Source organism: Brachybacterium sp. JB7, assembly GCF_003335205.1.
In the GTDB taxonomy this organism is placed as follows: Bacteria; Actinomycetota; Actinomycetes; order Actinomycetales; family Dermabacteraceae; genus Brachybacterium; species Brachybacterium alimentarium.
Window position 1 is genome coordinate 57,672 of record NZ_QPGN01000012.1, and the last position, 40,655, is coordinate 98,326.

Genomic DNA, 40,655 nt, shown 5'->3' on the forward strand with positions numbered 1-40,655 from the left:
TCGGCATCATCTCGAGCCCGATCCCGTTCCTCACCGACGAGTACCTGCTGCTGATCTCCTCGATGATCGTCACGGTGTGGCAGGGGATCGCCTACTACATGGTGGTCTACCTCGCGGTGCTCGCGAACGTCCCGCAGAGCCTCCACGAGGCGGCGATGATGGACGGCGCCGGACCGGTCCGGCGGTTCCTCACCGTGACCCTCCCGGCGATGCGCTCGACGATGCTGCTGATCGGCATCATCGCCTCGCTCGCGGCCTTCCGCATCTTCTCGGAGATCTTCGTCCTCTCCGGCGGCACCGGCGGACCGGGCGGACGCTCGAGCTCGCTGGTCATGCTGATCCGTGAATCCGGGACCGGACTGTCCGGCCGGCTGGGCTACTCCTCGGCCGTCTCCATCGTGCTCTTCCTGCTCACGCTCATCCTCATGATCGTGAACCTGCGCATGACCTACCGGAAGGAGAGCTGACATGGCGCTCACCCATCCCCACACCTCGCGGAAGGGCTCCCGGCACACCGTCGCCCTGTCGGACGGCGAATCCGCCACCCGGCCCGAGCTGGTCCTGCGCTATCTGCTGCTGCTCGTGGTCATCGTGATCTCGATCGGCCCCTTCCTGTGGCAGCTCGCGACGTCCCTGAAGGGCATCGGCGAGGACCTCTACTCGATGCCCCCGTCGTTCTGGCCGGAGGAGTTCAGCCTGGCCGCCTATTCGCAGGTCACCGAGGTGATCCCGGTCTGGTCGTACATCGGCAACTCGGTGATCGTCGCCCTGTGCAACGTCACGCTGAGCGTGGTCGGCTGCGCCATGGCCGGATACGCGATGGCGCGGCTCCAGTTCCGCGGCAAGGTGATCGCCATCGGGCTCTTCGCCGCCACGCTCCTGATCCCGCAGGAGAGCTCGATGATCGCGCTGACGCAGCTGGTCAACGCGATGGGCCTGGGCAACACCCTGGTCGCCGTGTTCCTGCCGACGATGATGAGCGCGATCAGCGTGCTGCTGATGTGGAACGCGTTCCTCGCCCTCCCCAAGGAGGTCGACGAGGCCGCCATCGTCGACGGCGCCTCGGTCTGGCAGCGCTTCCTCCGCCTCGGACTCCCCTCCGTCAAGGGAACCCTCGCCGTGGTCGCGCTGCTCGCCTTCATGGGCAGCTGGAACGACTTCCTGTGGCCGCTGCTGATCCTCTCGGACCCCGACAAGTACACCCTGACCGTGGGCCTGAACTACCTCCAGGGCACCTTCGCGGACAACCCGCGCGTGGTCGCCGCCGGCACGATCATCGCCGTCGCGCCGCTCGTGGCGCTGTTCCTCGCGCTCCAGAGGATCTTCTTCCGGGGCGTGGCCGAGGGCGGCGTCAAGGAGTAGCACCCCACCCCGCACCCCACACCCCGCACCCCTCACCCCACGCGCGGTTACCCCTGAGTTATGTGCGCGCTGCTTCCATCCATGGCAGAGAGGTGCTCATAACCCCGGAGTAACTGTCATGTGGGGTGGGGGCGCCGGGCACCGTGCACCGTGCACCGTGCACCGTGCACCGTGCACCGACAGCGAGGGTGGTGGCGCTGGGGCGCGTGTGCCGCAGCGCTTTCCGGGCGCGGGTGAGGTCTATGCCGCGGTGCCGTCGCCTTCGCGCAGCCGGCGCGCGGGGTCCGGCACGCTCGCGAGCAGCGCCCGGGTGTACTCGTGCTGCGGGTCGCCGAGCACCTCGCCCGCGGTGCCCTGCTCGACGGCGCGGCCGCGGCGCAGCACCGTCACGTGGTCCGCGAGGGACCCGACCACCGCCAGGTCGTGGCTGATGAACACGCAGGCGAAGCGCGTCGCCTCGATGGCGTCGCGCAGCACCTCGATGACGTGCGCCTGGATGGTGACGTCGAGGGCGCTGGTGGGCTCGTCGGCGATGAGCAGCGCGGGCTCGAGGATCAGGGCGCGGGCGATCGAGACGCGTTGACGCTGACCACCGGAGAGCTCGTGCGGCAGGCGGCTCGTGTACGAGGCGGGCAGGCGCACCACGTCGAGGGCGTGCTTCACCCGACGGGCGATCTCGGTGCGCGGCACGTTCCCGGCCAGCTGCAGAGGCTCCCCGATGCTCCAGCCCACGGTGCGCCGTGGGTTCAGCGACGAGGCCGGGTCCTGGAACACCAGGCCCACGCGCGCATACGCCGCCCGACGTCCGGCCGCGCCGAGCGTGCGCGGGTCGACGCCGTCGAGCTCGAGGGTGCGCGCCTGCGCCGGGACCAGTCCGGCCAGGGCCTTCCCCCAGGTGGACTTCCCTGAGCCGGATTCTCCGACCAGGCCGTGGATCTCCCCGCGACGGATCTCCATGCCGACGTCCTCGAGCGCCCGATGCGAGCCGCCGCGCCGGTGGTACTCGACGGACAGGCTCTCGACGCGGACGACGAGCGGCTCGGCGGCGAGGGCCGCTGGCTCCCCGCCCGGCCCGTCGGCGAGGGCCGCCGGCTCCCCGCCCGGCCCGTCGGCCGAGTTCGCTGCCGTGCCTTCAACATCCCCGTCGGCCGCAGGCCTGTCAGCCGCCGCGCCGCCGGCCGCTGGCCTGTCGGCCGCAGTCGAAGAGACGCGCTCGAGGCTCTCGGACAGGCGCGGCACGGCGGAGAGCAGCGCCTGGGTGTACGGGGCCTCGGGGGCGGCGAGCAGCCGGCGCACCGGCCCGGTCTCCACCACGTCGCCGTCCTTGAGCACCACCACGTCATCGGCGATCTCGCCCACCACACCCATGTCGTGCGTGATCAGCAGGACCCCGATCTCCAACTCGTCGACGAGCCTCACCAGCAGGTCGAGGATCCCGCGCTGCACGGTGACGTCGAGCGCAGTGGTGGGCTCGTCGGCGATGAGCAGGGACGGATCGCCGCTCAGCGCGAGCGCGATGACCACGCGCTGCAGCTCCCCGCCGGAGAGCTCGTGGGGGTAGGAGGCGGCGGTGCGGTCCGGATCGGGCAGGCCGACGGAGGTCAGCAGCTCCCGGGTGCGCGCCGCGGCGCGAGCCCGGGAACGGATGCCCTCGCGCACGGCGAGGACGTGGCGGAACCCGGTGGACACCTTCATCACCGGGGACAGCGACTGCCCCGGCTCCTGGAAGATCATCCCGATCTCCCGTGACCTGGTCCGGCGCATCTCCTGCGCGGACCGCCCCACGAGCTCCTCACCGCCCAGGCGAGCGCTGCCACTGACCTGCGCGCTGCGGGGCTGGAGGCCGATCGTGGCCAGGGCCGTCATGCTCTTGCCGGAACCGGACTCCCCCACCAGCGCGGTGATCCGCCCTGCGCGCACGGTGAGGTCCAGGCCGGTCACGATGGACCGGCCCGCGATCCTCACCTGCAGATCGTGGAGGAGCAGGAGCTCGTCGGGAGTGCTCATCAGCCGAGCGTCACCGTGAGGTAGTTCGGGTAGGCCGGGAACTCGCCGATCACGAAGTCCTGGACGCCGGAGCCGTGGATGAACGAGTTCTTCGAGTAGATCAGCGGCACGACGGGCGCGTCCTTCAGGATCTGCTGGTCGACGGCCGCCCACTTCGCATGCGCCTCGTCGGCGTCGACCGTGGAGGACGCCTCGAGGATCGCCGCGTCCACGTCGGGGTTGTCGTAGCGGGCGAGGTTGTAGTTGCCGTTGCCGATCTGGCTGGAGTCGAACAGCGGGGTGAGGTTCGCGTTCGGCGAGGGGACGTCGGGCTGCCAGGAGCTGAGCACCAGGTCGTACCCGGTGCCGTCGCCCGCGGTGACCTCGGAGGAGTAGGCGTTCTCGTCCAGGGGCTGGATCGTCACCGTGATCCCGGCGCGGGTGAGGCCCTGCTGGATGGCCTCGGCGGCGCTGGTCTGGTCGTCCGTGATCACGAGGCGGAGGGTCAGGTCGCTGACCCCGGCCTCCTCGAGCAGCGCGATCGCCCGGTCGGCGTCGCCGGTGGGCTCGTCGGCGTACAGGGAGTACTCCTCGCGGCCTGCGATGCCCGGGGTGATCAGCGTGGTCGCGTAGTCGCCGGAGATCTCGCCGCCCTTGGCGGTGCGGTACGCCTCCTTGTCCACGGCGTACTGGATGGCCTGGCGGACCGCGACGTCCTTCAGCCCCTCGGAGTCCGTGTTCATCGCCAGGTACTCCAGCGCGCCCGGACCGGAGGTGACCAGCCGGTCCCCGACGTTCGGATCGTTCTGGGCCTGGACCAGCTGGGCGGTGGGCACGAAGCTCGCCAGGAAGGCGTCCTGGGAGTCGGCGCGGTCGGCGATGATCGACTGGGCGACGACGCTCGCGTCCTGCGAGAGGGAGAATTCGATCGAGTCGGGGCCGCCGGTGCGGGCCTGATCGGTCCCGGCATCCCAGTTGTCGTTGCGCACCAGCACGGCCCGGCTGCCCGGCGAGTAGGACTCCAGACGGTACGGGCCGCTCGCGACGGGCGCGGTCGCGTAGGTCTCGGGCTCGCCAGAGTCCTCGGGGACCGGCGCGAACGCAGGGGTCGAGGCGATCCAGCCGAAGTCGCCGTAGGGGCGGTTGAGATGGAAGACGAGGGTGAGGTCGTCGGGCGTCTCGATCGAGTCGAGGTGCTCGTCGGAGAACGGGCCGGAGTAGTCCCCGCCGCCCTCGAGCAGCACCTTGTGATAGGTCAGCCCGCCGGTGAGCTCTGCCGCGAAGGACCGCTCGAGGCCGTACTTGACGGTCGCGGCGGTGATCGGGGTGCCGTCCTCGAAGAGGAGCCCCTCCTGCAGGGTGAAGGTCCAGGTCTTCCCGTCGTCCGAGACGGTGCCGACGTCGGTCGCGAGGTCCGGGATCAGCTCGGTGGGCGCGTCGGCCGAGGTCTTCCAGGCGGTGAGCCGGCGAGCGACCAGGCCCAGCGTGGTGATCGCGAGGTTCTGACTGGTCGCCGGGTCGAAGCTGAGCTCGTCGCCGGTGGTGAAGATGGTCAGGGTGCCGCCGCTCTCGCCGCCGCCGTCGGAGGAGCCGCTCGAGCCGCCGTTGGAGCAGGCGGCGAGCGCGCCGGTGCCGAGCACGAGCGGGGTGGCGGCGAGGATGCTGCGTCGCGAGAAGACGGACGGGGCGCGCGAGGCGGCCGAGGCGGGCAGCGTGGACGAGGCGGGCGAGGACGTCGGGGTCATGACGGGTTCTCCTGGGGGTTCTGGTCGGGCAGGGCGGGGGTGGAGGGTCGGCGCGAGGAGCGGCGGCCGACGGCGAGGCGTCGGTCCAGCAGCGGCCGGGCGAGGTCGGCGCTGAGGTTCGCAAGCACGATGAGCAGCGAGCCCACGAGCGTGGTGCCGACGATGACGGGCAGGTCCGCGGTGGCGGTGGCGTCGAGCAGCAGGGCGCCGAGACCGGGCTGGCCGAAGATCCGCTCGGTGATCACCGTGCCGCCGAGCAGCGCCCCGATGTCCAGGGCGATGAGGGTGGTCAGCGGCAGGGCGAGGTTGCGCAGCGCGTAGCCGTCGATCCGGCGCTCGGAGAGGCCGGTGGCGCGGGCCGTGCGCACGTAGTCCAGTCCCAGCTGCTCGATCATCGAGGAGCGCACCAGCCGGGCGTAGATGGCGCCGTTGAGGAACGCGAGGGTGGCCCAGGGCAGCACCAGGTGGCGCGCCCACTCCAGCGGCCCCTCGCTGAAGGGCTGGTAGCCGCCGCTGGGCAGGATGCCCAGGCGCAGCGCGAACACCACCACGGCGAGCAGGCCCACCACGAAGGCGGGGGCCGACGCCGCGATCACGGACACCCCGGTCACCACCCGGTCCAGGATCCCGCCCTGGCGACGGGCGGCGAGGGCACCGGCGGCGATGCCGAGCACGGCCTGCAGGGCGACCGCGCCCAGCGCGATGGAGAGGGAGACCGGGAAGCGGTCCGCGAGCAGCTCGGTCACGCTCTGGTGGAGCTGGAAGGAGTAACCCAGGCACGGCGCCGCGCACTCGACGACGACGTCCGCCGAGCCGAAGGTGCGCCCGGTGAAGATCGCCGCCAGGAACGTCCCCAGCTGCACCCACCAGGGCTGGTCGAAGCCCATGAAGCCGCGGGCGGCCTCGAGGTCCTCCGGGGAGCACGGTTTGCCGCACATCCGCAGGGCGGGGTCGATGGGCGCGACGTAGAAGATCGCGAAGGTCAGGCCGACGACGACGAGCAGCACGCCGAGGCTGCGGACCACACGTTGCAGGGAGCGGATCATCAGCGCACTCCTCGGGGGTCGAGGGCGTCGCGCAGGGTGTCGCCGAGGATGTTGAACGAGTAGGTCACCAGGAACAGCGCAGCGGCCGGGAACAGCAGGAAGGCGGGGTCCACGAGCAGCCAGTTGATGGCGTCGCCGATCGACCGGCCCCAGGACGGGGTGGGAGGCAGCACGCCGACGCCCAGGAACGACAGGGTGGCCTCGGCGCTGATCCGGCCCGGCAGCGAGATGCACGAGTAGACGATCACGGTGGAGGCGACGTTCGGGAGCACCTGGTGGCGGAAGACGTGGCCGAAGCGCGCCCCCATCACGCGGGAGGCGACGACGTAGGGCTGGCGCACGATCACGCGGGTCTCCGCAGCGACCACGCGGGCGATGCCCGGCCAGCCGAACATGCCGATGACCACAGTGAGCAGGAGAGCGCGCGGCGCTTCCAGGGGGAACAGGGCGCTGAGCGCGATCGCGAAGATGAGGAAGGGGAAGCCGAGCGTGACGTCGGTGGCGAAGTCCACCAGCTTCTCGATGAGCCCCCCGACGGCGCCGGCCACGATGCCGAGCACCACCCCGATGACGGTGGCCAGCACGGTGGAGGCGATACCCACCAGCAGCGACACCCGCGCGCCGTAGATGACCAGGGAGAACAGGTCACGCCCCGTTCCGGGCTCGACCCCGAACCAGTGCTCGGCGCTGACGCCGCCGAGGGCCCCCTTGGGCGAGGTGTCCGCCCCGAGGGCGTCCGCGTGGTACGTGAACGGGTCGTTGCCGGACAGCGCGGCGAGCTGGGAGGCGAAGAGCGCCGCGAGCAGGCTGACCACCACCACGATCCCCGCGGCGAGGGGCAGAGGGCGCAGGAAGGAGCGCCACACGGGCGCGCGGGATGGTCGCTCTTCCGTCGAGGCGGCGGCCTCGACCGGAAGGGCTTCGCTGGTCGTCATCACGGGTGCTTTCGGTTGCTCAAAGTAAACCAATATTGAGTATGGCACCACCGTGCGCCCGACGGCCCCCTGCAGCGTCACGGTTCGACAACTCCGCACGGCCCCCGCCGGCGGCGCCCGGGCGGCTCGATGGACGGCAGCGCGGACTCACGCGGAATGGGCGCGACGGCAGCGAGGGCCGACGGACGACCTCAGCAGAGAGCTGTCGGCTCCGTGGAACTCGCCGTCAGCTCCCCCGCTCAGCGCTCCTCGCGCAGCACCTGGTACACGATCGAGTCGTCCTTCCGGTCGTGCCCGAGCTCGCTGCCGCGCTGGTAGATCGCTTCGGCCGACGCCGCGAGCGGCACCTCCTGGCCGACCTCCCGCGCCGCCTCGCTCACCAGGCCCATGTCCTTGACGAAGATGCTGAGCGCCGAGCGGACCTCGTCGAACGCTGTGTCGTCGCGCGCGCCCTCGACCATCCTCCCGCCGCGGTCGGCGAACATGAACGACGCCGCCGCCCCGGTGTTCAGCACCTCGTGGACCTGTTCAAGGTCCAGACCCATCGAGTCGGCGAGCGCGAGCGCCTCCCCCGCCACGGCGATGTGCACACCGCACAGCAGCTGGTTGACGACCTTGAAGCGCTGGCCGTCGCCCGGGCGGGAGCCGACCACGGGGGCGTTCGCGGCGAGGGCGTCCAGCAGCGGACGCACCACGGCGACATCCTCCGCGGAGCCGCCCACCATGATCAGCAGGTCGCCGGTGCCGGCGCGGGCCACCCCACCGGAGACGGGGGCGTCGACCACGCGGGCCGTCGTCCCCTCCAGCGCGGTGCAGGTCGCCTCGATCGCGGCGGGGCCCACGGTGGACATGATCAGCACGGTGGTCTCCGTGGTCAGCGCCGGCGCGATGCCTCCCTCGCCGAACAGGACCGCCTCCAGCTGAGCGGGGGTGGCGACCATGACCACGACGATGTCGGCGCCGGTGGCGGCCTCGATCGCCGAGGCGGCCGGATCGGCGGCCTCCGCGACGGCGTCGAGCGCGGCGGGGTTCAGGTCGAAGGCGCGCACGGAGAACCCGGCCTGGCCTGCGGTGCGGACCATGGGGGCACCCATCGCGCCCAGGCCGATCCATCCGACAGCGGGGGTGGTGGCGATCGTGGTCATCGAATTCTCCTCGGAGCGGTGAAGGCTGTAGGGGCTGGTCAGCGGGCTGCGACGGCGGCGGTGAGGCGGTCGACCACGTCTGCGAGGGCCTGCTCGCCGCCCACGTTCCCGGGGAAGACGACGTACGGCATGCCCATGACCTCCTCGGGCGCCTCCTGCGCGGAGAACAGCGAGACCTGGCCGGGCCAGAACTGTCCCTCGACGCGGGCGCGACGGATCCTGAGTCCGTTCGCGGCGACCTCGTGGGAGGTGATGCCGCCCTTGGCGACGACCCAGGCAGGGCGCACGGTGCGCACGCGCCGGACCACGTCGACCACCGCGTCGGACACGCTGCGGGCGATGGCGAGTGATTCGGAGGGATCGTCGGTGCTCACCAGATCACGGCTGGTGTAGACCACGCAGTCCTCGCGGCGGAGGGTCTCGCGCACCTGGCCCGCGACGTCGGCGATGTGCTGCTCGCGCCGTTCGTCGAGCAGCGAGGGCACGTGCAGCTCGACTTCGACCAGCGTGCCGCGCTCCTGGACTGCGCGCAGCTGCGTGGTGGTCAGCCCGACGTGGGAGCCGACGACGACGAGCCCGTGGTCCAGCCGGCCCTCGGGGATCGCGATGGAGTCGGGGCCCACCACCTCGGCGCCGCTCTGCTTGGCGAGCGGGCGCACGAAGGACGGGCCGCAGCGGGTGATGAGGGTGCGGCCGTCGGCCTCGAGGTGCGCGACGGCCTCGGCGACGACCTCCATGTCCGAGTACTCGGTGGCGTTGACGACGACCCAGCGCCGTCCCCGTGCCCCGGCGAGGATCTCGTGCACGCGCCGGACGCCGCCGGTGCGGATGTCGTCGAGCCCGATGCTGAGCACGTCGGCGGCCCGGATCGCTCCCCCGGACCGCTCCTCGAGGAACTCCCGCAGGTCGGAGTGCGAGAACCCGAAGGTCGCGTCGCGGGCGAAGTCGGTGTCCTCGACGCGTCGCGGCTCCCCGTCCACCACGGCGTAGTGCACGTCCCCCTCGGTGAAGCGGCCGGCCTCGAGCATGGCGGGCACCAGCAGGATCGCGTCGACCTCGACGTCATGGGCGGCGAGCTCCTCGGCGATCGCGAGGGGCTCGGCGATCACGTGGCCGCGCAGGGTGGAGTCGGAACGGGAGACGACGTGCAGGCCCTGCCGGGCGACCGAGTCCGCGAGCACGCCGGCCACCAGCGAGCGGTTCAGGGAGACGGCCTCCGCCTCCTCCAGCGCTCGGGTGTTGGTCAGCACGAAGCAGGTCGATCCTGGCTCGGCGAGCACCTCGGCCGGGATCGCGGGGTCCAGGTCGAACGCCACGTCGACCTGGGCCACGCACTGCGAGCCGGTGGGGTCGTCGTCCAGGACCAGCAGGCGGCGGGCGGCGTTCTCGGACACGGTGACGGGCACGGTCACAGGAACCTTCTTCCAGGGTCGGGGCGGGACGTCAGGCAGGACATGGCAGGACATGGCACGTCGGGCGACGGGCGGAGGCGGAGGCGGGCCACGGGACTCCATGGACCGGCCGGCCCGTCCATGAGCTCGGCGATCCATGACGTCCCATACTGCCCTGCTGACCTCGTGCGCGGCCGCGGTGCCCGCCCCCGCGCCCCGTCAGGCCGCGATGACGAACACCACCGCCGAGAGCGCGAAGGCGACCAGCGAGATCGTGGTGCCGACGACCGACCAGGTCTTGAAGGTGGTCACGGTGTCGAAGCCGCAGAACTTGCCGATCAGCCAGAAGCCGGAGTCGTTCACGTGCGACCAGCCGATCGAGGCGGCGCCGATGGTGATCACCATGGCGGAGACCGCGATCGTGTTGAAGTCGCCGGCGATGATCGCCGGAGCCATGATCGAGGCGCCGGTGGTGGCGGCGACGGTGGCCGAGCCCTGTGCGATGCGCATGGCCATGGTGACCAGGTAGGCGGCGACGATCAGCGGCAGGCCCATCGCGTCGAGGCCGTTCGCGACCTCCTCGCCGATGCCGGTCTCGGTGAGGATCGCGCCGAAGGCGCCGCCCGCGCCGGTGATCAGGATGATCGAGCAGACGGGGGCGAGGGCATCGTCCACGAGCTCCTCGAGGAGTCCGCCGACCTGCTCGCCTCGACGGCGACGCGGAATCACGTAGAGCAGGACCATCGCAAGCAGCGCCGAGAGCGCGAGCGCGACCGGGGTCGCCCCGACCAGGCGTGACACCTGGAAGAAGACGTTCTCCGCACTCACCGCGCCGGACTGCTCGGCCGTGGACAGCGCCGTGTTGAAGAAGATGAGCACCAGCGGCAGCAGGAGCACGAGCAGGATCGCCCCGAAGGCGGGACGCTCGGCGACGGGCACGTCACGGGGCTCGCCCAGCAGAGCCGGCACAGGGGTGTCGGGGAATCGCTTGGCGATCGCGCGGGCCACCAGGTAGCCGCCGAAGTACCAGGTGGGCAGGCCGATGAGCAGGCCCACCAGTACGACCAGGCCGATGTCGGCTCCCATCACGGTCGCCGCGGCCGTGGGGCCGGGGTGCGGGGGCAGCAGCGCGTGCATCATCATGAACGACGCGATCGAGGGCAGCGCGTAGAGCATGAACGAGCCGCCGAGGCGCCGGGCCACCGTGTAGATCACCGGCAGCATGACGATGAAGCCGGCGTCCAGGAAGATCGGGAACGCGTAGAACAGCGAGGCGACGGCGAGCGCGAGCGGTGCCCGCGCCTCCCCGAAGGTGTCGAGCATCTTGTCGGCCAGCACCTGGGCGCCGCCGGTGATCTCGATGAGTCTGCCCAGCACGGCGCCGAAACCGACCAGCAGGGCGACGGTGCCGACGGTCGTGCTGAAGCCGCCGATCACCACGTCGATGACGTCACCGACTCCGATGCCGGCCGCGAGACCGGTGGCGACGGCGACGATGAGCAGGGAGAAGAAGGCGTGCAGGCGCGCCTTGATGATGAGGACGAGCAGGATGACGATCGCGACGGCCGCGATCGTCAGGAGCAGCCAGACCGGCCGATCCGCAAGGACGAGTTCTTCCACGGGGTGTCTCCAGAGTGTGTGGGGGCACGCCGGGCCCCGAGCCGCCGACGACGGAGCGCTCGGGACCCGGTCACCGCCGGGCCCCGAGCGCTCGGCTCAGATCCCGGGCAGCAGTGCCCGGCCGCCGGGCTGTGCGCGGCGGGTGCAGGGGAGGTGAGGGCTGACGGATCGAGGGGCGTTGCCCGCCGACCCGTCGGCCCAGGGATCAGGAGCTCTTCGGGGTGGCCTTCGGGGCCGGGCCGAGCTCGGCGAGCAGCTGCGACATCTTGGCGTAGGCCTTGTTGCGGTAGGCGATCAGCTCCGCCGCGGTCTCCTCGTCGTAGTCGCCGAGGAGACCCTTGCCGTTCTTGACGCCCTTGCGGTCCGCCGCGACCGAGTCGGTGAGGATCTGCGGCGTGGCCAGGCGATCGCCGAAGGCGTCCTCGAAGGTCACGAAGCAGTTCGCATAGACGTCCAGGCCGGCCTGGTCCGCGATCGCGAAGGGGCCGAAGAAGCCCAGACGGAAGCCGAAGGTGGTGCGGACGATCGTGTCCACATCCTCCGCGGTGGCGACGCCCTCCTCGACGATCGAGGTGGCCTCCTTCAGCAGTGCGTACTGCAGACGGTTCAGGACCATCCCCGGGGTGTCGGCGACCTGCGCGCCCTGGTTGCCGGACTTCTCCAGCAGCTCCTTGACCGCGTCGACCGTCTGGGCCGTGGTGGCCTTGCCGGCCACGAGCTCGACGCCCGGGATGAAGGGGGCGGGGTTGGAGAAGTGGACGGTGAGGAACCGCTCGGGGTTCGTCACCGCGCTCTCGAGCTCCTTGACCGGGATGGTCGAGGTGTTGGTGCCGATGATCGCGTCCGGACGGGCGTGCTGGGAGATCGTCCCGAGCACGTCGCGCTTGACGTCGATCCGCTCGAACACGGCCTCCTCGATGAAATCGACGTCGGCGACGGCGTCCTCGAGGGTCTTGCCGGCGGAGATGTTCTGGGCGACGAGATCGGCGCTGCCCGGGGCGTACAGGCCCTGCTCCTCGAAGTCGCGGGCCTCCTTCTGGAGGCGCTCGAGGGAGGCGTTCGCGTTCTCGACGCTCACGTCGGCGATGGTCACGTCGAAGCCGGCGATGGCGAGGACCTGGGCGATGCCGCCACCCATGTATCCGGCGCCGACGATGGTCACGGTGGAGATGGTCATACGGAGGGACTCCTTCGTCGAGGGGCGCCGTCTCCGAGGGGAGCCGGCGCCGTGGTGCCCGCGGCGCCGGGGAGCACGATCTCCGAGCGCTGCGCGATACCCAGAAGCATACAGATCCTATTGGATTTACGCGAGAGGTGGTCGCCCTGCCCTGCCGCCGATCCGACAGGATCACCACTGGACCCGACGAGCCCGGCTGCGGCACGACAGCCGGGCACCGAGGGACCAGGGGCGCGGTGCCCGAGCGTACCTGCACCGATGTTTCCGCCGAGTAAGCACGAGCAGCGGGCTCCGTCGACACCCGCCGCGCACACCCTGCGCGGCCAGTCCCTCCGACCCCTCCCTCGACCCCCTGCACCCCGTCAGCGATCCTGTAGGAATCCATGGACAGCTCTGCCATCGCGCCCTTGCGGCCAGCTCATCTCTCCCCGGTCCTGGTGCACCTCTCCCAGCTCGCGATCCGGGCCGCGTTCTTCGGTTCCCTGCAGGCACTGTTCTCCACCGTCGACCCGTACACCTTCCGGGAGCGCTTCGCCCCGAGCTTCAAGGCGCTGCGGGATCCGAAGAACTGGCACAAGGTGCTGCCGCCCGTGTTCCGGATGAGCCGGGTGCTGCTGTTCTCCCTCCCGGCCCTGGTGCTCGTGTGGCGGAACGCCAGGCCGTGCGCCGGATCGACGAAGGGCTCGCCGCCGCACGCTGACAGGGGACGGCTGGCCTCGGACGACGTTCCGCCGACAGCACTCCCCCGACGGGCTCCGGCCGGCGGACTCCGGCCGACAGCGCAGGCCCCCGGAACCGTGACACGGTTCCGGGGGCCTGTTCCCTGCCGAGGCGACCCGCGAGGGCCTCCGGGTCCTGCCTCAGCGACGCTGGGCGAACACCTGGCGCTGCTCGCCGAGGCCCTCGATGCCCAGCTCGACCACGTCGCCGTCGCTGAGGTACGGGAAGCGGCCGGACAGGGCCACGCCCTGCGGGGTGCCGGTGTTGATGAGGTCGCCGGGCGATAGCACCATGTACTGCGACAGGTGGTGCACCAGCTGCGCAACGGAGAAGATCATGTCCGCCGTGGTGGAGTCCTGACGGGCCTCGCCGTTCACGTTCGACCAGAGCCGCAGGTTCTGCTGCTCCACGTCGGCAGCCGGCACCAGGGCCGGGCCGACGGGGTTGAAGTTCTCGGCGCACTTGCCCTTGGACCACTGGCCTCCGGACTCCGCGATCTGGAAATCACGCTCGGAGACGTCGTGGCTGGTCACGTAGCCGGCGATGACGTCGAGCGCCTCCTGCTCATCCTTCAGGTAGGAGGCCCGCTTCCCGATGACCACACCGAGCTCGACCTCCCAGTCGACCTTGGTGGCGCCGGGCGGGATCGGGACCTCGTCGTACGGGCCCACCACGGTGTTGGGGTGCTTGAAGAACAGGATCGGCGTGGTGGGCGGCTCCGCGCCGGATTCCGCCGCATGCTCGGCATAGTTCTGGCCGATGCACAGCACGGCCTCGGGGCGCGCGATGGGGGCGCCGACGCGCTCGGACTCCGCGCCCTCCCACACCGGCAGCTCTCCGGCGGCGGACGCCCGGGCCGCCTTCTCGAGGCCGCCGTCGGCCAGGAAGGCCCCGTCGATGTCGGCCGTGAGGCCCTCGAGGCGGTAGGTGACGCCGTCCTGCACGAGGGCGGGCTTCTCCTGGCCGATCGGGCCGAGTCGTCGCAGTTCCATGGGTTTCTCCTTCGAAGGGTGCGGATACGGGAGGGGGGTCGAGGTCTCCGCCGTCGGCGGCGAGGGGTGCCGAGGGCGCTGCCCGCGGCGTCCTGCCGCCGGCGAGCGCGTCGGGCATCTCCGCGGTGGGTCCACCACCACAGTGCCAGGAGTCGGGGTGCTCCCGCTGACCCGACCGCAGGGCGGTACATCCGATGTCTGGTGCGTGGTGGCGTTCTCGGGCGGTATCGGTCAGTGCGTGAACGGACGGCTGCGGGCTATCTCCGGATTGAACTCGACGCCGAAACCTGGGGTGTCCGGCACCCGGATCTTCCCGTTCTCCGGCACCGGCTCGCCGATCAGCATCGGGGAGAACATGGGGACAATCTCCTCCGCCGTCGGATGCATCATGAGGAATTCGCTGAACGGGCTGTTCGTGCGGGTGACGACGAAGTGGTACGAGTACACGGAGGAGCCGTGGGGCACCACCATCGCGCCGTGCGCGTCGGCGAGCGCGGAGATCTTGAGCAGCTCCGTGATGCCGCCGCACCAGCCGACGTCGGGCTGGATGATGTCGGCGCATCCCATCTCGAGCAGCTGGCGGAAGCCCCAACGGGTGGCTTCGTGCTCGCCGGTGGTGATGAGCATGCCCTTCGGGGCGTTGCGGCGCAGCTGCTGGTAGCCCCAGTAGTCGTCGGGGATCAGCGCCTCCTCGAGCCAGCGCAGTCCGTGGTCGTGGGCGCGGTGCGCGAGACGGGTCGCGTAGTCGACGTCGAGGGACATCCAGCAGTCGTACATGAGCCAGAAGTCGTCGCCCACCCGCTCACGCATGTCCGCGAGCAGGGCGATGTTCTTGTCCATCCCCTCCTCCCCGTCGGCCGGACCGTGGTGGAGCGGCATCTTGCCGCCGATGAAGCCGAGGTCCTTCGCGATGTCCGGGCGGGCGCCGGTGGCGTACATCGTGAGCTCCTCGCGCACGGGGCCGCCCAGCAGGGAGTACACGGGCTCCTGGCGCAGGCGCCCCAGCAGGTCGTACAGCGCGAGGTCGACGGCGCTGATGGTGTTCAGGACGATGCCGCGGCGACCGTAGAACAGGGTGGAGCGGTACATCTGGTCCCAGATCCGCTCGATGTCGGTGACCCGTGCTCCCTCGAGGAAGCGCGCGAGGTGCTTCTCGACGATCCAGGCGCCGAGGTCGCCGCCGGTGGACACGGCGAAGCCCACGGTGCCGTCGTCGGCCTCGAGCTCGACCATGAGCGTGCCCAGCACGTTCAGCCCGAAGGACTGCCGGGAGTCGGCGTACTCGGGGTAGACGGACATCGGGGTGGAGATGTGGTCGTCGATCCAGTGATCGGCGCCCTGGTCGTGATAGTCCGCGCCGCCGCCGGTGACGGTGTACGCGCGGACGTGGGCGATGGTGCGGTGATGGGTGCTCATGCGGGCTGGTCCTCCTGATCGAAGCGGACGAGGATCTTGCCGGCGGGTCCCTGCCCCGCGGCGAGGGCGGCGAAGGACTCCTGAGCCTCCTCGGGCGGCACCAGGGCGCTGACCAGGGGTGCGACCTGCTCGGCATGCGCGCCGATCCAGGCCGAGGCGTCGGCGAAGTCCTGCGCGGAGTAGGTGAAGGAGCCGACGATCGAGCGCTCCTCGGTGCTGATCGCGAAGGCTGGCAGCTCGAGGCGGGGCGACCCCATCCCGACCAGGACCACGCGGCCGCCGAGCGCGGTCGCGGTGAGGGCGTCGGACATGGTCGGGCTGAGCCCCACGGCGTCGATCGCGAGATCGGCGGGAGCCCCGAGCGCCTCGACGACGAGCTCGGCGAGGGGCGCCGACGTCGGGTCCAGGGCGACCACGCCGAGCGCGGTGACCAGCTCGCGGCGGGCCGGGTCGCGCTCGGAGAGCACGATGTCGCGCACGCCGGCCCGCTGGAGGGCGATGACGACGCTCTGTCCGATCGGGCCTCCGCCGATGACCAGCACCTTCTCCTCGGGAGCAGGGCGACCCAGGCCGACGGCGTGCACCGCGACCGCGAGCGGCTCGATCAGTGCGCCGAGGTGCAGGGGCAGCTCCGGATCCAGGAGCAGCACGTTGCGGGCCGGGACGATCACATAGTCGGCGAACGAGGCCTGCACCTCCTGCGCCACCCCGATGACCTGCTTGCCGGGGGCGTGCTGCTCCCGACCGAGGAACGTCTCGGCCTGCTCGGGAGGCACGACGACGGGGTTGAAGGTCGCCGGGGCGCCGACGGGCAGGGCCGACGGGTCGACCCCCTCGCCGAGCGCGGCGATCGTGCCGGAGGATTCGTGCCCCATGATCTGCCCGGGGACGCGGCGCCCGTTGTCCCCGGTGTAGCCGTGGACATCGGATCCGCAGATCCCGGTGGCGGAGATCCGCAGCAGCACCTCCCCGGGGCCGGGTTCTGGTCGTGGTCGGTCCACGACGTCGAGACGGTGGAAGTCGGTCAGGACGAGTGCTCGCACGGGAGACTCCTTCGTGGACGGGTGAGACGGGCAGGACAGGTGAGACGGGCAGGGCGGGTCGTGGCGGGCAGGGCGGGTCGTGGCGGGGGCGGGCAGAAGGGCCGGCGCGGGGCAGGGCCGCCGGTCAGGGCGCCAGATTGGCGGAGCGGGCGCTCTCCCGCTTCGCGTCGTGGGCGTCGAACAGGCGGGTGCCGGCCAGGAACAGGGCGCCGAGGAGCGGCATGACTGCGAGCATCAGCAGGCCGGCGGATTCGGTGCCGAAGGCCTCGACCACCCATACCCGCAGGTTGGGGGCGACGAATCCTCCGAGGTTGCCGACGCCGTTGATCAGGCCGATCGAGGAGGCCAGTGCAGCACCGGAGAGGTACGAGGTGGGGATGTTCCAGAAGATCGGCTGCGCGGAGCAGAAGCCGATCGCCGCCAGGCACAGACCGAGCATCACCAGGACCGGGGATCCCAAGAGCCCGGTCATCAGCAGGCCGACCCCGGAGACGACGAGCAGCACCGTCGCCGCGTTGCGGTACTGGCCGGTGCGGTCTGCGTACCGACCGGAGAAGAAGTTCGCGGCCAGGCCCAGGACCCACGGGATCGCGAAGAGCAGGCCGACGATGATCCCGACGTCCCGCCCGGCGATGCCGGCGATCTGGCGGGGCAGGAAGAAGGTGAGCCCGTAGACGGACAGCTGGATGGTGAAGTAGACGAAGCAGAAGTAGAGGATGCGACCGTTCAGCAGGGCTCTCCACCAGCTGAGGTGGCGTGCCTGCTGCTTCTCCTCCACCTCGGCGTCGAGGGTGGCCTGCAGCTCGGTGCGCTCCTGCTCGGTCAACCAGGCCGCGCGGGCCGGCCGGTCGGTGAGATAGAAGAAGGCGATGACTCCCACCACGACGGCCAGGAGTCCCTCGATGAGGAACATCCACTGGAAGCCCCACATGCCGAGGAAACCGTCGAGCTCCATGAGCGCTCCGGAGAGCGGCCCGCCGAGGATGTTGGCGATCGGCAGTCCCATGTAGAACAGGGCGGTGGCCTGCGCCCTTCGGCGACGCGGGAACCAGTAGGTGAGGTAGAGGATCACGCCCGGGAAGAACCCGGCCTCGGCCACTCCGAGGAGGAATCGCAGAATGTAGAACATCGTCGGGCCGGACGTGAACATGAACAGCACCGCGACGATGCCCCAGGTGATCATGATCCGCGCCATCCACCAGCGGGCGCCGACCTTGTGCATGATCAGGTTCGACGGCACCTCGAAGACGGCGTAGCCGATGAAGAACAGGCCCGCGCCGAAGGCGTACGCCGCGGTGGAGAGCCCCGCATGGACCTCGAGCGACTCCTCGGCGAAGCCGATGTTCGTGCGGTCGATGAACGCGATGACGTACATCAGCAGCAGGAACGGCAGGAGGCGCGTGAGCGCCTTGCGCGTTGCAGACGTGGTCGCGGGAGTGTATTTCTCCTCGCCCGGGGCGACGGAGGTGCCACGAGGGATTCTGCGGGTGGCCAACAGAGCTCTCCTTCATCGGTGAGGATCTGGGATCAGGTGCTCGGCGCGGCGCAGCGGTGACGAGAGCGCACTGCCTCGTGCGGCGACCGTCAGACGTTCACCAGGTCGATACCCTCCGACGCTACTGCTCGAGGGAGGATCGGAGGCGACCTGGGCGATCCGGGTTCCGGGAATCCTATATCCAAGATGGATATGATGATCTGGCGCCGATCCTCGGTCAAGGCGCGCGGGGATCCGCGCCGACCGCGATGATGGATCCGCACCGACTTCACTCAATGAGGAGAAACTCGAATGACTGGCATGACCGGCACCACGGGCACGACTGCTGCGACGGAACCAGAATTCGCCGGACTCACGGCGATCGTGACCGGTGGCGGCGCCGGCATCGGCGCCGCCACGATCCGCGCGCTGCAGTCCCGCGGCGCCACGACCGCCGCCCTCGACCTCGACCCCTCCGGCGCCCCGGAGGGTTCCCTGCAGATCCAGGTCGACGTCACCGATTCCGAGGCGGTCCACACCGCAGTCAACCGGGCCGCGGCGGAGCTCGGCGGGATCGACATCGTCATCAACAACGCCGGCATCGGCGCCCAGGGCCAGGTCGACGCGAACGACGATGCCGAATGGGCGCGCGTGCTCGACGTCAACGTGGTCTCCGTGGCCCGCGTGACCAACGCAGCCCTCCCTCACCTGCGGAGATCCTCCGCGCCAGCGGTGGTGAACACCGCATCGATCGCCTCGATGCTGGGACTGCCCGAGCGCGTGCTCTACTCCGCCTCCAAGGGCGCGGTCCAGGCGATGACCCTGGCCATGGCCGCGGACTGGGTGGGCGAGGGCATCCGTGTGAACGCGGTCGTGCCCGGCACCGCGAACACCCCGTGGATCGGCCGTCTGATGGAGAAGGCCGCGGATCCCGTGGCCGAACGCGCTGCGCTGAACGCACGCCAGCCCCATGGTCGGCTCGTCGAGCCCGAGGAGGTCGCCGAGGCGCACTGCTACCTGGCCTCGCCGCGCAACCGTTCGACCACCGGCGTGCTGCTGCCGATCGACGGCGGCATGACCAATCTGCGCACGCGGTCCTGAGCTCGCGCACGACGAGGGTGCCCGGCCGGAGACTGCTCTCCGGCCGGGCACCCTCGTCGTGGAGGGGACGCAGTCGTCGGCCTGCGTCGGCCCGCGGCCTCCTGCTCGGCCGACCACCCGCCTCGCCCGCTCTGCTCAGGACCCAGCGTCGGCCGCGGAACCGCGGTCCTTCGCCGCCTGCAGCGCCGTGGCCCGTTCGGCGCGCCGACCGAGCCAGCTCATCAAGGGCGAGGAAGCGATCGCGAGGATCACGAGCACGATGAGCACCGCGCTGATCGGTCGGGTGAAGAACTCGGCGAGGTTCCAATCCGTCTTGATGACCGACTGCATGAAGGTCCGCTCCACGATGGGACCCAGCACGATGCCGAGCACGACCGGGGCGAGCGGGATCCCTCCCTTCTCGAAGAGATAGCCGATCACGCCGAAGAGCACCATCAGGCCCACCTCGAGGTAGCCGTTGTTGATGGCGAAGGCTCCGCAGATCGAGATCGCGACGATCAGCCCCATCAGGACCGACCGCGGGATCCGCAGCACGAAGCCCGAGACCCGGATCAGCAGGAAGCCCAAGGGGAGCAGCAGCAGGTTCGCGACGATGAAGATGATGTACAGCGCGTACAGCGTGTCCGTCTGGTAGAGGAAGAGGTCCGGTCCCGGAGTGATCCCCTTGACCAGCAGCACGCCGATGAGGATCGCGGTGATGGTGTCGCCGGGGATGCCGAAGGCGAGCGTCGGCACGTACGCCGAGGCGATGCCCGCGTTGTTCGCGCTGGATGCCCCCGAGATCGCCTCGACGCGCTGATCGTCCGCAGAGTTCTTCCCCGGGCGGATCCGACTCGTGGAACGGGTGAAGGCATAGGCGATCCACGCCGCGATGTCTGCGCCCGCGCCTGGCAGGGCCCCGACGACGCCGCCGATGACGGACCCGGAACCGACGCGCGCCTTGTTCCGCCAGATCGCACGGAAAGTGGGGCGGATCGTCCCCGCGCCCTCGATCCGGGGGATCGGCATGGACTCCCCGCGCTTGGCGGTGACGGCCCGCAGCACCTCGGAGAGCCCGAACAGACCGATCATCGCGGCGATGAAGTCGACACCCCGGTACAGCTGCTCATCACCGAAGGTGAAGCGGGGGAACCCGAGAGTCACGTCGAGGCCGACGGTCGAGACGAGCAGGCCCACCATGAGGGCGATCCCGCCCTTGAGCTGGGCGCCCTTGGAGACGATCACGGCTGCGGTAAGGCCGAGCACTGCCACCCAGAAGTACTCGTAGCTCGTGAACCTCAGGGCGAATTCACCGAGGATCGGAGAGACGAAGATCAGCATGATGGACCCGAAGAGGCCGCCGAACACCGACGCGACGAGGGAGACCCCGAGGCCGAGGGCGCCCTTGCCGTTCCGCGTCAGCGCGAAGGCGTCCTCCGTATAGGCGGCCGACGACGGGGTGCCGGGGATTCGCAGCAGTGCACTGGGGACGTCCCCGGCGAAGATCGCCATCGCGGACATGGTGATGATCGCGGCGATCGCCGGCACCGGGTCCAGGAAGAAGGTGAAGGGCACCAGCAGGGCGGCGGCGAGGGTAGCGGTCATGCCGGGCAGGGACCCGATGACGAGGCCGAACAGTGCGGCCACCAGCACGACGAGGATCGTCGTGGGATCCGCTACCAGCTCGAGGGCGCTTCCGAAGTTCTCGATCATGTCAGAACCCCTGGATGAAGCCGTCGGGAAGCTGCACCATGAGGCCGAGCTCGAACATGGCCCACAGACCGAGCGAGGCGAGGACACCGGTCGTCACCGCGACCCACCACTTCGCCCGCAGCGACCAGACGATCGCCGTGACCAGGATGGCCATGGTCAGCGGGAAGCCGAGGATCTGGGCGAACAGCACGTAGAAGACGATTCCTCCCATGAGGATGGCGCCGTTGATCCAGCGCCGTGCGCCGTCGGACCCGATATCGGTGTCCATCACCGCGACCGTCTCCAGCTCGTCCTCCGGGGTGTCGCCTCCGGAATCGGGAACGGAGGCCGAGGCCATCGACAGCGGATCCTCCTCGGGGGCCGCAGACGCCGTCCCGGCTCCTGCTGCCGCAGTGGCCGCAGCGAGCTCCGCATGATCACGGCGCGCGCGGCGCGCACCGAGCATGCTGGTGAGGGCGAGAAGCACGCCGAACAGGACCAGCAGCCCGCCGATCATCATCGGGAACAGACCGGGCCCCGGGATCCCCTCCCGGATGTACGGCATGGAGGCGCCGTAGGGGATCACGACGGCTCCGGCCACGACGGATGCAGCGGCGATGACGAGGTTCCCCCGGACGGCTGCCGTCGGGCCCGGAGTCTCGGTAGCGGTCACTTGGCCAGTCCCGCTTCCTCCATGACCTCGCCCTTCGTGGCGTCGTCCTCCGCCATCAGGGTCTGGAAATCCTCAGCCCCTGCGTACTTCACGCCCAGGCCGGACTTGGTCATGAAGTCCTCGAAGGAGTCGGATTCGGCGATCAGCCCGAGGTGGCACTCGAGCTCCTCGACGACGGTGGGGTCCATCTCCTTGGGGCCGGCGATGCCGCGCCACACCGTCATGGAGTACTCCGAGCCGAGCTGCTCCTGCAGAGTCTCGACGTCGGGGAAGGCGGGGTCGCGTTCAGTGCCCATGACGCCGAGGGCCTTGGCGCGGTCGGAGTCGAGCATGGTCTTGGACTCGCCCAGGGCGTTGGTGGTCATGTCGATGCCTCCGGCGACGAGCTCCTGGAGAGCCGGCGCAGCGCCCTCGGAGGGCACGAAGTTCACGGAGTCCACGGGCAGGTCGTTGTCCAGCAGCATGCCGAGCAGGGCGAGGTGCCAGATGCCGCCCTGGCCGGTGCCCGAGGCGGTCACCTCGCCCGGGTGCTCCTCGATGTAGGTGAGCAGCTCCTCGGCGGTGTCCCACTCGGCATCCGCCGCCACGGTGATGCCGGCGCCGTCCTCGTTCATCTGCGAGATGGCGGTGAGGTCCTCGCCGCTGATGTCGGTCAGGCCCTGGTGGTGCATCATCCCGATCTCCACCGTGACCAGGCCGATCGTCTGACCGTCGGGGTTGGCGTCCACCATCGCCTGATGGCCGACGACGCCCGAGCCGCCGGTCCGGTTGACGACGTTGACGTTCGTGCTCATCTGCGTCGAGAGCTGCTCCCCGATGAGGCGGGCGACGCCATCGGTGCCACCGCCGGCGGCCCAGGGGACGATGAGCTCGACCGGCCCGCTGGGGTAGTCGGCGTTGATGTCGTTGCAGGCCTGGACAGCGGAGTCATCGGGCGCGCCCTCATCGGCTGTGCCGGAGCAGCCGGCGGCGACGAGGGCGAGGGCGGCGACCCCGGCGATCCCGGACAGGAGCCGGCGGGAGGGGCGGGATGAGACGACGGGGGACGGGATGCTGCGCGTCATGGCGGACTCCACTTCATCGTGAGGGTCAGGGGATCGTGCTGGTCGAGAACTGGTTCACCTCGAGGAGGCGGAGCCGCTTGCACTGCGATGTGCCCGGACGAACCGGAGCGGCGGGACCTCGCCATCAAGGTGTCTCGAAAGCTACCAACGGAGTGACCCGCGAAGACGCCGTCGGCGATCCGCGATCCGGAAATCCTATATGCGATATTGGTAAGGTGTGTCACAACACGTGGATGACCAGCGGTGATGACACTGCCCGCAGGCGCTGCCGACATCGGATCGTGACCCCATCACGTCCGAGCTGGCAGCCCCCGCCACCCCGAACCCGAACCGGCACTCAGGAGGGCAGGATGCCCCGCGTCGAGCAGACGGACTGGCTGGAGACCTTCGTGGCGGTCATCGACCACGGCAGCTTCTCCGGTGCGGCGCGTGCGCTGCACCGGGCCCAGTCCCGTGTGAGCACCCACGTCGCCTCGCTCGAGAAAGCCCTCGGGGGGACCCTCGTGGACCGCAGCCACCGACCGATCGGACCCACCGAGCTGGGCACCGCCTTCCTCCCCCACGCCCGCGCCGTGCTGGACGCGCTGGAGCGGGGAGCCGAGGCCGTCGACGCCCACACCGGCACTCCGCGGGGCCGCGTCGTGATCGGCTGTCACCCCAGCGTGAGCGCGGGTTTCCTGCCCACCGTGCTCGCGGCGGTCCATGCCGAGCATCCGTTCGTCCGGGTGGAGCTCACCGAGCACACCACCCCCGATCTCGTCTCCGGCATCGGCGCCGGGAGATTCCATATCGCCATCCACTCGCTCGCCGCCGACCCGCCGTCGGACGATCTGCAGAGCGTCCACCTGTGGACCGAGCGCTTTGTGGCGGTCGTGCCGCCGGACCATCCGATCCTGCGCGCGATGCCTGACCGGCCCGACGAAGGGTTCCACGGCGGGGAGCAGCCGGGAACTGTGCCGCAGGCTGACATGGCGCAGGAGGGGCTGCCCCCGCGCGTCCTCGCCGAGCATCCCGTGATCGCCATCGCCCAGCCGGGCGCTGCCGCCGATCCGGACACCGGCGGCGCCCTGAGCGCCTGGGGGCTGGAGATCCCTCTCGCCTGGCAGTCCGAGCAGCCTCAGTCCGTGGTCAACCTGGCACGCGCCGGACTCGGCGTGGGGGTGCTGAACGGCCTGGCCGCAGCGGTCTCGGACACCTGTGGCATGGTCGTGGTCCCCGTCGGCACGGTCGCGGAGGGTCGCTTGGTGGCGGCCACTCGGGACCGTCGGGCGGCGACCTCGCCGAGCGTCGACGTGGTCTACCGGACGATCCTCGCGACCCCGCCTCCGCAGGGGATGCAGCCGGCCCGAGGCGACCTCCCCACCCGACTCGCGCCCGACGGACGCCCTTGACGGACATCACTCGGTCATAGATCCTATAGGCCCACCCGGAGCACCGAGCCGTACCGCTCCGGGCCCCTCACCCGGCGCCCGCGCCCACCCCGGTCAGCCTCCGTACGCCCTTGTGACCGGGAGCGACGGCACCACCCCTTCTCGTGATGAGGCGACAAGGAGTCCCCATGAACGACGCAGCCCCGACGAACCTCGCCGCGCTCCGCTCGCCGCTCTACGGCACGATGGACAAGATCCCCGGCGGGACGATGGTCATCCCACTGGTCCTGGGTGCCGTGGTCGGCACCACCGCACCGGGCTTCCTCGAGCTCGGCAGCTTCACGACCGCGCTGTTCGCGACCCCGATGCCGATGATGGCGCTGGTCATCTTCGCGACCGGCATGCAGATCACGCCGCGCAGCATCGGCCCCGTCGCCGGCACCACCGGGGCGATCCTGCTCGGGAAGACCCTCGTGCCGGGCCTGCTCATCGTGACGCTCGGCTTCGCCGTGGGCCTCGACGGGATCCTGGGGATCTCGATCCTGGCCATGCTCGCCACCTTCGACAACTCCAACGGCGGCATCTGGCTCGCCTTCACCGGCAAGTACGGCACCAAGACCGACCGCGGCGCGTACGTCGCCTCGGCCGTCAACGACGGCCCCTTCTTCACCATGCTGTTCATCGGTGCGGCCGGCCTCGGCGCCATCCCGCTGGACGCCTTCGCCGCCGCGATCATCCCGCTGATCCTCGGCATCCTCGTGGGCAACATCGACCACCGATGGACCGAGATCATGCGTCCGGTCCCGACCATCGTGATCCCCTTCTTCGCCTTCGGCCTGGGCACGGGGATCGATCTCAGCGCGATCCTCACCGGCGGCCTGACGGGCATCGTGCTGGGCCTGGTCGTCACCCCGTTCACCGGTGGCTGCACCTATCTCGCCTACCGCTTCCTGCTGCGGCGCGGCAAGCGCGCCGGCATCGGGTTCGCGGCCGGCACCACGGCCGGGAACTCGATCGTCACCCCGGCGATCATCGCGTCGGCCGATCCACGCTTCGAGCAGTACGTGGGCGTGGCGACGGTGCAGGTCGCCACGGCCGTGCTGATCTCCGCGATCACGGCGCCACTCATCGCGGCCTGGTTCCTCCGGCGCAACGGCACCCTGAGCGATCCGGACGAGGACGGGCTCGACGAGCGCGGAGAACCGCTCGCGGTCGGCGTCGGCGCCTCGTCGGCGTCGTCCGGGGGCGACGCCGCCCCTCGTCCCGCGGGTGATCCCGACGAACGCCCCACCGGCGCCGCGGGCCCGCACGACTCCGACTCCTCCCGCTCCTCCCCCAGGTGACCTCCCCTCCATGACCTCTCTCGCCTCGCGCCTCACCCGCGCCCACCTCGTGTGGGCCGTCGGGGTCTTCGCCTACCTGTGCGCCGTCTCCGGTCGCGCAGCCTTCGGGGTGGCGAGCGTCGAGGCCTCCGAACGCTTCGCGGTCGACGGGGCCGTGCTGAGCCTGTTCGGCGTGGTGCAGCTGGGCACCTACGCGGCGGCGCAGATCCCGGCCGGTCTGCTGCTGGACCGGATCGGACCGCGCCGCATGCTGGTGCTGGGCGCCGTGACCATGGCCGCCGGGCAGATAGTCCTCGCCGTGGCCACAGAGGTCCCCACAGCCCTCGTCGCCCGACTTCTCACCGGGGTGGGCGACGCCGCCACCCTGATCAGCGTGGTGCGGCTGATCGCCACCTGGTTCCCCACCGGACAGGTCCCCGTGTTCACCCAGCTCGCCACGATGATCGGCCAGTTCGGGCAGGCGGTCGCGGCCGTGCCGTTCCTGGCGCTGCTGGTGGGCTTCGGCTGGGCTCCCGCGTGGGCCTCGCTGGCCTTCCTGCTCGTCCTCAGCGTGCTGCTGGTCATCGCGTTCGTGCAGGACGAGCCCGCCGGGGACCCGCATGCCGCGCCGGCGCTCCCGGTCCGTCCCGGCCAGGTGCTGCGCGACGTGTTCACCTCCCGTGCGGCGTGGTCCGGCTTCTTCCTGCACTCCCTGACCCTGCTGAGCGTGAACTCGTTCCTGTTCCTGTGGGGCGTGCCGTACATGACGCTCGGCCACGGCCTGAGCCCCACCGAGATCGGCACCCTGCTCACCGTCAACGTCGTGGTGATGGTGGCGATCGGCCCGATGATCGGAGTGCTCACCGGCCGGTTCCCCCACCAGCGCGCGCGGCTCGGCTTCCTCGCAGGAGGCGTGCTGGCCCTCGCCTGGACCATCACGCTGCTGATCCCGGTGCCGCTGAGCGCGTGGCAGCTGCTGCCGCTGATCATCGCCCTCTCCGTGGGGTCGGCGACCTGCTCGGTCGGCTTCGACCTCGCCCGCACGGGCGTGCCGCCTCGCGCGATCGGCACCGCCACCGGGATGGTGAACATCGGCGGCTACTCGTCGTCGCTGCTCGCCGTGCTGCTGATCGGACTGCTGCTGGACCGGTTCTCCCCGAACGGCCCGGCGGGACTCGACGACTTCCGACTCGCCTTCACCTCGCTGGGCGCGCTGATGCTCGTCGCCGCCCTCGGGCTGCTCCTCACCACTCGCCGCCGGGCGAAGGATCCCTCCTGACCGCCGACGACGCCCCTCCGCCCGTTCCACCCGTCCGCCCCTCGACCCGTCCACCCGCCGACCCCACGGCCCCACGACCCCACGACCAATCCACCCGTCGACCCCTCTTCACAGCTTTCAACAGCTCCCCAGACATCCGATCTCTCGCCCCGAACCCCCTTGTCTTCGCCGTCTGATTTATATAGTTTGTGAGACTCACGCAGAGAAAGGACCGTGACGATGACGTCACTCCGCTTCCGCGCACCCACCACGACTCATCCGGCACTTCTCCAGCCCACGACCACCCTCTTCACCGCACAACTCACGCCCACGCCGACCCGCCCCTCATCCTCCGGGGTGCGTCGCACGAGCAGCTGTCGCTGCGCGGCCAGGTGCCGACCGGCGCGGTGCCATAGCATCACGACATCGTCCATAGATCCCACCTCTGACCGCTTGCCCCTCCTCCAACCCCTCTCAGAAGGGAGACTGCGATGACGCACCTCTCCTCCCGGGCATCCGCCCGTCGCACCCGGCGTCGGCGCGGCGCCACGCTCTTCACCGCAGCCCTGTCGGCCCTCGCCCTCGCCGGCTGCGGGCTGTGGGAGCCCGTCGACACCAGCCAGATCGAGAAGCAGGCGGTGGATCCCGATGCCCGGGTCATCCGCTTCGCCCATCAGTACGACCCCGCCCACCCCGTCGAATCCTGCGGCGCGGCCACGCTGCGCAGCGAGCTGGCGGACGACGGCTTCACCGTGGAGACGTACCCGTCCGGCCAGATCGGCGGCGAGGGCGAGACCACCGAGCAGATCGCCACCGGCGGGCTCGAGCTGGGCGTCGTCGGACCGTCGTTCCTCGGCGTCTGGTACCCGGATGCCGCGGTGCTCGACGCCCCGTACCTGTTCACCGACGTCGACCAGTTCGACGAGGCGACCACCGGTCCGATCATGGCCGAGGTGTACGACGAGATGGCCGAGGAGACCGGACTGCGCGTGAACAGCACCTGGTACTACGGCACCCGCCACATCACAGCGAACGTCCCGATCACCGAGCCGGACGACCTCGCCGGGCTGAAGATCCGCACGCCCGACGCCCCGCTGTACATCACGAGCTTCGCGATCATGCACGGCAGCGCGACCCCGATGGCGCTCTCGGAGGCCTACCTGGGGCTCCAGCAGGGCGCGATCGACGCCCAGGAGAACCCGATCCCCACGATCGACGTGCAGAAGTTCTACGAGGTCCAGGACTACCTGAACCTCACCGGACACATGGTCCAGGCCGTCAACATCGTCTCCTCCGAGAACTTCATGGACTCCCTCACGGCCGACGAGAGGGCCGGTGTCGAGGACGCCATGGAGAAGGCCCGCGTCGCGACGCGAGACTGCATCGTCGAGGCCGAGGAGCAGACGCTCCAGGAGTGGGAGGACGAGGGCACGATCACCATCAACGACGAGGTCGACGTCGACGCCTTCCAGGAGCTCATCGCGGACGAGTTCCCCAGCAAGGTCCCGTGGGGCGACCTCTACCTCGAGATCCAGGAGTCGGTCCAGTGAGCATGCAGTCTCCCCAGCCCGTCGAGGGCTCCCATGACGGCCAGGTCCCGGACCTGGACACCTATATCGAGCGCGACCACTACGAGAGGCGCTTCCGGCCGTACGCCTGGCTGGTCGACGCCGAGCGCTTCGTGGCCGGTGCCCTGCTGATCGCCGTCTTCGGCATGATCATCTTCCAGGTGTTCACCCGCTACGTGCTGAGCATGCCGCTGCCCTGGAGCGAGGAGGTCGCGCGCCTGCTGGTGGTGTGGCTGACGTTCGTCGGCGCCGGCTTCGTGGCCAGCCGCAACGCCCATATCGCGGTGGACATCCTCGCTGTCTACCTGCCCAGGAAGCTCGCCACCGTCTCGCAGATCTTCGCGATGCTCGTGGTCGCGGCGGCCTCCGCCTACATGGTGGTCGCCGCCATCTCGCTGATGGTGCTGACCGGTCCCCTGGCTCTGACCGCGACCGGCCTGCCCATGCCCCTGCTCTACGGCGCCGTGCTCGTCGGCTACCTGATGATCCTGGGTCACACGATCCTGAACATCGTCATGTACCTGCGGCACCCTGCCGAGGTCCCGGACGCGGTCGAGAAGGCCGCCTCGATGGAAGGTCTGTGACCCCATGGTTCTGCTGATCATGTTCGCAGCGCTGCTGGTGTTGCTCGCCCTGCGGGTCCCGGTCTGGATCGCGCTGCTGATCCCCTCGATCGTCTACATCATCCTGGACGACACCGCCACGGCGGCCCTCGCCGCCCAGCAGACCGCCTCGGGCGTGTTCGACTTCGCGCTCCTCGCGGTGCCGATGTTCATCCTGCTGGGCAACCTGGCCAACGTCTCCGGTGCCACGGACCGGCTGTTCGACGCCGCCACCAGCGCGATCGGCCACGTGCGCGGGTCGCTCGGCTACGTCAACATCGCCACGTCCTTCGGGTTCTCGTGGATGAGCGGCGCGGCGATCTCCGATGCGGCCGCGATGGGGCGCATCCAGGTGCCCGCCATGAAGAAGCGCGGCTACCCCGAGGGCTTCGCGCTCGGCATCACGGGCGCCTCCTCACTGATCGCCCCGATGATCCCGCCGTCGATCCCCGCGATCATCTACGCGGTGACCGCCGGGCTCTCCGTGAGCTCGCTGTTCATGGCCGGCATCGTGCCGGCCCTGGTGCTGGTCGTGGCGCTGTGCATCATGGTCTGGCTCCAGACCCGCAAGCGCGACGACCTGCGCCTGGAGAAGCCGCCGACGGCACAGCGCGTCAAGGACGTCGCCAAGGCGCTCCCCGTCGCGGGGGCCGCCGTGATCATCCTCGGCGGCATCCTGTCGGGCATCGTCACGCCCACCGAGGCCTCCGCGATGGGCGTCGCCTACGTGGCGATCCTCGCCCTGTGCTACCGCACCCTGAGCGGCAAGTCGCTGGGGCGGATCGCCGCCTCCACGGTGGAGACGACCGGCAGCGTGCTCATCATCGTCACCAGCGCCTCGCTGTTCGGCTGGGTGCTGGCCCGCGAGCAGGCCCCGCAGGTCATGACGGAGCTGATCCTGCAGATCACGGACCGCCCGCTGGTGTTCCTGATCCTGATCAACATCCTGCTGCTGATCGTGGGCGCCGTGCTGGAGCCGACGGCCGCGATCCTCATCCTGGTGCCCGTGCTGGCGCCGATCGCCGAGGTCTACGGCATCGATCCCGTGCACTTCGCCGTGATGATGATCTTCAACCTGATGATCGGCCTGCTGACCCCGCCGGTGGGACTGGTGCTGTTCGTGCTGTCATCGGTGACCAAGGTGCCCGTGACCCGCGTGATCAAGGGCGTGCTGCCGTTCTTCGTCCCGATGCTCGGTGTGCTGCTGGTGATCACGTTCTTCCCACTGCTGAGCACCTGGCTACCCGGCCTCGTCGGGGCAGGGGGCTGACGGCTGCCGGCGGGGCGCTGCGCCTGGCGCCGGGCGTCAGGCGTCCGGTGACCGGGGCACGGCGTCCGGCGTCTGCCTGTGCGTGCCAGCGCGCTGCCTGGGCGTGCCTGTGCGTGTTAGCCCGCGGTGTCCGTGCGCGTCCGCGCGGTTCCGGGGCATGCCAGCGCGCGGTGCCTGTGCGTGCCAGCGCGCGGTGCCTGTGCGCGTCCGCGCGGCGCCGGGGCATGCCAGCGCGCGGTGCCTGCTGAGAATCGACCCGCATGACGCGAGCACCACGCACGCAGCCCCTGATGCTCCGCGCCCGACCCACCACCCCGTCGAAATAGGCGGTGAGAGGCCTCTATTCCGCCCATTCAGACGGGGTGGACCGCTATTCCGCCTAATCCGACGGGGTGGGGCACCGTCGAGCAGGCCGCAGCAGGAACCGCGGGCCAGGAGAACCGGACGCACATCGCCGCAGGAACCGAGCCGCTGAGCGTCAGGCTCTCCGGCGTGCCCAATCGCCTGGCACGTCTGGGCCTGGCACCCCTGGGCGCCCGGCAAGCCTGGCGCCCTTGATGGTCCAGGGCTCAGCCCACGCGGAGACCGCCGTTGAGGTTGTAGGTCGCGCCGGTGGTGAAGCCGCCGTGCGGGCCGACGAGGAAGGACACCAGCTCACCGAGCTCCTCCGTCGTGCCCAGTCGGCCGACGGGGGTGCGGGCGACGAACTCTTCGCGTCGCTCCCCCTCGAGTCGGCCTCCCATGATGTCGGTATCGATGTTGGCCGGGGCGATCGCTGCGGTGGTGACGCCGGTGCCGGCGACCTCCTTCGCGAGTCCCCGGATCAGGCCCTCCACACCGGCCTTGGACGCGGCGTAGGCGGAGGTCGAGAAGTTGCCACCGCCGTCCTGCGCGGCGGTCGAGCTCATCGCGACGATCCGACCCAGGCCCTGCTCGAGCATCCCCGGCAGCACGCGCTGGGCGAGATGGAAGGTGCCCAGCGTGTTGATGGAGAGCGTGCGCAGGAAGTTCTCGCTGGTCATCTCGAGGAACGGGGTCGGGTTCGCGATCCCGGCACAGCAGACGAGCGCGCCGATGGCGGGAGCGCCAGGCTCCTGCTCGACGGCGGAGACCGCCGCGTCGACCGAGGCCTCGTCGGCCACGTCGACGCGGGCGGTGACCACGTGGGGAGATCCCGCCGTGCGGGCGGCGTCGGCCGCCGTGGCGAGGCCCGCCTGGTCGAGATCGAGCAGCGCCAGCGGGCGGCCCTCCCGGGCGAGGGCCAGGGCGACTCCGCGTCCGATGCCCCGCTCGGACGCGGCGCCGGTGACGACGCAGGTCAGGTCCGCGATGCGGGCCTCGTCGGCCGCTGAGCGCTCGCTCATGATCCGGTCGCCGGGCGCGGCGAGTTCACGACGTTGCGCGGGCTGTTCCCGCTCGCGATCGCGATGACCTCGCCGAGCGCCTCGGCCCCGGTGCTCTCCGCGAAGTCCTTGGTCCAGCACAGGGAGTGCGGGGCCAGCACCACGTTCTCCAGGCCGATCAGCGGACTGCTCGCCGGGAGCGGCTCGACCTCGAACACGTCGAGCCCGGCGCCGGCGATCGTGCCGTCCTGCAGCGCTGTGATCAGTGCGGGCTCGTCCACGACGGCGCCGCGGGCGATGTTGATGAGAAACGCGGAGTCCTTCATCCGAGCGAGCTCCGGTGCACCGATCAGGTGGCGGGTCCCTGAGTTCGCGGCGACCGTGACGATCAGGTAGTCGCTGCGGGCGATCACCTCGTCGAAATCGAGCTGCTCCACGCCCACCTCGGCGCAGAACTCCGGCCGCGGGGACCGGTTCCAGGCGATGACCTCGAGGTTCAGTGCGCGCAGCTGGCGCACGGTCTCCTGGCCGATCCCGCCCAGCCCGATCATCCCGATCGTGGCCGTGGCGAGGCCCGGGCCCCGGTACTCGGCCTTGCGGTCCCAGTCGGCCTCGCGGACCAGGCGGTCCTTGGGCAGCAGGGTGTGCGCGAGGGCGAACAGGAAGGTGAGCGCCGTGTGCGCCATCGGCACGCGCAGCCCGGTCGGGGCATTGGTGACGGTGATGCCGGCCGCGTCGCAGGCGGCGAGGTCCACCGAGTCGAAGCCGGCGCCGAAGCGCGCCACGTGCTTCAGGGTGGTGACCCCCTCGAGCTGCGCGGAGCCGAACGGCGTGCCGCTCAGCAGGAAGAGGGCATCGAAGCCCTCGAGCTCCTCACCGCGCAGGTCACGGCCGGCCTCGCCCACCAGGGACCACTCGATCCCCTGCTCGGCGAGCGTGCCCAGGCCGATGTCGCCGTAGATCGTCGAGCCGTCGGCGTTCGCGTAGTCCGCGGTGACGGCGAGCTTCCAGGCGGCGCTCATGCCGTCACCCCCGTCGTGCCCGTGGCCCCCGGCGCGCCCGTCGTCCCCGGGGCCTCCGTCGTGCCCGAGCCGGACTCGGGCTCGCGGTGCAGGCCCTCTCCGTGCCAGGCCTCGGGGTAGTCCACGAAGCCGCGGTCCAGCGCATCGATGCTGATCGCGCCGAGCTGGCCCATGGCCAGCTCGAGCTCCTCGTCGAGGATGTCGAGCACGCGCAGCACACCCTTCTCGCCGCCGGCGGCGTTGCCGTAGCCCCAGGCGCGGCCGATGGAGACGAGGTCCGCGCCGACGGCGAGGGCCTTGGCGATGTCGTCGCCGGTGCGGACGCCGGAGTCGAACACGACGGTCATGTCCTCGCCCACCGCATCGACGATCGAGGGCAGCACGCTGATGGTGCTGGGCGAGGAGTCGAGCTGGCGCCCGCCGTGGTTGGAGACGTAGATGCCCTGGGCGCCGACCTTCCGGGCGCGCTGCGCGTCCTCGGGGGTGAGGATGCCCTTGATGTACACCGGGCCGTCCCACTGACTCCGCACGTCCTCGATGTCTGCCCAGGTCAGGGTGAGGTTCGTGAGGTAACGCTTCACGAACTCCTGATGGGAGACGGCGTTGTTGCCCTGGACCTCGCCGGCGAGGTTGCGGAAGCCGATCGTCGGCGGCTTCATGATCGCGCGGGTCCAGTCGAGGTACCGGATCGCCTGGAGCGCGTTCTGCGGGGTGATCTTCGGGGGGATCGACATGCCGTTGCGGTGATCGCGGTACCGCTTGCCGTTCAGCGGCACGTCGACGGTGACCACGAGCGCCTCGGCGCCGATGGCCTTCGCCCGGGCGATCAGGTTCGAGACGATCTTCGGGCTCTTGTACATGTACAGCTGGTACCAGAGCGGGCCGGTGGCCTCGTCCGCGAGCTCCTCCATCGCCCAGTTCGAGGCGGTGGAGATGGTGAAGGGGATGTTCGCCTTGCCGGCGGCGCGCACCGCGCCCAGCTCGCCCTCCCCGCCGATCATCCGCTGCAGCCCGAGGGGGCCCAGCACGTAGGGGCGCTGCAGGGCCATGCCGTCGACCTCGGTGGAGATGTCGATCGAGGAGATGTCGGTGAGCCAGCGGGGGCGGAAACGCACCTCGGCCAGGTCACGGGTGTTCGCGTCGAGGGTGATCTCGTGGTTCGAGGCGCCGTCGATGATGTCGAAGGCCATCGTGGGCAGGCGCTTCTTCGCGAGGCGACGGATGTCCTCGATGGACGGGGCGGATTCCATCGGATCCAGACGGAAGCCGCCGGCGGCGAGCATCTTCGCGAATTCGAGGGCGCCCGAGAGGGTCGAGTCGGCCATGGATTTCTCTCCTTTGAGGGTCGTGCTGCGGGAGTGCGGTGCGACGGTGCACGGACGACGGGGCCCCGGGGAACCCTCCCCGGGGCATGCACGTCTCAGTGCATGTGCTTGCCGCCGTCGACGTTGATCGAGGTGCCGCTGACGAAGCTGGAATCCTCGCTGACCAGGAACGCGATCAGACCGGCGACCTCCTCGGGCTGACCCACGCGCTGCAGCGGGATGTTGGCGCTCATCCCTTCCTTGCGGTCGTCGGTGAGCGTTCCGCCCATGATGTCGGTGTCGATCGGGCCGGGCAGGATCACGTTGGCGGTGATGCCGTACTGGCCCAGCTCACGGGCCGCGCCGCGGGTGAGGCCCTGCACGGCGGCCTTCGCGGCGGCGTAGCCGGTCTTGGAGAAGGTGCCGCCGCCGTCGAGGGCGGTGATCGAGGCGGTGTTGACGATGCGTCCGCCGAAGCCGCCGTCGATCATGCGCTTGGCCGCGGCCTGAATCATCAGCAGGGTGCCCTTGCCGTTGACGTCCATGACCTTGTCCCAGATCTCCGAGGTGATCTCGAGGATCGAGTGGGGGCTGGGGATCCCGGCGAGGTTGACCAGGGCTGCGATCGGGGGCATCTCGGCGTCGATGCGCTCGAAGGCGGCGTCCACGGCGGCCTGGTCGGAGATGTCGACGCCGACGCCGACGACCTTCGCGCCGCTCTCGGCGGCGAGGTCTGCGGCGAAGGACTCGACGGCGGGCCCGTCGATGTCGGCGGCGACGACGCTCCAGCCGTCGGCCACCAGCTTGCGGGCCACCTTGCGGCCGATGCCGCGCTCGGCGCCGGCGCCGGTGACGATCACGGTGCGCTCGTCGGGGAAGGGCTGGATGCGGGTGATCTCGAGAGTCATGTGTGAACTCCTTTGTTCGGGAGGGAGACGGATCAGGCGAGGGCCGAGGCCAGCACCTGGCGGATGTACTGCACGTTCTCGGCGATGACGCCGAGGGAGTCCGAACCGTAGTGCTCGCAGCAGAAGGGTCCGGAGTATCCGAGCTCGAGGGCGCGGAGGATGACCTTGCGGTAGTTGATGTAGCCGTACTTCAGCGGCATGGGCGCCGAGGAGTAGGCGCCGGTCGCGGGGTCGAAGTCACGGGTGTAGTTCTTGATGTGCCAGAAGTTCGAGTGCGGCAGGACCTTCTCGAACATGTCCTCCCACGGCTCGACCTCGCGGTGCAGGCGCACCAGGTTGCCGATGTCCGGGTTCAGGCCGACGGACTCGTGGCCCACGTCCTTCACGAACGAGACGGCCTCGTCGGCGGTGCCGACATAGGTGTCCTCGTACATCTCGAGGCTGACCTCGATGCCCTGGTCGCGCGCCGCGTCGCCGAGCGTGCGGATGCGCTCGATCGCGAGGTCGCGCAGCGCCGGGTCGTCGACGTGCCCGTCGGCGAGCCAGAACCAGATGGCCTTGTTCTGCGCTTCGGTGGTGGCCTGCATGAAGCCGGTGTTCACGACCTGCACGCCGAAGCTGGGAGCGAGCTCGATGAAGCGCAGCGCATCGGCCACGTTCTGCTCGCCGTTCTTCACGTCCACCACCGAGTTGCGGGTCATGGAGATCGAGGAGAGCGTCATGCCCTCCCCGTCGAGCACGCTGCGGAACTCCTCGACGCGCTCGTCGCTCAGCTTCGCGAGCGGCAGCCATGCGTCGGTGGGGTCGATCTGGTCGACGCCGAGCGCCTTGACCTGGCGCAGCTGAGAGGCCCAGACCGACGACGAGGCCTCGAGGGTGGGGGTGCCGTCCGGCGTGGTGTTGCCGAACGACAGCATGTTGGCGCCGATCGGCCAGTTCTCCGCAGTGAACATCCTTGTCCTTCTCTTCGTGAGGTCATCTTTGCCCTCGATCCTATAGGATCGTTGACCTTCGTGGGAAGTCCTTCAGGCAGAACGTCGCGGGAAGCTCCGGGCCGACGGGCCCGCGGGAAGGACGGCAGGAAGCGAGCCCTCGCGGAGGACGGAAGGCAGCGGGCACGAGGCGGCACGTGGGCTGCCGGCGAGCCCGCGCTCGACGCCGACGGCCGACGGCCGACGGCCAACGACCCGCGAGGAGCACCGCCTGCTGCGCAGCGCCGCGGCGGGGCGCCCGGCGAGCACCGGGCGACGACCCTGCCCGTCGGCGGCTCAGGACTCCGGCGAAGAATCCCGCAGAATGCGCTCGGCCGCCGTGGCCATATGCCGTTCCATCGCGTCGCCGGCAGCGACCGCATCTCCCGACGCGATGGCCTCGACGATCAGCTCGTGCTCGGCGATCGCCCGGTCGATGTCCTCACGCCGGTCGACAGCGCGGTCGAACCAGACGCGCAGCAAGGTGCGCGTGGTGGCCAGCAGTTCTCCGACCAGGGCGTTCCCGCCGATCTGGGCGAGCACACGATGGAAGGCGACGTCGGCCGCGACATAGCCCTCGGGGTCGTCGGCCGCGGCGCGCTGGGCCTCGACGAGTCCCGCCAGCTCCGCCTTCTGCGCGTCTGTCGCCGTCAGCGCCGCGAGCTGCGCGGCGCTGCGCTCGAGGGCGCCGCGCACCACGCTCAGCTCGGAGGTGCGCTCCTGATCCATGAGCAGCGACCAGCTCAACGTGCTGGGCAGCAGCTCCGAGGTGTTCGAACGCAGGTAGGTGCCGGAGCCGGCGCGGGTCTCCACGACGCCCAGCACCTCGAGCGCCGAGATCGCCTCCCGCACCGCGCTGCGGCCCACGCCGAGCTCCTCGGCGAGCGCCCGCTCCCCCGGGAGCCGGTCGCCGGGGCGCATCGATTCGCCCAGCAGCAGGTCGAGCAGGCGATAGGCGACGGCACTGCTCGGAGACCGGTTCAGACCCGACTGCACGACTCGGCCGGGCCCGAAGCGCGGTGGAGTCGAGGCGTCGTCGGAGCCGGTCACCGGCTCGGGCTGCGAAGAGGTGCTCACAGCGCCTCACAGTACCGGCAGACCGGTCACCCGCTGCCCGGAACCGGCCCGACGACAGCCGCCCAAGCTCTCCCTGCGGCCCACCCCACGTTCCGTCGCGCACTCCACTCCGCTGTCGACCCGCACACGACCGCGCGCTCCACTCCGCCCTACCTCTGCGCACCACTACATACAGCGAAGTGGCCAATACATACAGCGAAGCGGCCAACCGGTTGACCAATCTGCCGTCGGGCGCTTAGTGTCGTCACATCGTCCGGCGCGACGGTCGGACCGGAACGACCCGGTACCGGCCGAAAAGCACCTCGGACCCTGACGACCCGCGACCCCACGACGGAGTGATCCGCGCATGACCCAGCATTTCCCGATCGGCATCGGCAGCTACGCCCTGTTCTGGGAGTTCCAGGAGGGCAACCCCGCTCCGCTCGACATCGCCGGGATGATCGACCGCGCGGCGCAGCTGGACTGCGACGTGTTCCAGATCTGCGACGACCCTCGCATCGAGGAGCTGGACGTCGACGGCCTGCGAGAACTGCGCGAGCGCGCCGAGATCCTGGGCATCGCGCTCGAGCTCGGCACGCGCACCATCGGCCGCGATCATCTCGAGCGGCACCTCAGGATCGCCGAGGCGCTCGGGGCCCGCACCCTGCGCTCGATGATCCAGTCCCAGGAGATCGCCGACGGGGCCGACGTCGCGACAGCAGAACTGCGCGCCGTGCTCCCCCGGCTCGAGGCCGCAGGCGTCACCCTCGCTCTGGAGACCTACGAGCAGGTGCCGACGTCGACGCTGCTGGAGGTGATCGAGGCGGTGGATTCCCCCCGGGTGGGGATCTGCCTGGATCCCGCGAACTGCGTCTCGGCGCTCGAGCACCCCAAGCAGGTGGTCGACGCCTGTGCGCGCCGCACCGTGAACCTGCACGTGAAGGACTTCGCCTTCGCCCGCCAGGAGGGCTGGGTGGGCTTCACCTACTCCGGTGCCCCGCTCGGCGAGGGCCTGCTCGGCCTCGAGCACGAGCTCGGGGCCGTCTACGGCGAGGGCCGCTCCCCCAGCGCGATCGTCGAGCACTGGCTGCCCTGGCAGGGCGACCTCGACACCACGCTCGCCACGGAGCGTGCCTGGACCGATCGCACCCTCGCGGCGCTGCGCGCCTGGCGCGACGCCCACGCCGGCTGACCCGACAGACGCCTCAGGCGTCCACACGCCACCCGCCACCCGCCCACCAACGGCCCGCATCGGCCGCATCCACCGCCCCACCGGGGCATCACCCACGAAGGAGTCACCTGATGACCAGCAACAAGGAACTGAACCCCCTCTTCGGCAAGACGGTCGAGCTCGATCCGTCGATCTCGGTGGCCGTCGTCGGCGCCGCCGGCAAGATGGGCACCCGCGTCTCGAACAACCTCAACCTCACCGACGCCCCCGTCTACTACGTCGAGGCCTCCGAGGCCGGTCAGCAGCGTCTGGCCGAGCTGGGCCGCGAGGTCACCGAGCTCGAGGACGCCGCGAAGGCGGCGGACGTCGTCATCCTCGCGATCCCCGACGTCATCCTCGGGAAGGTCTCCGAGCAGGTCGTCCCGCTCATGAAGGACGGCTCGGTACTGCTCACCCTGGATCCGGCCGCCGCCTACGCCGGGCTGCTCACCGAGCGCGAGGGCGTCCACCAGGCGTGCGCGCATCCTGCCCACCCGTCGGTGTTCCTCGAGCGCACCACCAAGGAGGAGTGGGCTGACACCTTCGGCGGCATCGCCGCCCCGCAGGAGGTCGTGGCCGCCTACGAGGGCGAGGACGACGCGATCCGCGAGCGCACCGCCGCCGTGATCCGTGCGATCTACGCCCCCGTGATCGACGTGCACTGGGTGACCGTCAAGCAGCTCGCCCAGCTCGAGCCCACCCTGGTCGAGACCACCGGCTGCATGATCGGACAGTTCCTCAAGGACTCCATGGACCACGCGATCAACGAGGTCGGGATCCCGGAGAAGGCGGTGAAGGCCCTGTTCTACGGGCACATCTTCATCTCGCTGACCAATGCGCTGCGCGGCTCGAACCCCTTCTCCGACGCCTGCCTGCGCGCCATGGACTACGGCCGCGAGAGCATCATCAACCCGGACTGGACCAAGATCTGGGACGACGCGGAGCTGGACAAGGTGCTGGCCACGATGCTCGACCTCGACAAGATCGAGCGCTGAGCCGACCCCTTCACCTCGCCGGGGCGGCCTGACCAGGTCGCCCCGGCCTCTCGAGAAAGGCCCAATGGTGGACCCCTGCTCCTCATCGGGATCGCGGTCGCCGCGATCGCGATCCTCCTGTTCACGGTCATCTTCCTGAAATGGCCCGCGTACCTCTCCCTGCTGGTCGTCTCCGTGCTCACCGCCCTCGCCGGCGGCATCGCGATCCAGGACGTCGTCCCCCTCATGATCGACGGGATGGGAGGGACCCTCGGCAGCGTCGCGCTGCTGGTGGGCCTCGGCGCCATGCTCGGCGGCATCATCGAGAGGACCGGCGGCGCCGAGGTGATCGCGCACCGCGCCGCCGCAGTGCTCGGCGAGAAGCGCCTGGCGCAGGCCCTGCTCATCGCCTCCGGCCTGGTCGCGATCCCGATCTTCTTCGACGTCGCCTTCATCATCCTGGTGCCGATCATCTTCGCGTTCGCCAAGGCTGCGGGCCATCGCGCCCCCATCGCCATCGGCATGCCGATCGCGGTCTTCATGGTGTTCATCCACAACACCGTCCCACCGCATCCGGGCGTCGTCGGTTCGACGACCCTGCTGGGCGAGGATCTGATGGGCCTGGTCACGGTGCTGGGCATCGCGCTCGCGATCCCGATGGGCCTGCTCGTGCATGTCACGGGCACGCGCATCATCGGCAGCCGGACCTTCGAGCTCGACCCGGCGGTCCAGACGAAGTACGCGGGCGCCGGCGCCGCCCACCTCGACCGCACGGAGCGCGTCGCCGTCGACGCGGCGGCGTCCTCCGCGGGCGGACGCTCCGCATCGGGCTCGGCGGGCAGCCTCTCGCCGGAGGCCCCGACGGACGCCGGCGCAGCCGGAACGGGTGCCGCGGGAACAGCCGCCGCCACGGACGGGAGCCGGCCTCCGGCGGGCCTCGTCGTCACGCTGATCCTGCTGCCGATCGTCATGATCGCCTGCGGGACCGTGGGCACCCTCGTCTTCCCCGAGGGCAGCTCCGCCGCGAACGTGCTCTCCTTCATCGGTGCCCCGGCCCTCGCCCTGCTGGTCTCCACCCTGATCGCCATGTACCTGCTCGGGATCATGCACGGGTGGGGAAAGCAGCAGATCAGCGAGGTGATGGACGGCGCACTCGGCCCGGCGGCGATCGTCATCCTGGTCACCGGTGCCGGCGGCGTGTTCGCGAAGGTGCTCACCGAGACCGGCGTCGGCGATGCGGTCTCCGGGCTGCTGCTCAGCGCGGGCGTGCCGATCCTGCTGCTCGCCTTCCTGGTCGCACTGGCGTTCAAGGTCGCCCAGGGCTCCGGCACGGTGGCGACGCTCTCCGCCGCGGGGATCGTCCAGGGCACGGTCCTGGCAGGGGACTACTCCTCCCTCCAGGTCGCCCTGATCATCCTGGCCATCGGCCTGGGCTCGGTCTCGCTGTCCCACATCAACGACTCCGGGTTCTGGATCGCCACGAAGTTCCTGGGGCTCTCGGTGGCCGACGGCCTGCGCACGTGGACCGTGATGACCTCGATCCTCGGGTTCAGCGCGATGATCCTGGTGTCCCTCGTCTGGCTCGTCGTCTGACCCCCGGGCAGGCAGGGCCCTGCTCCCTGCCTGCCCTCGCCTCCGTGCGTCCGCCCGTCGGCCCTCAGCTCGTCCGCCCGTCGGCCTCTGCCCTCTGCCCTCAGCCCTCAGCCCTCAGCCCTCAGCCCTCAGCCCTCAGCCCTCAGCCCTCAGCCCTCAGCCGATCCTCCAACATGTCCTATAGGATATTGGGAGCGCCCTGGGGTACTCCCCTGTACGGCGACCGACCGCGCGTCGTCGGCCCTCCGATCGAGCGCCCCGTGAAGGAATCTCACCGATGACCTATCTCTTCAATGATCCGGCCGATTTCGCGACCGACGCGG

General features: G+C 70.3%; 33 protein-coding genes (1 of these 33 only partly in view). 12 read left to right on the plus strand and 21 right to left on the minus strand.

The genetic code is table 11. From position 1 onward, the window contains the following. Both CIK81_RS13360 and CIK81_RS13365 read left to right on the plus strand, forming a co-directional pair. A protein-coding gene (locus CIK81_RS13360) for a carbohydrate ABC transporter permease (RefSeq protein ID WP_096165784.1) crosses the window boundary here: on the plus strand, positions 1-467 show its 3' end. 481 nt of this gene lie to the left of the window's left edge; the window shows 467 of its 948 coding nt (coding positions 482-948); its start codon lies beyond the left edge, outside the window; its stop codon occupies positions 465-467. A gap of 1 nt (position 468) precedes the next feature. Continuing rightward, a complete protein-coding gene (locus tag CIK81_RS13365; protein ID WP_096165783.1) occupies positions 469-1,362 on the plus strand; it encodes a carbohydrate ABC transporter permease in 894 nt (297 codons plus the stop codon). Positions 1,363-1,602: 240 nt separating this feature from the next. On the opposite strand, the gene CIK81_RS13370 is transcribed toward CIK81_RS13365, so the two are convergent. The 12 genes from CIK81_RS13370 to CIK81_RS13425 all read right to left on the minus strand — a co-directional run bounded on the left by CIK81_RS13370 (position 1,603) and on the right by CIK81_RS13425 (position 18,073). Further along, the gene (locus CIK81_RS13370) at positions 1,603-3,369 is read right to left on the minus strand and encodes an ABC transporter ATP-binding protein (protein WP_176485621.1); all 1,767 of its coding nucleotides are present in this window, start codon (positions 3,367-3,369) and stop codon (positions 1,603-1,605) included. Continuing rightward, positions 3,369-5,093 (minus strand): ABC transporter substrate-binding protein, encoded by a 1,725-nt coding sequence (locus tag CIK81_RS13375; RefSeq protein WP_096165782.1) that lies wholly within the window; start codon positions 5,091-5,093, stop codon positions 3,369-3,371. Before CIK81_RS13375 ends, CIK81_RS13370 begins: the two co-directional genes overlap by 1 nt. Further along, the gene (locus CIK81_RS13380) at positions 5,090-6,139 is read right to left on the minus strand and encodes an ABC transporter permease (protein ID WP_096165781.1); all 1,050 of its coding nucleotides are present in this window, start codon (positions 6,137-6,139) and stop codon (positions 5,090-5,092) included. The genes CIK81_RS13375 and CIK81_RS13380 overlap by 4 nt, the downstream gene beginning before the upstream one ends. After that, entirely contained in the window at positions 6,139-7,074 is a 936-nt protein-coding gene (locus tag CIK81_RS13385; RefSeq protein ID WP_096165780.1) for an ABC transporter permease, read from the minus strand. The genes CIK81_RS13380 and CIK81_RS13385 overlap by 1 nt, the downstream gene beginning before the upstream one ends. A gap of 239 nt (positions 7,075-7,313) precedes the next feature. Next, positions 7,314-8,210 (minus strand): NAD(P)-dependent oxidoreductase, encoded by an 897-nt coding sequence (locus tag CIK81_RS13390; RefSeq protein ID WP_096165805.1) that lies wholly within the window; start codon positions 8,208-8,210, stop codon positions 7,314-7,316. Positions 8,211-8,257: 47 nt separating this feature from the next. After that, the gene (locus tag CIK81_RS13395) at positions 8,258-9,631 is read right to left on the minus strand and encodes a four-carbon acid sugar kinase family protein (protein ID WP_241964168.1); all 1,374 of its coding nucleotides are present in this window, start codon (positions 9,629-9,631) and stop codon (positions 8,258-8,260) included. A gap of 198 nt (positions 9,632-9,829) precedes the next feature. After that, positions 9,830-11,230, minus strand: coding sequence for a GntP family permease (locus CIK81_RS13400; protein WP_096165778.1), 1,401 nt, complete (start codon positions 11,228-11,230; stop codon positions 9,830-9,832). Positions 11,231-11,435: 205 nt separating this feature from the next. Next, complete coding sequence (locus CIK81_RS13405) at positions 11,436-12,407, minus strand: 3-hydroxyacyl-CoA dehydrogenase family protein (protein WP_114328596.1); 972 nt, start codon at positions 12,405-12,407, stop codon at positions 11,436-11,438. An 860-nt stretch (positions 12,408-13,267) separates the two neighbouring features. Next, positions 13,268-14,119 (minus strand): fumarylacetoacetate hydrolase family protein, encoded by an 852-nt coding sequence (locus CIK81_RS13410; RefSeq protein ID WP_114328598.1) that lies wholly within the window; start codon positions 14,117-14,119, stop codon positions 13,268-13,270. A gap of 231 nt (positions 14,120-14,350) precedes the next feature. Further along, complete coding sequence (gene rhmD, locus CIK81_RS13415) at positions 14,351-15,535, minus strand: L-rhamnonate dehydratase (RefSeq protein WP_114328600.1); 1,185 nt, start codon at positions 15,533-15,535, stop codon at positions 14,351-14,353. After that, positions 15,532-16,578, minus strand: coding sequence for a zinc-binding dehydrogenase (locus CIK81_RS13420; protein WP_096165774.1), 1,047 nt, complete (start codon positions 16,576-16,578; stop codon positions 15,532-15,534). Before CIK81_RS13420 ends, rhmD begins: the two co-directional genes overlap by 4 nt. A gap of 124 nt (positions 16,579-16,702) precedes the next feature. Continuing rightward, positions 16,703-18,073, minus strand: coding sequence for an MFS transporter (locus CIK81_RS13425; protein WP_199586377.1), 1,371 nt, complete (start codon positions 18,071-18,073; stop codon positions 16,703-16,705). A gap of 291 nt (positions 18,074-18,364) precedes the next feature. Between CIK81_RS13425 and CIK81_RS13430 the strand changes: the two genes are divergently transcribed. Beyond that, positions 18,365-19,153 carry an SDR family NAD(P)-dependent oxidoreductase gene (locus CIK81_RS13430; RefSeq protein WP_241964169.1) on the plus strand — a complete coding sequence of 263 codons (789 nt, stop codon included), beginning with the start codon at positions 18,365-18,367 and terminating at the stop codon, positions 19,151-19,153. A gap of 135 nt (positions 19,154-19,288) precedes the next feature. Here the strand turns inward: CIK81_RS13430 and CIK81_RS13435 are convergent, their stop codons facing one another. The 3 genes from CIK81_RS13435 to CIK81_RS13445 are packed head-to-tail and all read right to left on the minus strand — an operon-like array spanning position 19,289 to position 22,561. Continuing rightward, a complete protein-coding gene (locus CIK81_RS13435; protein WP_114328602.1) occupies positions 19,289-20,845 on the minus strand; it encodes a tripartite tricarboxylate transporter permease in 1,557 nt (518 codons plus the stop codon). A gap of 1 nt (position 20,846) precedes the next feature. Next, complete coding sequence (locus CIK81_RS13440) at positions 20,847-21,497, minus strand: tripartite tricarboxylate transporter TctB family protein (RefSeq protein ID WP_096197766.1); 651 nt, start codon at positions 21,495-21,497, stop codon at positions 20,847-20,849. After that, positions 21,494-22,561, minus strand: a complete 1,068-nt coding sequence (locus CIK81_RS13445) for a tripartite tricarboxylate transporter substrate binding protein (RefSeq protein WP_096165769.1) — start codon at positions 22,559-22,561, stop codon at positions 21,494-21,496. Before CIK81_RS13445 ends, CIK81_RS13440 begins: the two co-directional genes overlap by 4 nt. Before the next feature lie 350 nt (positions 22,562-22,911). Between CIK81_RS13445 and CIK81_RS13450 the strand changes: the two genes are divergently transcribed. From CIK81_RS13450 to CIK81_RS13475, 6 genes are all read left to right on the plus strand, one after another. Beyond that, complete coding sequence (locus CIK81_RS13450) at positions 22,912-23,952, plus strand: LysR family transcriptional regulator (protein ID WP_158542038.1); 1,041 nt, start codon at positions 22,912-22,914, stop codon at positions 23,950-23,952. Between the two features lie 167 nt (positions 23,953-24,119). Beyond that, positions 24,120-25,274 carry a 2-keto-3-deoxygluconate permease gene (locus tag CIK81_RS13455; RefSeq protein WP_096165767.1) on the plus strand — a complete coding sequence of 385 codons (1,155 nt, stop codon included), beginning with the start codon at positions 24,120-24,122 and terminating at the stop codon, positions 25,272-25,274. Positions 25,275-25,284: 10 nt separating this feature from the next. Then, on the plus strand, positions 25,285-26,532 hold the full coding sequence (locus CIK81_RS13460; protein WP_114355805.1) for a nitrate/nitrite transporter: 1,248 nt from the start codon (positions 25,285-25,287) through the stop codon (positions 26,530-26,532). 470 nt (positions 26,533-27,002) lie between these two features. Further along, positions 27,003-28,061, plus strand: a complete 1,059-nt coding sequence (locus CIK81_RS13465) for a DctP family TRAP transporter solute-binding subunit (protein WP_114305240.1) — start codon at positions 27,003-27,005, stop codon at positions 28,059-28,061. A gap of 2 nt (positions 28,062-28,063) precedes the next feature. Continuing rightward, positions 28,064-28,663 (plus strand): TRAP transporter small permease, encoded by a 600-nt coding sequence (locus tag CIK81_RS13470; protein ID WP_096165764.1) that lies wholly within the window; start codon positions 28,064-28,066, stop codon positions 28,661-28,663. A 4-nt stretch (positions 28,664-28,667) separates the two neighbouring features. After that, a complete protein-coding gene (locus tag CIK81_RS13475) occupies positions 28,668-29,951 on the plus strand; it encodes a TRAP transporter large permease (protein WP_096165763.1) in 1,284 nt (427 codons plus the stop codon). Positions 29,952-30,520: 569 nt separating this feature from the next. Here CIK81_RS13475 and CIK81_RS13480 read toward each other — a convergent pair. The 6 genes from CIK81_RS13480 to CIK81_RS13505 all read right to left on the minus strand — a co-directional run bounded on the left by CIK81_RS13480 (position 30,521) and on the right by CIK81_RS13505 (position 36,576). Next, positions 30,521-31,315 carry an SDR family NAD(P)-dependent oxidoreductase gene (locus CIK81_RS13480; protein ID WP_096165762.1) on the minus strand — a complete coding sequence of 265 codons (795 nt, stop codon included), beginning with the start codon at positions 31,313-31,315 and terminating at the stop codon, positions 30,521-30,523. Then, positions 31,312-32,316, minus strand: a complete 1,005-nt coding sequence (locus tag CIK81_RS13485; RefSeq protein ID WP_096165761.1) for a D-isomer specific 2-hydroxyacid dehydrogenase family protein — start codon at positions 32,314-32,316, stop codon at positions 31,312-31,314. Before CIK81_RS13485 ends, CIK81_RS13480 begins: the two co-directional genes overlap by 4 nt. Continuing rightward, positions 32,313-33,641 carry an alpha-hydroxy acid oxidase gene (locus tag CIK81_RS13490; protein ID WP_096165760.1) on the minus strand — a complete coding sequence of 443 codons (1,329 nt, stop codon included), beginning with the start codon at positions 33,639-33,641 and terminating at the stop codon, positions 32,313-32,315. The genes CIK81_RS13485 and CIK81_RS13490 overlap by 4 nt, the downstream gene beginning before the upstream one ends. A 95-nt stretch (positions 33,642-33,736) precedes the next feature. Next, positions 33,737-34,528 (minus strand): SDR family NAD(P)-dependent oxidoreductase, encoded by a 792-nt coding sequence (locus CIK81_RS13495; RefSeq protein ID WP_096165759.1) that lies wholly within the window; start codon positions 34,526-34,528, stop codon positions 33,737-33,739. Between the two features lie 32 nt (positions 34,529-34,560). Further along, positions 34,561-35,481: a sugar phosphate isomerase/epimerase gene (locus CIK81_RS13500; RefSeq protein WP_096165758.1), complete on the minus strand. Its 921-nt coding sequence runs from the start codon at positions 35,479-35,481 to the stop codon at positions 34,561-34,563. Between the two features lie 315 nt (positions 35,482-35,796). Next, positions 35,797-36,576, minus strand: a complete 780-nt coding sequence (locus CIK81_RS13505; protein WP_096165757.1) for a FadR/GntR family transcriptional regulator — start codon at positions 36,574-36,576, stop codon at positions 35,797-35,799. Between the two features lie 346 nt (positions 36,577-36,922). Here CIK81_RS13505 and CIK81_RS13510 point away from each other — a divergent pair, with 346 nt between their 5' ends. The 3 genes from CIK81_RS13510 to CIK81_RS13520 all read left to right on the plus strand — a co-directional run bounded on the left by CIK81_RS13510 (position 36,923) and on the right by CIK81_RS13520 (position 40,332). Continuing rightward, the gene (locus CIK81_RS13510) at positions 36,923-37,747 is read left to right on the plus strand and encodes a sugar phosphate isomerase/epimerase (RefSeq protein WP_114312140.1); all 825 of its coding nucleotides are present in this window, start codon (positions 36,923-36,925) and stop codon (positions 37,745-37,747) included. A 110-nt stretch (positions 37,748-37,857) separates the two neighbouring features. Next, positions 37,858-38,760: a phosphogluconate dehydrogenase C-terminal domain-containing protein gene (locus CIK81_RS13515; protein WP_096165755.1), complete on the plus strand. Its 903-nt coding sequence runs from the start codon at positions 37,858-37,860 to the stop codon at positions 38,758-38,760. A 90-nt stretch (positions 38,761-38,850) separates the two neighbouring features. After that, positions 38,851-40,332, plus strand: coding sequence for an SLC13 family permease (locus tag CIK81_RS13520; RefSeq protein WP_255411076.1), 1,482 nt, complete (start codon positions 38,851-38,853; stop codon positions 40,330-40,332). Positions 40,333-40,655 lie beyond the last annotated feature (323 nt).

Excerpts from the sequence above, each read along its gene's own strand:
- CIK81_RS13365 (WP_096165783.1), top strand. The coding sequence starts at position 469 with ATGGCGCTCACCCATCCCCACACCTCGCGGAAGGGCTCCCGGCACACC.
- CIK81_RS13370 (WP_176485621.1), bottom strand. The coding sequence starts at position 3,369 with ATGAGCACTCCCGACGAGCTCCTGCTCCTCCACGATCTGCAGGTGAGG.
- CIK81_RS13375 (WP_096165782.1), bottom strand. The coding sequence starts at position 5,093 with ATGACCCCGACGTCCTCGCCCGCCTCGTCCACGCTGCCCGCCTCGGCC.
- CIK81_RS13380 (WP_096165781.1), bottom strand. The coding sequence starts at position 6,139 with ATGATCCGCTCCCTGCAACGTGTGGTCCGCAGCCTCGGCGTGCTGCTC.
- CIK81_RS13385 (WP_096165780.1), bottom strand. The coding sequence starts at position 7,074 with ATGACGACCAGCGAAGCCCTTCCGGTCGAGGCCGCCGCCTCGACGGAA.
- CIK81_RS13405 (WP_114328596.1), bottom strand. The coding sequence starts at position 12,407 with ATGACCATCTCCACCGTGACCATCGTCGGCGCCGGATACATGGGTGGC.
- CIK81_RS13410 (WP_114328598.1), bottom strand. The coding sequence starts at position 14,119 with ATGGAACTGCGACGACTCGGCCCGATCGGCCAGGAGAAGCCCGCCCTC.
- rhmD (WP_114328600.1), bottom strand. The coding sequence starts at position 15,535 with ATGAGCACCCATCACCGCACCATCGCCCACGTCCGCGCGTACACCGTC.
- CIK81_RS13430 (WP_241964169.1), top strand. The coding sequence starts at position 18,365 with ATGACTGGCATGACCGGCACCACGGGCACGACTGCTGCGACGGAACCA.
- CIK81_RS13435 (WP_114328602.1), bottom strand. The coding sequence starts at position 20,845 with ATGATCGAGAACTTCGGAAGCGCCCTCGAGCTGGTAGCGGATCCCACG.
- CIK81_RS13445 (WP_096165769.1), bottom strand. The coding sequence starts at position 22,561 with ATGACGCGCAGCATCCCGTCCCCCGTCGTCTCATCCCGCCCCTCCCGC.
- CIK81_RS13450 (WP_158542038.1), top strand. The coding sequence starts at position 22,912 with ATGCCCCGCGTCGAGCAGACGGACTGGCTGGAGACCTTCGTGGCGGTC.
- CIK81_RS13455 (WP_096165767.1), top strand. The coding sequence starts at position 24,120 with ATGAACGACGCAGCCCCGACGAACCTCGCCGCGCTCCGCTCGCCGCTC.
- CIK81_RS13460 (WP_114355805.1), top strand. The coding sequence starts at position 25,285 with ATGACCTCTCTCGCCTCGCGCCTCACCCGCGCCCACCTCGTGTGGGCC.
- CIK81_RS13465 (WP_114305240.1), top strand. The coding sequence starts at position 27,003 with ATGACGCACCTCTCCTCCCGGGCATCCGCCCGTCGCACCCGGCGTCGG.
- CIK81_RS13470 (WP_096165764.1), top strand. The coding sequence starts at position 28,064 with ATGCAGTCTCCCCAGCCCGTCGAGGGCTCCCATGACGGCCAGGTCCCG.
- CIK81_RS13475 (WP_096165763.1), top strand. The coding sequence starts at position 28,668 with ATGGTTCTGCTGATCATGTTCGCAGCGCTGCTGGTGTTGCTCGCCCTG.
- CIK81_RS13480 (WP_096165762.1), bottom strand. The coding sequence starts at position 31,315 with ATGAGCGAGCGCTCAGCGGCCGACGAGGCCCGCATCGCGGACCTGACC.
- CIK81_RS13485 (WP_096165761.1), bottom strand. The coding sequence starts at position 32,316 with ATGAGCGCCGCCTGGAAGCTCGCCGTCACCGCGGACTACGCGAACGCC.
- CIK81_RS13490 (WP_096165760.1), bottom strand. The coding sequence starts at position 33,641 with ATGGCCGACTCGACCCTCTCGGGCGCCCTCGAATTCGCGAAGATGCTC.
- CIK81_RS13495 (WP_096165759.1), bottom strand. The coding sequence starts at position 34,528 with ATGACTCTCGAGATCACCCGCATCCAGCCCTTCCCCGACGAGCGCACC.
- CIK81_RS13500 (WP_096165758.1), bottom strand. The coding sequence starts at position 35,481 with ATGTTCACTGCGGAGAACTGGCCGATCGGCGCCAACATGCTGTCGTTC.
- CIK81_RS13510 (WP_114312140.1), top strand. The coding sequence starts at position 36,923 with ATGACCCAGCATTTCCCGATCGGCATCGGCAGCTACGCCCTGTTCTGG.
- CIK81_RS13515 (WP_096165755.1), top strand. The coding sequence starts at position 37,858 with ATGACCAGCAACAAGGAACTGAACCCCCTCTTCGGCAAGACGGTCGAG.